Here is a 57,010-nt window from a genome sequence, read left to right as displayed (position 1 = left end):
ACGGCGTTCGACTCGGGCGTGTGGTCGCAGGCCCATCCCGACGAGCGGGCGCGCTGCGTCCAGCAGCTGAGTACGGCGTTGTTGACCCGTGGCGAGGAGATCTTTGCGCTGGCACAGGCCGAATGGGGTTGCACGGCAAACGAACGGCTGATCCACGTCGAAGGTCCGGCCTTCATGGTGGGGCATGCCGCCGAACTTGCGCTCGAACCGGCCGAGGCGCCGTTGGACGCCTGGGGGGCGGCCGGCACCACCTTGCTGCGTTATGAACCCCTCGGCGTCGTATCGATTCTGACGCCGTGGAACTTCCCGCACACCCTCAACGCGATGAAGATCGGCGCGGCGCTCGCTGCCGGTAATACCGTGGTGCTCAAGCCATCCCCGCTGACTCCGCTGGCGGGTCTCGCGCTGGCACGTCTTGTGCACGAGGAGACCGATATCCCGCCCGGTGTGGTGAATGTGGTGACCCCGGCCGGCGTCGAGGCGAGTGTCGCGCTGACTCAGGACCCGCGGGTAGACATGGTCAGCTTCACCGGAAGCTCGGCCGTGGGTCGCGCGGTGATGGCGACTGCAGCGCAGACCATGACACGCGTGTTACTGGAGTGCGGTGGAAAGTCGGCAGCCATCCTCACCGACGATGTCGACATCACCGACGAGTTGCTGGAACGCCTGCTCGTCGAGGGCTGCACACTGCACGCCGGCCAAGCTTGCATTCTCAACAGCCGTCTGCTGCTTCCCGATTCGCTCCACGACGACGTGGTGGGGCGGTTGGCCGAACTGGCTCGCAACGTCGTGATCGGTGATCCGACCGAGGCCGCCGTCACGATGGGTCCGCTGATCAGTGCCGAACATCTGGACCGGGTCGAGGGATTCGTCACTCGCGCTGAATCCGACGGCGCAACCGTGGTCACCGGTGGCCGCCGGCCCAAGGACCTGTCGACCGGTTTCTATTTCGAGCCGACCATCCTCACCGGTGCGACGCCCGATTCCCTTATCGCTCAAGAAGAGGTCTTCGGTCCGGTGCTGACGGTGCTGCGCTACGGCGATGACGACGAGGCCGTCGCCATCGCCAACAACTCCCAGTACGGCCTCGGCGGGGCGGTGTGGGCATCGGATGTGGACCGGGCCGTGGCGATCGCGCGCCGGATCAGGACGGGCCAGGTCTCGATCAACGGCACCATTCCCGGTGACGCGCCGTTCGGCGGTTTCGGGCAGAGCGGGATCGGCCGCGAGGGCGGGGTTCTGGGGTTGCGGTCCTATATGGAGCCAAAGGCCATCGGGGTGCCGGCATGAGCGACGCTTGCGGAGCGAATCAACAGGCGATGAGCGACGCTTGCGGAGCGAATCAACAGGTGGTGAGCGACGCTCGCGGAGCGCTGGCTGGGATGCGCGTCGTTGAGATCGGCGGCGAGATCGCGGGGTCGTACTGCACCAAGCTGCTGGTCGATCTCGGTGCCGACGTCCACAAGTTCGAGCCACCGTCCGGTGATCCGTTGCGGGGCTGGGGGACCGGCGGCGGACTGTTCGAGTATCTGAACGCCGGAAAGCGGAGCAGCACAATCGATCCGGCGGTTGCCGCGGATCTTGCCGCCGCGCGCCAGCTGATCTCCGGTGCCGATGTGCTCGTCGACAGCCTATCCGTGGGCGCCCTGGATGGCTGGGGTCTGGACGCCCGCACCCTGCGAAGCCTGAATCCACAGCTCGTGGTGGTTCGTATCTCGGATTTCGGGCAGCACGGTCCACTGAGCGTCCGGGAGACAACACCGTTGACCATGCAAGCGGCCGCAGGCTGGGTCAACGATCGTGATCCCGGTCGACCGCCCGTACAGGCAGGCGTGCGCATCCCCGAGTACATCGCGGGTTCCTATGCGGCCATGAGTGCGCTGACCGCGGTCCGCATCGCGGCCGGAGATGTCAGCAGGCCCGTCGAGGTGGATCTGTCGGTGTTCGAATGCCTGCTCTCGACTCTGCCTTATCCCATGTTGCTGGCCGAGCGGCTGATGAAGATGGGGCTGCCGGGCAACGCCAAGGGTGCACCGATGCTGGGCATCGTGCAGGCCGCCGACGGCTGGATCGGCATCAATTGCCTGACCGGTCAGCATTGGCTCGACGTCTGCGCCATGGTGGGGCTGCCGGATTTCGAGGAGCACCAAATCGCCATCATGATCGGCGGGCCCGAGCGCGAGGAGTTCTTCGCCAAGGCCCAGCCTTGGCTGGACTCGATCACCGTGGCCGATCTCGTGGAGCTGAGCCAGGCGATGCGGATACCGGCCGCTCCCGTGACCGACGGTCGCACCATTCTCGACTGTCCGCAGTACGTCGATCGCGGATTCTTCATCGAGGCCAGTTCGGCGGGGCGCACCTTCACCCGTCCTGGTGCGCCATTCCGGCTCTCCAGGACACCGGTACCGGCGCCCGGCCCAGCGCCGGGACAGTCGTCGTCAGCAGCGGCATGGCCGAGTGCCGACCGCACGCGCTTCGCACCGGCGCCCGACCCTGAGCGGCCGTTCGCGGGCCTGAAGGTCTTCGACCTGAGCACCTTCTGGGCCGGTGCCTACCTCACCTGCTACTTGGGTGCCTTCGGCGCCGATGTCGTCAAGGTCGAGTCGATCCAGCGACCGGACGGGCATCGCTATTCGGGTTCGCTTCTGCGCGACGGTGACGACTGGTACGAGCGTGGTCCGCTGTGGCAGGGCACGAATCTCAACAAGCGGGACATCACACTGGATCTCTCGTCGGTCGCGGGACGCGAGCTCGCGTTGCGGATGGCGGCCGAGGCTGACGTCGTCGTCGAGAATTACTCGCCCCGCGTCGTGGAGCAGTTCGGCCTGGACTACAACTCGCTGGTGAAGGTGAACCCCGATGTGATCATGGTCCGGATGCCCGGATTCGGGTTGGCCGGGCCGTGGCGCGACTATGTGGGTTGGGCGCTGAACATCGAGCAGCTGTCCGGGATGTCGGCGGCGACCGGGTACCCCGACGGCCCGCCGTGCAACCTGCAGGGACCCGCCGATCCGATCGCCGGTGTGCACGCTACGGTGGCACTGCTGGCCGCACTGGAGCACCGAAACCGCACGGGCGAAGGGCAACTCGTCGAGGTGGCACAGATCGAGGTCGGCGCCGCGGTGACCGCCGAACCCGTCATCGAGTCCTCGCTGACCGGTCAGGTGCCTGGCCGGGTCGGCAACCGCCACTGTGAGTACGCTCAGGGCGTCTATCCGACGGCGACCGACGATGACTGGGTGGCCGTGTCGGTCCGTGATGACGCCGACTGGGCGGCGGTGGCCGAAATCCTCGGGCGCCCGGAGCTGGTCGATGACGGGCGGCTAGCCACTGTGCCGCAGCGCCTGGCCAATCATGACATTTTCGACGATGTGGTGTCGGCGTGGACGCGCGGTCGCTCGGAAGGGGAAGTCGTCACCGCCTTGACCGCCCGCGGGGTGCCCGCCGAGTGTGTCTTGACCCCGGACCGCATGTATGACATCGAGCAGCTGGATGCTCGCGAGTTCTACCAGGAACTGCGCCATCCGATCACCGGTGACCATCGGTTCCCAGGCTGGCCGTTCCGGATTTCGCCGGGACCCCTGCGGCACCACCGGACGGCGCCGCCGACGCTCGGTCAGCACAATGGTGCGGTGCTGGCGGCGCTGGGTCTGACCGTCGACCAAGTTGATACGCTTCGCGCCGAAGGCGTCATCGGTGAGCGCCTCCGCGAAGCGTAGCTCTATCCCTGAGCCGGTATCTGAACGTGTTGCACGTGGCCTCACACAGATGAGAATTCTCAGCATCGACAGCAGAAAGGCTGTGATTCCAAGACTGAGGGCGAACCTGTTTGTGATAAGTCGGGGCGCCAGATGGCAGTAACCGGCCTGAGCGGCCAGGCCTGAACCGCTCCGGCCGGCCACACGTGGCCGGTGTGGGGAACATCGCGATGCCGTGAAACCGCTTCCTGCTCGATCAATCGACCATGAGCGCGATGGTGTCCACCACGCATGCGGGCCGGCCGGATCCCTCGACCTCCACCGTCACCCGCACGGTGGCCCGCGAACCCGACTTGGCGGAATCAACGGCGATGAGTTCTGCGCCGGCCCTGATGCGCGAGTCAACTGGGACTGGCGCGGGAAACCGCAGTTTGTCGACTCCGACGTTAACCTGCATGGAAAGCCCGGTCACCTGATAGATCTGCTTCACCAGAATCGGAACCAGGGACAGTGTCAGGTAGCCGTGAGCGATGGTGCGGCCGTAAGGGCCCGTGGCAGCCCGATCCGCGTCGACGTGGATCCACTGATGATCGCCGGTGGCATCGGCGAACAGATCGATCTGCTGCTGGGTTAGGGTGTGCCACCCGCTGTAGCCAAGGTGCTCTCCGACATGCGCCTCGAAATCGGCAACGCCCCGATACGTCTTCTGGGCGGGCGGTGCCTGGGTCATACCGCGGCGACCTTGTTCAGACGCAACTGCTCGATGGCATTGCCGCCCATGATTTTTACCTTGGCTGCATCGGAGATCCCGTCGAGGCGGTCGACGAAGCTGAGCGGGTCACCGATGCCCTCCGGATGCGGGAAATCGGAGCCGAACATCACATGATCCTCACCCATGATGTCGACGATCGACTTGACGTCGTCCTCGAGGAACGGGTGGATGTAGACATTGCGCTTGAACACGTCGACTGGGTGCTCGTCGAACTCCTTGGGCATCACGCGATACGCCTTGTCCAACTGACGAAGCAGATTCTTCACCCAGCCACTTCCGTTCTCCACCACCAGCACCCGTAGGTCCGGGAAACGGGACAGTGCCCCGTGGCAGATGAGCGCGGCCAGAGTGTCCTCCATCGCGCGGAAGCCCATGACGACCTCGCGAAGTGCGCTGGGCTTGAAGGACAAATACTCGTCGCCGCCCTCCCACTCCATCAGGTGCTTCTGATAGCCGCTGTCGGACGCATGGAATGTCACTGGGATATCGGCCTTGACCACTTCCGCCCAGAACGGATCGAACTCGGGCAGGCCCATCGACCGCGTTCCGCCGAAGCGGCTCGGCACCGGTGCCGGCCGCACCAGGAACGTCTTCATCCCGCGCTCAAGGCACCAGTGGAATTCCTTGATCGCCTCGTCGACCAGCGGGAGGCAGATGACGGGTGTCGCGAAAATCCGATCCTGATAGTTGAACGTCCAGTGCTCGTGCATCCATTCGTTCAGGGCGTGGATGATGGCGTGGGTCAGCACCACGTCCTCGGTGGTGCGTTCCTCGATGAGGCTGGCAAGGGTGGGATACATGACGCACTGGTCGATGCCCATCTCGTCCATGAGCTCCAACCGCGGTGCCGGTGACTGGTAGGCGGGAATGATATCCATTGCCTCGCCGACGAACTCGCGGAAGTTCAGGCCCTCGGGGTTGTTGCCGAGGAAGTAGTCCTCGGCGCTGCCCGGCCGGGCCACGCGCGAGAAGGTCGGGTTCGGGATCATGTGGCTGATGTGGTCTTTGACGACCAGCTTGGGACGTCCGTTGACCTCGACATACCCGACCTTGCCTCGGTGCTGCTTCGGCAGGTACTTGAGCAGTGCGTCCGTCGTCTCGTACATGTGGTTATCGATGTCGAACACCGGATACGGAAGCGAGCGGGAAGGCATGTGGCTAATCCTCCTCGGACCAGTGAAAATGATCATTTACATGTTTCGAGAACGACGTTATCACCCTCCTGTATGAACATCTACATCCGGGCCAGATCGTGCGCCCGACCAGGCCTGTATCACCTCTTCGGTCGTCGTGACCGTGGCAAGTAGCGCCAGCGTGTTATCGATCACGGCGTCGGCGTACTCCCGGGGGTAGCCGGCAACCGCGTCGCGGGGGAGAACGAACTGGTAGCTGCGGTTCACGGCGTCCATGACGAAGTTGGTCATCGCGACGTTGATCGAAACACCCACGCCGACAATGGTTGTGATCCCCATATTCCGTAGCACCGAGTCGAGGTCGGTGCCCGTCATCGGGCTGGCGCCATGGGTTCGGGTGAGCACCAGGTCGGAATCGTCACCCCCGAGTCCGGGAAGCAGAGACGCTCCCGGGCTGCCCGGACTCAGGTCGGCATCGAAGGACTTTCCCGCGGCGAACAACCGCGCATTGGAGTTCGAGCCGCGACCGTCTGGCCGACGCTGGATCAGGCAGTGCACAACGGCAACGCCAGCCGCCCGCCCGGCCGGTAGCAACTTGACGATGTTTGGGATCGCCTGGCGCTCCGCCTCGTGGGCCAGCATCGGCAGTCCGGCCTGCGGGCCGATCACGCCACCCTGGCACTCCTGGGTGACAACTGCTGACGTACGTGGCGAGACGAGATCGCTAAGGTTGGGACGAGGCATGAGAATAGACGTTATCGTCTGTGCCAGGGGAATTTCCAGAGGAGAATCGATGTACGAGTGGGAGCTTTCGATCCGAGAAGCCGCGCGACAACTGCTGGCGGACTACACCGCTGCCACCGACCGTTTCGATCTCCGGGGGCTGGCTGCGTGTTTCGCCTCGGATGGGATTTTGGAGTTCACCGGGGGCGACGATCCCCTTACCGGTCCCGCCGCGATCGAAGCAGGACTCGGTGCCGCGATGTCTGCGCCGCAGCACGCCACACGCGCCAAACCGACGTTCGTGCGCCATCACGTCTCAAGTGTCAGATTCGGAGCTGTCAGCAAGGAGCGGGTCGAGGTCAGCAGCTATTTCGCGGTGCACACCGATATCGGGCTCGACCACTGGGGCCGGTACCGTGACGTGTTGGTGCCTGAAGAAGGGCGCTGGCTGTTCGGGTATCGCCGAATCTCGGTGGATGCCTTCGCGTCGGACAGCCTGATGCGATCCGGATGAGCGTCATTCAGCCGCAGACGAATTCCTTGGCGAACGCTTGTGCACGTTCGATGTACCCATCGCGGTCATCGCCATTCGGTGCGATGGGAAGCCAGGTGACGCCGGCCGTGGTCAGCCGCTCGATCAGGGTGTGGCGCTCATCGGTCGATCTGCTCTCGTCGAGCATGCTGCCCGCAGAGAAGCAGATGTCCAGCGGTGCGGTGCGCCCGATCTCGTCGGCGTAGCACTTCGCCCAGGCGATCGCTGCCTCAAGTTCCTCGACGGTCGAGATCTCGGCAGTTCGGGATGCGGTGGCGTAGCCGAATGTGTTGAATGGTGCCCAGCCTTGGCCACGTCTGATCGCGCGACGCACGGCAGGTTTGCTGTTGCCGCCGACCCACACCGGCGGAGGTGGCGTTGCGGGACGTAAGCGCACGCTGCGTGCGGCGAATGATGAACCGGTATAAGCGATATCGTCACCGCTGAGCACCTTGTCCAAGACGTCCAGCGCCTGGTCCAGCAACGCGCCACGACGATCGAACTCCACCCCGAGTGCCCGGAACTCGGGCTTGAGATAACCGGCCGCGGTACCGATGATGAGCCGACCACCGGACAGTACCTGCAGGCTCTGAATCGATTTCGCGCCGAGAAACGGATTGCGGTACGCGGCGATGTAGACGTTGGTGAGCAGCCGCAGTGTGTCGGTAGCCGCAGCCGCGAAGGACAGTGCCACGAACGGATCGAGCGCATGATGTCCGCCGTGGTCGAGCCATCTGGCATCCGGTGCGGGATGGTCGGTGACGTGTACCGCGGCATACCCGGCAGCCTCGGCAGAGCCTGCGATATCGGCGATGGCTGCCGCGGTGACGAATTCGTCCGGGGAGTCGACGCGTTGGGTGGGCAGCTCGAGAGAAAACGAGACGGTCAAGGGATGTTTCTCCAATCAGACAGGTATCGAAGTGACGAGGTCGGCCAGTCGCGATGCGTGGTGATCGGCATCGCCGAACATCAGCGCGCTCGCCTTGGCGCGCCGCATGTATAGGTGTGCGTCGTGTTCCCAAGTGAAGCCGAGTCCGCCATGGATGCGCATGTTGTCGAACGCCACATGCATGAATGCCTCGGAGGCCGCCAGTTTGGCCACTGACGCGGCGATCGCCAACTCGCCGGGAGTCGTCGTCGCCGCTGCGTGCACCACCGCCGAGCGGGCGCCCTCCACCTCCACCAGCATGTCCGCGCACCGGTGTTTTACGGCTTGGAAACTTCCGATCGGACGTCCGAACTGGATGCGGTCCTTGGCATATCCGACTGCGGTATCCAGGCAGCGGGCGGCACCCCCGAGTTGCTCGGCGGCCAACAGTACGGTTGCGATGTCCGAGCACAGGGCCAGGCCGTGCTCCGCAGCTCCCGGACGACCGATGAGCCGGGCCGGTGCGCCGTGGAAATCGAGATGGGCGATCTTGCGGGTGCGATCCATTCCGGCCAGTGGTGTGCGGGTCAGTCCCTCGGCGTCGCCTGCGACCGCGAACAGCGACGTGCCAGTGCTGTCGTGGGCCGCGACCAGCACGATCGCCGCGGTATGGCCGTCGAGGACCATCGGCGCCGAACCGCGGATGGTGTAAGCCCCGCCCTCGTCATGCGCGGTCAGTGCGACCGCGGTCGGATCCCACGGCCCGAGCCGGCTGTTGAGAACCAGCGTCGCGGTATCTGTGCCGTCGACCAGTCGCGGGATGAGGTCCGCCGCGGCCTGTTCGTCGCCGCTGGTCAGGATGGCCGGAATGGCAAGGGCCACGGTGGCGAAGAACGGTGCGCACACCAGGGCCGCACCCATCTCCTCGAACACCACGGCGAGTTCAGCGGTAGTCGCCCCGGCGCCACCGAACTGCTCTGGAACCGCGATGCTGTGCAGGCCGAGTTCGGATGCCATCCGCCGCAAGGTGGTCTCGTCGTAGCCCACGTCGGTGTCCATCAAGCGCCTGACCACCTCGCTGGGGGTTGTGGCGGCTAGGAATTCGCGGACGGCCTGCCGGAGTTCGTCGGCCGCTGAGGTCATGGTCTCCCTAACTGTGTGCCGCCCTGGTATGGGCATTTCCGGATCAGGATAGTATGTTTTCTGAAATCAGAGAATATTCATTCTCACCGAAGGGAGATGACCGGTGACGGCGAAACTCGACTACGGGATTTTCGACTGCGACACCCATTGCTACGAGACGCGTGATGCGTTTACCCGGTATCTGCCCAAAGAGTTTCATGATCGTGCCATCGCGCCGGTGAGGGGTGTCGACGGGAAGGAGGTCATCCTCGCCGGGCACCGGATCGCAACGTTCAACAGTGAGGCGGGGCTGGGCTTCGACCTGGCCTACCGACCGGGGTCGCTCAAGGAGATGCTCAAGCAGATGGGCTCGGGCAACCCGGACGAAACCTATGAGCCCCAGCCCATGCAGCCGGAGTGGCTGGAGCGCGATGCGCGATTGAAAGTGATGGCCGAGCAGAACGTCGAGCGCGCCGTGATCTTCCCGGCGGGCATGGCCCTGGCCGCCGAACACTACGTCGACGACACCGAGGCGCTATACGCGAACCTGAGATCCTTCAACCGCTGGTTCGACGACACCTGGGGTTTCAACTATCAGGACACGATCTACGCGACCGCGCTGCTGTCGCTGCGTGACCTGGAGTCATCCATCGCCGAAACCGAGGCGATCATCGCCCAAGGTGCGAAAATGGTGCTACTTCCCACCGGCCCGGCGCACGGGCGCTCGCCCGGAGACCCGTACTTCGACCCGATCTACGCCCGCCTCCAGGAAGCCGGCTGCACACTGGTCTTCCACATCCAGCCGTTCTGGTACTTCAACGCCATCTCGCCCGCGTGGGGGCACAACCCGGACCCCGCTGCGTGGCACATGTCGGCATGGCAGTGGATGAACATCTATGGTCAGCGTCCCATCGAGGACACCCTGTCGGCGTTGGTGTTCGACAACCTGTTCGGCCGGTTTCCGGGCCTCAACGCCCTGGTGGCAGAACACGGCGCGGAATGGGTGCCGCAGTTCGTGATCCATATGGACAAGAGCCGCGGTATGGGCCGCAACGGGCCGTGGATCGGCGGCAAGCTCACCGAGCGTCCGTCAGAGATCTTCCGCAGGCATGTCGGTGTGGTGCCCTATCCCGAGGACGACATCCCCACCATCGTGGACCGACTGGGTTACGACGAGTGCCTGCTGATGGGGTCGGATTATCCGCACGCCGAGGGTCTGGCCGAGCCCGCCGACTTCGTCAAGCTCCTCGACCCGCTCGACGATGCCGCCAAGAAGCGGATCATGCGGGACAACGCCGACGCACTGCTCGCTCGGAGCTAATCGGCGGTGACCGTCGACGAACGCTCCCATGGCGTCCTGGACTATATGAACACTGTCGATCTGGAATTCCTACGGGATTCGGCGCGCGAATTCCTCACCGGCCGCGGTGAGAAGGATTCGCTGACCGGGCTTGCCGGCATGGACTGGACGGGGCTGCTGGTCGATGAGTCACTCGGTGGAGCCGGCTGGCGGCCCGTGGAGGCGACTGTGGTGGCCGAGGAACTCGGGCGCGCCGGCGACCGGTCGACGTGGCTGGGCGCTGTGGTGGCCGCAGCGGCGCTGGCATCGGCGCCGGCCGAGATTCGCGAACGTTGGCTCGGCGAGGTGCTGGCCGGTGCTGCGCCATCGGCAGTGGCGCTGGCCGGCGATACCGTTCGGGTCACCGGTGTGGATTCCCTACGAATCTTGATAGCACTGGGAAGCAACGGAATTCAGCTGTTCGAGATGTCCGATGCAGTGCCGAGGACCCGCGACGACGAACTGCTGGAGGTCAGCCGGCCGGCCTGGCGTGTCGACCTCGCGGGCACAGACGGTGTGGCCATCGGAGGACCGCAGCGGGCCGAACAGCTGTTGGCGGTAGCCAGGGTCCTGCTCAGCGCGGACTCGGTGGGCGCTCTGTCACAGACTTTCGCTCGGCTGGTGGCCTATCTGAAGGACAGGATTGCCTTCGGTGCGCCCATCGCGAGCTTTCAGGCGGTGCAGCACCGACTCGTCGATCTTCTTGTCCTGGAGGCGAAGGCGCGCGCAGTGAGCATGAAGGCTGCTCGCGCCCTGGCACGTGCGGACGTGACGGCCGACGCGATTGCGTTGTCCGCCACGGCGCACGCCTTCGTCGCGTCGAAGGCCACCGCTGCCGTCGACGAATGTATGCAACTGTCCGGTGGTATCGGATTCACCTGGGAGTACCCCTTGCACCACGAATTGCGCCGTACCTTCACCAACGGCTACCTACTCGGCTCGGCCCGCACGAGCCGGGCGGATCTGGCGGAGAAGGCCGGCTGGTGAGTATCACGGTCGATCGGCCCGGTGCGGTGCAGCTGTCGGAATTCAGGCAGCGTGTGCGGGCGCATATCGAGGAGCACGCGCCGCCTTTTGCCGCACGCGAAGGGCGCCGGGCACCGGAGAATGCCGAGCAGGAGGCTCAGCTTCGCAGCTGGTTCGCGAGCCTGTTCGCAGGGGGCTTCGTCGGCGCGGACTGGCCGGTCGAGTACGGCGGCAGGCCGGATCACCATCCGCTGCACGATCGCATCGTCAGCGAAGAACTCCTGCGGGCCCGTGCGCCCCGGCCGGTCGATCAGGTCAACCTGGCGGCACACGTGCTGCTTCACTTCGGGTCTGACGAGCAGAAGGCCGCCCTGCTGCCGCCGATCCGGCGCAGCGAGCACGTGTGGTGTCAGATGCTCAGCGAGCCCGATGCCGGCAGCGACATCGCCGGGGTGCGCTGCCGCGGTGTGCGCCGCGACGACGGCTCCTGGGTTCTCGACGGGCAGAAGACCTGGATCACTGACGGACACTGGGCCGACATGGGTCTTGCCTTGATCCGGACAGACCCCTCCGCGACACGGCATCACGGGCTGTCGGCGTTTGTCGTTCCATTATCGACGCCGGGGGTACAGGTGCGGCCGATCCGGACGATCAACGAAGCGATCGAGGTGAATGAGGTCTTCTTCGACGGTGTCACCGTCGCCCCGGATGGACTCATCGGCGAACCCGGCCAGGGATGGTCGATCATCATGGCAGGCCTGGACTTCGAGCGCTTCGGTATCGGTGGCAACGTCATCCTGCTGGAGCTGCTGATCGACGACCTGGTGACGGTGGCTCGGCGCGCGACCCTCGGGGGCCGGCCCGCGCTCGACCATGACGACATCCGTCAGACGGTGACCGAACTCGCCGTCGAGGTCGAGGTGGCCAAGGCGTTCATCGACGATCATGTCGAACGGATGATCGCTGGTGCCGATGAGATCGGCGACGGCTCCATCGCGAAGCTGAGCTTCGCCGAGACATACCACCGGGTTTCGGCGTACGGAACCGAACTCGGCGCGACCGTGTGTACCGTTGCCGCCGATGTCGATGTGCAGCAGGCGAAACAACGGCTGCGAGAGTGCTGGTTGTGGTCTCGTGCCTACACCGTGTCCGGGGGGAGTTCGGAGATGATGCGAAATATCCTCGCCAAACGCCGGTTGAACCTACCGAGCCGGTAATGTCGCAAACGTATTGGGACCTGGTCGAAACCGCGGCCCGGCACCATCCCGACCGGCTGGTCCTGATCGACGATTTCGGTCGCAACCTGACCAGCGCGCAGTTGCGCGATGCCGCGCTGGACACCGCGGCGGCGTTGGCGCTGCGCGGGGTTTCGGCGGGCACCGTGGTGTCCTGGCAGCTACCCACGACGATCGAGACGATGGTCGTGATGGTGGCACTGGCCCGGTTGGGCGCGGTGCAGAATCCCATGCTGCCCATCTGGCGGTCAGCCGAAGTGCGGTTCGCGACAACGCAACTCGACGCCGAGGTGCTGATAGTCCCGGGGCAGTGGCGGGGTTTCGACCATGTGGCGCTGGCCGCCGAACTCGCCGCCGAACGCGAGATGTCGATCGTGATCGTCAACCACGACACACCCATCACGGACGGCCTGCGATTACCCACCGCTGATCCGACCAGCCTCGGACCCCCGCCCGCGTCGGCGGAGCAGGCCCGCTGGGTGTACTACTCGTCGGGGACCACTGCGGCACCCAAGGGCGTCCGGCACTGTGACCGGTCGGTCATCGCGGGGTCCGCCGGGGTAGTGGGAATGGTCGGTGCCTCCAGCAACGATGTCAACCCGATCGCGTTCCCGGTATCGCACATCGGGGGAGCCACCATGCTGGCCGCCTCGCTGCTGACCGGGATGCAGCTGGTGCTGTTCGATACGTTCGACCCGATCGAAACACCGAAGGCCATGGCGGCTCACGGTGCCACCATTCTGGGTTCGGCCACACCGTTTTTCGTCGCTTTCATGGCCGCGCAGAGGCGGCATGGCACCGAGCCGCTGTTCGATCGTCTGCGCGGTTGTGTCGGCGGCGGAGCGCCGATCGCCGCCGAGCTCGGCCACCAAGTGCGCGAGAGTCTCTCGGTGCCCGGCGTGGCGAACGCCTGGGGACTGACCGAGTTCCCGGTCGCGACCTCACCGCGACCGGACGCCGACCCGGAGGTGCTCGACCACACAGTAGGCAGTCCGGTGCCCGGGGTATCGGTGCGGGTGGTCGACGAGTCCGGGCACGAAGTGGAAAGAGGCGGTGAGGGCGAGCTGCGACTCAAAGGGCCGCAGCGTTTCCAGGGTTACGTCGACGCCACATTGGATGCCGATGCGTTCGACGCCGACGGCTGGTTCCGCAGCGGTGATCGGGGGCGGATCGATGCGCGTGGGAACGTCGTCGTCACCGGCCGGATCAAGGACGCGATCATCCGCAACGCCGAGAACATCTCCGCACTGGAGATCGAGGACGTACTGGCAACCCACCCCGCGGTGGCAGATGTCGCCGTCATCGGGGTACCCGATGAGCGCACCGGAGAGCGGGTGTGCGCCGTCGTCGTCGCCCGCCCCGGGGCCCCGGTCACCCTCGACTCGTTGTTCGCGCACTGCCAGAGCAGCGGACTGAGCAAACACAAGGCACCCGAGCGCCTGGAGTTGATGGAGGCGCTGCCGCGCAACCTCACCGGCAAGGTGCTCAAGAGCGAACTGCGTGCGCGGTTCGCATCTCGATGAGACAGGAGAAGTCATGGGCGGACGTCTGGCGGGCAAAGTCGCATTCATCACCGGAGCCGCGCGCGGCCAAGGCCGGGCACATGCACTGGCCATGGCGCGCGCGGGTGCCGATATCGTCGCGGTCGACATCTGCGCCGATATCGCTTCGAACCCATACCCGCTGGCGACGCCCGATGACTTGGCCGAGACCGAACGTGCCGTAAAGGAGATCGGGCAGCGCGTTTACGCCAGAGTCGCCGACGTCCGGGAGCGGCAGGGCATGCGTGAGGTCCTCGATTCGGCATTGGCCGACTTCGGCAGGCTCGACATCGTCGTCGCCAACGCCGGCATCCTGCCGATGGCGATGGGGGCACCGGATCCGATGCACTTCGTCGATGCGACCGACGTGGACCTGGTGGGCGTGCTGAACACCGTCGCCGTATCGCTGCCGCACCTGTCCGACGGTTCCTCGGTCATCATCACGGGATCGACGGCCGGTATGATGCCCGGCAACGCCGACAGTCCCGAGATGGGCCCGGGCGGCGCCGGCTATGCGTGGAGCAAGCGGACCCTGATCGAGTACGCCGAGCAGATGGCGATCCACCTGGCGCCCAGACTCATTCGGGTGAACGTGATGCATCCGACCAACGTCAACACCGACCTGCTGCACAACGACGGTATCTACGGCGTCTTCCGGCCGGACCTGGTCGCGGAGGGGAAGAAACCGACCCGCGAGGACGCAGACCTGGCATTCACCTACTTCCAGGCGATGCCCATTCCGTATGTCGAGCCGGAGGATATCGCCAACCTGGCGGTATTCCTGGCCAGTGACGAAAGCCGCTACCTCACCGGCCAGCAGATCCGGGTGGACGCCGGGTCATTCCTCAAGTTCCCTAACGGCCCAGGCCGTTAGCACACGGAGGCAGCATCATTCGCGATATCAGGGAACTCACCGACGACCCGGTTGCCTACGCCGCCGAACTACAGCGCCGCTGGGGTGGGCTGCTCAGCTACCGCTACATCGGCCGGAACCACGGGTCGATGAACGTCGGGCCCGCCGACGACACCGTCGCTGTACGCTCCGACATGCGCGACGACGCAGGCGCAATTCTGCTGTGCGTCTTCGGTATCGCCTCGCCGGAGGGCGGCCTGGTGTCAGATTTGGAGGCGGTCCCGAATCCGGTGGTGCACTCGTGTCAGGTACTGGACACCGGTGCGGAAGTGACCCGTTTCGAGGTGCGCACCGAGGACTTGAAACGAGGCCGCAGCATGGCCTACAGCCGGTCTCTGATCGTGGACGCCGACGAACCGGCCCGCGTGCTGGCGGTCACCGAAGGCCAGGGCGTGACGATCGGCATTCCCCCGGGCGGTCTGCAGAAGATGACCGTGGAACCGATCGAGGTGGTCGACTCGCCGGATCTGCCGCCGTTGTGGCAGGTGTTCGGTGGCCGCCGGGTAGATGCCGGCACCTGGCTGCTGCCCGAACTGTCGGCCGAGGTGGCCTCGCCGGATGCGGCGCTGCATGTGGGCCCGCAGTTCGTGATGACCGAGACAGCGGCCCGCAGCAGTGCCGCCGAACTGGCACAGGCGGACACGCTCACCGGGGTCTCGTCGCACACCATGTTCCTGGCCAGGGCCAAGGCGGGTCCGTTCCGTTTCGTGGCCGAACCCCTGGCGGGGGCCGATGGCACCGTGGCGGCACGCACGCAGGTCTACGACGATGGCGCTGGTGGGAAGTTGGTCACCGTGTCGACACACGTGTTTCGGCCCTTGCACAAGCGCATTCAGCTGTAACCCAGTGCGTCATCGAGGAGGGGTTCTATGGCAATCACCGTCGTCCATGCCGGAACAGGTTTGACCGGACGCGAAGCGCTTCGCGGGCTGATCGATGACCCGGATCTGGAACTCGTCGGATTGCTCGTGTCGAGCCAGGACAAGATCGGCAGAGACGCGGGTACCTTCTGCGGACGTGGCGACACCGGTGTGCTGGCCCATGCTGATCTCGATGCCGTGCTGCGGCAGAAGCCGGACTGCGTTTCGTACTGCTCGACGGCTGTCGGCCGTGAAGAAGCGGCGTACCAACAGATCGCACAGATCCTGCGGTCGGGAATCAACGTCGTAACGATCTCGACGATTCCGATGGTCTACCCGGCCGCGGCGCCGGAATCTTGGCGTGATCTGCTCGAAACTGCTTGTCTGGCAGGAGATTCGACATTCTACGCCTCGGGGTGTGAGCCGGGGATCGTCAGCATGAATCTACCGGTCGCGCTATTAGCCGGTGCCGGCCGGGTCGACAGCTACCGAATGGACGAGTACGCCGTGAACATGGACCTGGTGTACCCGATTTGGGATGTGCTGCACGAGTCGATGGGTTTCGGGAAGCCGGATGGACACGTGCCGGCACGTATCGCGTCGGGCAAGGTTCGCCATGATTGGGAATCGGTAGTGCGCTATATCGCCGACGTGCTACGGCTGCAGCTGGATTCGGTGGACCTCGACTGGGAGACGCTGCTCGCTCCCAAGGACCTGGAGACAGCTTTGGGAGTGATAGCCCAAGGAACCATTTCTGGTCACCGGTGGCAATTGGCCGGCATTGTCGACGGACAACCGGTCGTGGCCGTGCAGTACTTCGCCACGGTGTCGTCCACACCGTGGCCGGGCTCGTGGCCGAAGCCCGAAGGCGGCGCAGGGATGGTTCACCGGATCGTCGGGCGCCCCAGTCTGAGGATGCAAGTGTGCTTCGACGACGGGCCAGGCGAACGCGCGAACCCATCGCTGGCGTTCACCGGGCAAGCCATCGTCAACGCGATTCCACATGTCGTCGCGAACGCACCCGGACTGCTCAAACCCGTCCTGGGACGATCCGTCGTCACACGACAATCCCGTGCCGGCCATCAATCAGATTACGCTTGACCACCTTGCCGACATCATTGCGCGGTAACCGCTCCACGAACACGATACGGGCGGGTACCCGATAGGGCGTCAGTCGCTCCCGGCACCACGCCTCCAGCGTCTGCTCGGTGACCGTGTCGTCCAGGCGGGCCACGAAGGCCCAGGGCACCTCGCCGAGGCGTTCGTCGGGGACCCCGACCACTGCGGCTTCGCGCACCCCGGCGGCAGCCAGCAGGACATCCTCCACGGTGCCGGGGAACACTTTCAGCCCACCGCGGTTGATCATGTCCGACACTCGGCCGTCGAGCCACAGGAAACCGTCGTCGTCGAACCAGCCCAGATCGCCCGTGTGGAACCAGCCGTCATCGGTAAGCCGATCCAGGAAGGCCGGGTCGATCTTGCGGGCGGCCGTTGTCGGGGTGCGCACCATCACCTCGTCCTCGGTGATGGTGACGTCGATACCAGGCAAAGGGCGACCGACCGAACCGAGTTTGGTCTCACCCCATTCGCGGGCGTCGGCGGCCGACCAGCCCACCACCTCGCCGCCGAGCTCAGTCTGTCCGTACGAATTCAGCACCAGCACACCGAATCTCTCACGGAACCGCGCGGCCTGAACGGGCGAGAGCGGCGCGGTGATGGACCGCACGATCTTCAGCGGTGACAGGTCGGTCACGGTCTCGTCGTGCAGCACCATGGTCAGCGCGGCCGGCGGCAACACGGTGGAACGCAACTGATGTCGTCGAACCAGCGCCGCGAAATCCTCCGGGGCGAAGTGGTTCATCAGTACGACTCCGGATCCGGCCCGGAACGCGAACAGTACCTGATAGATACCGGCCCACAGGGACAGCGACAGCGGGACCAGATTGGGCATGGGCGCACGTTTGGGTTTGTCGGGGTCCGGTTTGCCGCGCAGTTTGGTCAACAGCCGGTCGATGAGATCGAGCACTGTGGCGTGGCGTAGCGGCACCGGTTTGGGTTGCCCTGTCGTGCCCGAGGTGAACTGCAGCAGTGCCACGTCGGCGCCGTATTGCCGCGGATTCTCCTGCGCCCCACCAGTTGCAGCGAGTTGCCAGGACAGCCCTGAGCCCACGATGACCGGTAGTGCCGACGACGAGAAGCGATGTGCCAGCTCGGGTGTCGTGATGACGGCCACCGGTCGAAGAGTGGCCAGCTGGGATATCACCTCGGCGTCGGCAGCCCGCGGATTGAGCGGGGTGTAGACGGCTCCGGCGCACCAGGTGCCGAAAAGTCCGGCGATGGTGGTTGCTTCGTTGGGTAGCATCGCCGCAACCACCTGGCCGGTCTCAACTCCGGCCTCGGTCAGCAGCTCGCCGAGCCGGAGGGCTGAGGTCATCAGATCCTCGCGCAGCACCTCGAGGTCGACCGTGTATACGGCGACGGCGGGCAGGTCGTCCAGCAGTTCGGTCAGGCTCATGACTGCGCCTCCAGGGGCAGCCAGCTGGGACTGCGTTTTTCGGCAAAGGCTTTCGGGCCCTCGTCCTGGTCGGGGTGACCCCACATCGAAGTCAGATGTTTCGCACCGACGTGGCACGCGTCGGTCAGCCCGCATTCCAAGGCGCCCCACAGTGCCCGTTTGGTGGCCCGCATCGCCGCGGGTGAGTTCCTGGCGATCTTCTCCGCGAGTTCCTGCGCGACATCGCGTAGGTTCTCCGGCGGATCCACCACCTGGCTGACCATGCCGAGTTCGTACGCGCGTTGCGCTGTGAGCCGCTCATGGCTGCCGACCAACGCCATCCGCAGCACAGCCTCAGCGGGCATCTTGCGCATCAGGGCGATCGTCTCCAGAGCGCTGACCTGACCGATCGACACATGCGGGTCGACGAACGTGGCGTTCGAGGAGGCGATGACGATATCGGCGTCGGCCACCCAGTGCAGGCCGCCGCCGGCGCACACACCGTTGACCGCGGTAATGACGGGTTTACCGACATTGCAGTGCCAACCGGTCAGGCCGAGGTCGAGGGAGGCCATGGTCTCCTGGAACTGCTGCACCGCTTCGCCATCGAGTTCGTCGACATCGGCGCCCACCTGGAAAGCGCGTCCGTTGCCGGTGTGCACGATGACTCGGACGTCGGCGTCGGCATCCAACTCGGCCCACGCCCTGCGGAACTCGTCGCGCATGACGACGTCGTAAGCGTTGAGCCGGTCGGGGCGGTTGTTGATGATCCATCCGACGGGACCGCGCCGCTCGACGATCAGTCGCTGGTAGGTCATGACACCTCCGTGGGCTGGTTGTGCATCTCTCGGATCGCTTCCGCCGCCTCTTGGCGGGCTTGTGTCAGTCCGACCTCGAACGACCGCCACAGCGCCTTTTTGGTCACCCGCATCGCGGTAGGGGAGTTGATCGCGATCGCGGCGGCCAGCGTTCCGGCCGCCGCGCGCAATGCGTCGTCGGGCACGACTTCGGACACGATGCCGAGCTGATAGGCACGCTGGGCAGAGATCCGTTCACCTTTGCCGCTCAACGTCATTCGGGTGATCGCCTCCATCGGCGATTTGCGTAGCAGGGTGATGGCCTCGTAGGCGACGGCCTGCCCCACTGACACGTGTGGATCGACGAAGGAGGCGCGTTCGGCCGCGATCACGATATCGGCGTCTGCGACCAGATGCAGGCCGCCCCCAGCACAGACTCCGTTGACCGCCGCGATCACCGGCTTCCAGACATCGCAGTGCCAGGACGAGATCTTCAGCTCGGCGTCCCTGGTGCGCCGGGAGTGCTTGCGCATCGCTTGTTTGTCGCAGGCGACTTGCACGACGTCCATCCCGGTGCAGAACGAACGTCCGTTGGCCGTGTTGACGATGACCCGCACATCGGGGTCGGCGTCGAGGTCGGCCCACGCGGCCTCCAGTTCGTCGAGCATCAGCGCGTCGAAGGCGTTGCCTGCATCTGGCCGGTTCAGGATGAGCCAGCCGACCCCGTCGGATTTCTCCACCACTATGCGTTCGTAGCCGGTCACGATCGCGGGATGTCCTTCCAGGGCTTGCCCTTCCACGGATCGGGCTCCTTGGGCAGGCCGAGCACACGTTCGCCGAGGATGTTCTTGTTGATATCGGTGGTGCCGCCCTCGGTGCCGTTGGCCAGGCTGCGCATCCAGCCGTGGACCTCCCTAGGCAACGCGTCTGCGTCCTCGGTGGCGGGCCAGGCCAGCGCTCCCGTACCGACCAGGTCGACCATCAGATCCTGGATCTGCTGGTTCAGGGTGGCCTGATGGACCTTGCCGATGGAGGATGCCGCTCCGGGTGACTGGCCGGCCTTGAGCGCCTCCCGGACCCGGACATTCGTCCAGCCGCGGATCTGCTCCTGGGCCCACAATCGCATGACCTTGTTGCGGATCACCGGATCGGACCAGCGGCCGGTCTCCTGTGCGAGCGTGATCAACCTTTGCGCGCTGGAGCCGCCGAGGCGGCCCATACCACCCGAACCTGAGCCCGACACCATCTGGCGTTCACTCGACAGCGTCGACGCGCTGACCCGCCAGCCGTCGTTGACTTCGCCGACTCGATGCGCATCGGGCACCCGGGCGTCATCCAGGAACACCTCGTTGAACTCGCGCTCACCGGTGATCTGCCGCAGGGGTCGCACCTGGACGCCGGGCTGGTGCATATCGAGCAGAAAATAGGTGATGCCTTGGTGTTTGGGCTGGTCCGGGTCGGTGCGGGCCAACAGTATGCCGAAGTCGGCCTGATCGGCCCAGGTGGTCCATACCTTCTGGCCGGTGACCACCCAATCATCACCGTCGCGGACGGCGCGAGTGGCCAGCGATGCGAGGTCGGAACCGGCGCCGGGCTCGCTGAACAGCTGGCACCACTTCTCTTCGTTGGTCACGATCGGCGGGAGAAAACGCAGACGCTGTTCCTCGGTGCCGTGGCTGAACAACGCGGCCGCGGCATTGTTGAGGCCCAACGGGTTCAACCTGGTCAGCCGCAGCGGTGCCAGCACAGACTCGATACAGCGGGCCACCGCGGTAGAGATGCCGAGACCACCGTGTTCGGGAAGCCAGGTCGGCGCGACGAGGCCGGTCGCCGCGAAGGCGGGATACCAGGCTCGATAGTCGGCTGGGGTGCGGACGGCGCGCAGTGCCTGGGGGCCCTGCGCTGCAGCGGTACGCCAGAGCACGGGTACCTCGGCCTCCGCCCACATCCGCACAGCTGCGACCGCATCGTCGGTACTGGTGGTCTTGTCGATAGGTAGTGTCATCGGCCCTGAAACTCCGCATTCCGTTTGTCCCGGAAGGCGGCCAGTCCCTCTTTGAAATCGTCACTTCGGCTTGATAATTCGAGGGCCATGGCCTCGTTGTGCAGGTGCCGGTCCAGGTCCAGCCCGCGGCCACTCTGCAGCAGCCACTTCGTCAGCCCCAGGGCAACCGTGGGAGCCGCGGCCAGCCGGCCCACCAGTTCGTCTGCCGCCGAATCCAATTGATCGACGGGATGGGCACCGTGGATGATGTCCCAGTCGGCGGCGTCGGCCCCGGAGATCTCCTCACCGAGCATCAGCAGCCGTCTGGTGCGCACCATCCCGATCACGCGCGGCAGCAGCCACGCCGCGCCGCTGTCCGGGCTGAACCCGCGGGCCATGAACGGCTCCCAGAACCGGGCATCGGTGGCGGCCACGCAGAAGTCGGCCGCCATGGCGATGTGGAATCCGAGTCCGGCGGCCCAGCCGCGTACCACGGCGACGACGGGCACCTGTGTCTCGAGCATGAGTGGGATGAGCCGGTTCGCTTTGTTCGGCATCCGGCGCTGCGTGCTCCCGACCCGCGGTTTACGTTCGGAGCGCGCGTTGTTGGCGATGAGGTCAGAGCCCGCGCAGAAGTCGGGGCCGTTCGCGTCGATGCGGATGACCCGGACCGTCTCGTCGATGCCTGCGGCCGCGACGTGATCGATCATGGCGTCGAGAACGGTGTCGTTGACTGCGTTGCGGCGGTCGGCACGGTCGAATGTGAGACGCAACTCGGGGCCGGTGTGTTCGACCACGAGTCCGTCGACGCTGGAGTAGGCCATCGGTGTATCAGCGCTCGGCGAACTGTGCCGAGACGGCGGTCAGCAACTCGGCGAGGTCGGTCGCCCCGCCGGGTGGATCGGGTAGCCGAACAGGTCCGCGCTCGCGACTGGGTAGCAGGATGGTGGCCCGGCCGGGCGTCGTGATCTGGCCCCGCTGGTTGGTGGCCGCAAGTTCGATTTCGACCGCCGGACGGTCACCATCGGCGAGGAACTTGCGTGTCACGGTGCCGTTGATGGTGTGGAGGTCCCCGACGTAATTGAACAGCCGGAACTCGCAGTCCAGTTTCCACAACCACGCGTCGTCACCCATCCAGTCTGTGCACAGGTGGATGAGCCAGGTCTCGCGCATCCGCCCGTAGTCGAACGTGGTGGGATTGCCGGCATTACGGGCGGCGTCGGGCTCCCAGTGCACCCGCTGCTGGACATCGGGGACGCCGTGCTCGTTGGGAGTGTAGAACCGCGGTATGCGTTGCCGATTGCGCCATGCCAGTCGCAGTGGGCGCACGCCGTACATTCCGGTTCCCATGCCGACGTGCCAGCAGACCATATCGGTCACCGTGAGTGGTCCCTTGGTCAGCGGTCCGATGGCGTCGCCCTCGGACACGTCTTCCCACCAGCGTGGTTCGGCGCCGCGCGGGGTCTCGTGCGGATAGCGGGCGTCGATCTCGGCGATCTGCTCCGGGGTCCAGGTCCTGAGTTCCACCGCTTCGTACTTCTTGCGGCCGCGCGCCTTACTTCGCTCGGTGCGGATCATGTTGCGGTACTGGCCGCCCAGGATGGTGCCTTCGTCATCGCGGAACACCTGGGCAGACCACTCGTGGATGGCGCGCCCGGCGAAATCGCTGCTCTTGTCCAGGGCCGCCACCAGGGCATTGCGTCGGAATACCCGGTGCCCGGCACGCAGCGGTGCCCACCATTCCCGGGATGAGGACGCGTAGAACGCGTGCACGCCGCGGAGCGGATCGCCTTTGGTCAGCGCCCGGTCGACGTCGGACAGTTCGGTGACCTCGTCCTCGCCGATCAACGTGTCGCCGCCGACGAGGGCGGGCGGCGCGATCGGCTGGCCCCAGACCGACTTGGTGGCGTAGTCGGGCTCGCACCACAGCGGGTTGGCGTCTCCATAGCTCTCCGCGACATGGCGGAAGGCGTCCTCGTTGGGACGGTAGTAGTGGGGTGGCTGAGTGTGGGGGACCGCGATGCCGACAGTGGCCCGCAGCCGGTCCAGGCCCGCGCCGGTGATCTGGCCGGTCTCGGTCATCGAGCAGCCTCCTCGTAGTACGTGTCCTTGGTCATGACCAAAGTGAGAATTAAGATACCCGAAAAGTGGAAATGCCGTTAACGGGGTGTGGGTGGAATGTCAGAAGAATCGTCAGGGATCAGGGTCGACGCTGGGGATGATGGCGTACGCCGCATCGTGATCGATCGTCCGGATGTCGGAAATTCGTTGTCGCCCTTGGCGCGAGACGCTCTCGCGGACGTCCTGGCCGACGCACAAGCGGACACCGGTACTCGAGCCGTGCTCTTGACCTCGGCCGGGTCGCGACACTTCTGCGCCGGCGCCGGACTGGCGTCCCGGCCCGGGGGCGCGGATGCCCAGCCCGCACTCGACCGGCGGCCGGGCGATATCGCCCGAATGCTGGAGCAGGGCTGGCAGCGGTTGGTAAATGCCGTACTCGACTGCGACAAACCGGTTGTGGCGGCTGTCAACGGGACGGCGGTAGGTGCCGGTGCCAGCCTCGTGCTGGCCTGCGACATCGTGGTGATGGCCCGCCAGTCCACCCTCGTGGAGGCGTTCGTGCACCGCGGGATTCTGCCGGATTCCGGGGCAGTGCACCTGCTCACCAGGATCGTGGGCCTGCGCAAGGCCACCGAATTATTGATGCTCGGCGAACCAGTGGATGCCGATGAGTGCCTTCGTCTCGGTCTGGTGAACCGTGTGGTGTCGGCGGAACAGGTGGATCAAACAGCGGATGCATTGGCCGTGCAGTTGGCAGCGGGCCCCTCAGTGATGCTCGCGCTCACCAAGCGTCTGCTGTCGGTCTCGTCGGAGTCCCCGCGCGAGCGTGCGTTCGAGCAGGAGGCCTGGGCCGCTGAACTGATCTCCCGGACAAGCGATCTGCAGGAAGGTCTGCGCGCGTTCGCCGAACGCCGCTCGCCCCGCTTCACCGGGCGCTGAGCTCAGCGGGCGGCCGGACCGCCACGGATGACGAACGACGAGCTGTCGTCGATCCGGTCGATCGCTTTGGCAACGCCCTCGGCCGTCAGGGCGGTGTCTTCGATTCCCTTGGTCACGCCGATGAAGACTCTGGACACCTTGCCCGCCCCGACTGAATAGATGTGCGCCGTGCGTTCGCAGCCGCGGTGCGCCAGATAGATCACCACCGGGGTCACCAGTCCCGGATCCATCGCTTTACCCGCCTCGCCCATGATCTCCTCGGTCATCCTGGTGCGCGCGATGGGGGCGATGGCGTTGACGGTGATGCCGCTGCGTGCGCCCTCGATCGCCAGCACGTGCATCATGCCGACCAGGCCCATCTTGGCCGCACCGTAGTTGGCCTGACCGAAGTTGCCGAAAAGTCCGGTACCCGAGGTTGTTTGCACGATTCGGCCGTAGTTCTGTTGCCGCATCACCGGCCACACCGCGCGTGTCACGTTGAAAGCGCCGGTGAGGTGCACAGCGATCACCGCGTCCACCTGGTCGGCAGTCATGTTCTTGAAGGCTGCGTCGCGCAGGATGCCGGCGTTGTTCACCAGGACGTCGACGCGCCCGAATGCCTCGGTCGCTGCCGCGATGATGGCCTGGCCGCCAGCCTCGGTGGCCACCGAGTCACCGTTTGCGATGGCGGTGCCGCCGTCGGCGGTGATCTCGTCCACCACTTTCTGTGCGGCCGACATAGAAGCTCCGCTGCCGTCGACCGCGCTGCCGAGATCGTTGACCACTACCCGCGCGCCACGGCGGGCCAATTCGAGTGCGTGGCAGCGACCCAGGCCCCCGCCCGCTCCGGTGACGATGGCTACCTGGTTTTCGAATGTGATTGACATGAGTGAGAGGTTACATTTGCATCAACGAGAATTTGCATTTGCATCGGAGGATCTAATGACAACCGATCTGCTGGGTGATGCGCCATCGCGCGCCGCACGCTTACGCTCGCGATACCGCGCGGCCGGCGTGTGGTCCGAACGGCCGCTGGACCTCGTTCGCTTCACCGCGGCAAGGTATCCCACGCGGACCGCGCTGATCACTCGTGGCGTCGAACTCACCTATTCGGAATTGGACGAACGTATCGACCGGGTCTGTCAGACGCTGACCGAGGCCGGCGTCGTGGAGGGCACTCCGGTCGTCGTCGTCGTCGGCAATGACGTCGACTCGGTGGTGGCCGTCCATGCCGTAGAACGCAGGGATGCCGTGGCGCTGCTGATGCCACGCAGCGCCGGAGCCGCACAGGTGGTCGACATCGTCGATCGCACCGGAGCGGCGTTCGGCCTCGCACCGAATTGGCCCGATGACGCGAAACCGGATTTGGCGGGGCGCTGCACCTGGATCGCGGGCCCGGCCACGACGACCGCGCCGGCGTCGATCTGGCCGCAGCGCCCCGCCGATGAGCCGTCGTTCGTGCTGTTCACCTCTGGTACCACCGCACGACCTAAAGGGGTCGTCCACTCGCTGAGCACCCTGCGCAAGGCCTCGGCCAACTACATCGCCGCCGCCGGGCTGAGTGCGGGGGACCGGATCTTCCTGATCAGTCCGCTCGCTTCGGTGACCGGGGTGGTGCAGGCACTGTTCATCGGTCCGATGCTCGCGGTGCCGGTGGTGTTGGAGGATCGTTGGGAACCCGCGGCCACTTGCGAACTGCTGCTGGCTGCGGGTGCGACCTGGTACGGCGGGCCCGACCGGCTGCTGGACCGGCTGCTCGACGAAGCGGTGGCACGGGACCGGGCGGTACCGCTGCGGGCGGTGTACCTGGGCGGCACGATGCTGGATCACCGGATCGTCGAGCGCATCGAGGACGATTTCGGGATCGTCGTGATGCGTGCCTACGGGTCGTCGGAAGTTCCGGTCAGCACCTCCGGTCGGCGCACCGATACACGGCGGGCGCGGCATGCCGATGACGGACTGCCGTTGGCGGACGTCGAGGTCCGGCTGGGCTCCGCCGGGGATCCCGCGGAATGCTGTATCCGCGGCCCGCACACGTTCCTGGGCTACACCGATGCCGAGGCCGATACCGCCGCTTTCGAGGGGGAGTGGTTCCGCACGGGCGATATCGCCGCGGTGGCGGACGGGCGCGTGCGTATCGTGGGGAGGATCAAGGACATCGTGATCCGCAACGGCATGAAGATTCCGGCCGCTGAAGTGGAGGAGGCGGTGGCCAGGATCGCCGGCGTGCGCGAATGCGCCGCCTACTCGGTGCCCGACGCGACCACCGGAGAGAGGCTCGCGGTTGCATTGGTGCTCGAGGGGTCCACGGAACTTTCCCTGCGAGAGGTGACGGCAACGCTGCTCGCTGCCGGCCTGCCCAAGTACAAGCTGCCCGAGGAATTGGTGTTCTGGGACCAGCCGCTGCCGGTCAACGCCAACGGCAAGGTGGAACGAAAAGGATTGCACCAGAACGCAAACGGTCGGCCCCGCGCGGTGGCCGACCGTCTGGCTACGACGCCGTGATGTGTGCTAGCGCTTGGCGTCACCGCTGACGTTGATCGTCGCCTTGTTCATCCGGGCCTGCCAGTCCGACGAGCTGTCGTCGTGCTCTCGCTTGGACAGCGCCTGGATGGACACGTCGTGGCCCTCGGCGGCCTTACGCAGGCTCCCGACAGTCGCCTGCTCCTTGCTGATATGGGCGAAGGGATCCCAGTGGTACCAGCGCATTGCATTCTCATACGTCATCTTGTTGATGTCGGCGTCCGGGACGTCGAATTTCTTGACAACCTCGTCGAGCGCTTCAGGGGCGTCCGGCCACATGGAATCCGAATGCGGGTAGTCGGCCTCCCAGCAGATGTTGTCGATGCCGATCTGATGGCGCAGTTCCACGCCGACCGGATCGGAGATGAAACAGGTCAGGAAGTGCTCCCGGAAGAACTCTGATGGCTTCTGATCGCCGAAGTCCTGCCCCGTCCATGTGGAGTGCATCTCGTAAGTCCGGTCGGCACGGTCGAGGAAGTACGGGATCCAGCCGGTGCCGCCCTCGGAGAGGGCGATCTTCAGGCCGGGGTAGGTCTTCACGGGTTTGGACCACAGCAGGTCCGCCGCGGCCTGCACGATGTTCATCGGCTGCAGTGTGATCATCACGTCCATCGGGGCGTCAGGCGCGGTGATCGCCAGCCGGCCCGATGAGCCGATGTGCACGTTGAGCACCGTGTCGGTGTCGACAAGCGCTTCCCACATCGGTTTCCAGTAGTTTAGATCGTGGAAACTCGGGTAGCCCATCGCGGCCGGGTTCTCGGTAAAGGTCAGCGAATGTACTCCGCGGGCGGCGTTGCGACGGATCTCCTTTGCGCACGCTTCGGGGTCCCAGATGACCGGAAGGGTCATCGGAATGAAGCGGGCGGGATAGGCCCCGCACCACTCCTCGACGTGCCAGTCGTTGTAGGCCTGCACAAGGGCTAGGGAGAACTCGTGATCCTCGGTGGCGAACAGCCTTCCGGCGAAGCCCGGGAACGACGGGAAGCACATCGAGCCGAGGATGCCCCCGGCGTTCATGTCCTTGACGCGCTCGTCGACCTGAAAGCAACCGGGCCTGATCTCGTCGAGTCCCTGTGGTTCGAGGCCGTACTCTTCCTTCGGCCGACCGGCCACCGCATTGAGTGCGACATTGGGGATTACGACGTCGCGGAACTGCCAGGTGTCGCTGCCGTCGGCGTTGTGCAACAAACGTGGCGCGTCGTCCTGATACTTCTTGGCCAGATGGTTCTTGAACATGTCGGGCGGCTCGACGATGTGGTCGTCGACGCTGACCAGGATCATGTCGTCCTTGTTCATGTCATTTCCTCTCGAGTGCCGGTGTGAGTGGCTTGAATACGGGAACGACGAAGCCGTCGTCGTCGTGACGGAAGTCGAGGTGCAGCGGCAGTCCGGCCTCCAGTACGTCAGGGGAGCAGTGCTCGATATTTGTCATCAGCCGGGGCCCCTCGGCCAGGTCGACCATGGCGACCAACGAGGTTGCAGGGCCCTGGTGGACGACCGTCCAGGTGTACAGCGTGGCGCGACCGCTCGCGGGAATCGAGGACACTTCTTCACTCCAGCAGTAGGGACAGAACGGTCGGGGATACAGGGAATTCCGGCCACATGATGCGCAAGCAGTGACCAGCAACGTGCCGTTCTGGACAGCGGCCCACCACGTTTCGCTGTCGCTGTCGGTTATCGGCCGGTTGGGGGCGTTCATCAGTTCCTCCCCAGGATCATGGTGGCGCTGTGGCTGAAGAAGCCGCCCATCGCATGCACGCAGGCGAGTTTGGCGTCGTCGACCTGGCGGTCACCGCATTCGCCGCGCAGTTGCCGAACGGCTTCGACGAGAAGGAACATGCCGCGCATACCTGGGTGACAGGACGCCAGCCCGCCTCCGTCGGTGTTGGTGGGCAGCGTCCCACCGGGCCGCAGCGCGCCGGATTCGATGAACTTCCCGCCATCGCCCTTGGCGCAGAACCCGAGATCCTCAACGGTCAAAAGTACGGTGGCGGTGAAGGAGTCGTAGAGCTGGCAGACGTCGATATCCGCTGGCTGCACTCCGGTCCGGGCGAAGGCTTCCGGTCCGGACACCGCCGCCGCCGACGTGGTGAAGTCGCCCCATTCACTCATGCTGACATGCGAGGCCGCGTCGGCGGATCCGAGGATCCAGACCGGGTCCTTGGCGCACGAGCGGGCGACGGCTTCACTGGCGAGTACCACAGCGCCGCCGCCGTCGGTACGCAGGCAGACGTGCTTGGCGGTGAAAGGGTCTGCCAGCATGGGCGCCGACGCGACGTCGGCCAGGGTGATGCGGTCGCGTTCGAACGCATTGGGGTTCATGGCGGCCCACTCGTGCGCAGCCACCGCCACCTCGGCGAGTTGCTCTACGGTGGTGCCGAATTCGATCATGTGCCTGCGCGCTGCCATGGCGTATTTGGCTATCAGGGAGGCGCCGTACGGGGCCTCGTACTGCATCGCGCCGCCGGTGCTCATCGCCGCAACCGACCCGCGCACCCGGCGTTTGACATCGGAGCGAGCGGTGGACCCGTAGGTGAGCAGGATGACGTCGACCTCGCCTGTCGCGATGGCCGCGACCGCATGTCGAGCCATTACCTCCCAGGAGGATCCGCCGACATTGGTGGCGTCGACCCAGCGCGGCCGCAGCCCTAGGTATTCGCTGACCTCGATCGGCGGGAGCAGTGTGCCGTGGCCACCGAAGCCGTCGACATCGTCCTTGGTCAGCCCCGCATCGCTGACGGCCCGGCGCGCGGCCTGGGCCATCAACCCCATCGCAGTCATCTGGGGAACCCGTCCGCAGTCGGAGAGGCCGGCCCCCACGACAGCAACACGTCTGGTTGGCATAGCCCATGTTAACCACACCGATAATGGCGTATGCGAATCGGTGCAAATGATCGTTCTCGTTGCGTAAGGTGAACCTGGTGCAACAAAATTTCAGGACGAAGCTGCGCGGCGATCGGCTGCTACTGTGCCTGGCCCTGTTGAACTCCCGAACTCCCGAGGTCCCCGCCATCGCCGCCGCCTGCGGTTACGACGCGATCTATGTGGACCTCGAACACACATCCACATCGCTGGATACCGCCGCTCTGATGTGCACCGGAGCCGCCGGGGCCGGCATTGCGGGCTTGGTCCGGGTGCCCTCGCGCGACCCGAGTGTGATTGCCCGAGTTCTCGATGCGGGAGCCGTGGGAATTATTGTGCCACACGTTAATTCGGCAGACGAGGCGACCGCGGTGGTGGACGCGACCCGATTTCCACCCATCGGGCGGCGGTCGATCTCCGGTCCCACTGTGGTCAGCGGATTCGGTCCGCGAAGTCCGTCGGAGCTTGCCGCCGCACTGGAGGATCGGACTGTGGTAGCGGTGATGGTCGAGACTCCCGATGCGGTTGCGGACTGTGAGGCTATCGCCGCTGTGCCGGGGCTCGACATGATCCTGCTCGGACCGAGTGACCTGACCGCCGAGATGGGAATTCACGGCGATTATGAGAATGAGCGTTTCCGTTATGCGGTAAGCTCTGTTGCAGCGGCCTGCCGTAGGCACGGCGTGGCACTCGGGATTGCCGGTATCAAGTCGGTAGACCTGCTGGAACGTTTCGTCGGCCTGGGCCTGCGATTCATCTCGGCCGGTACCGATGTCGGGATGTTGACCGAAGCGGCCACCTCCCGGGCGCTGGCGCTTCGTGCCCTGTCGGCCGGTCGCTGACAGCACAGGCCGCGTCACGACGACAGGAGCACGGATGCCCACCGCGATTTACACCGAACAGGTCACCGACTCGATGGCCTGGACCGGCGCCGATTTCACCAGCAAGGAGGACTTCTGCTTCGATCTGTCGGCACGCAACGTGGCGGCGCTGGAGTCGATCCTGGTGAAGACGGCCACCAAGGACCGGGATGACATCACCTTTGACGACGTCCGCCACCCCGACCTGGATGACGACCTCGGGAAGTTGTATCGGGATCTGATGTTCGGCAAGGGGCTGGCGTGCGTCCGCGGGTTCCCGGTCGAGCAGCATTCGGTGGAGGATCTCGAGCGCATCTACTGGGCTTTCTGCTGGCACCTCGGTTATCCGGTGTCCAACAACTCCTTTGGGCATCGACTGGTGCGGGTGCAGGAGGAGATCCTGCCCAACGGAGTGCAGCCGGCACGCGGTACGAAATCCAGCGCGGAGTTGGCCATGCACAACGATGCTGCCGACATTCTGTCGCTGCTGTGTGTCTATCCGGCGCTCTCCGGCGGCGAAAGCCAGTTCGCCAGCGGCCCCGCCGCGCACAATCGGATTCTCGTCGAGCGGCCGGACTTGCTCAAGGTGCTGTATCAGGGTTTCCCGCACCATCGCCGCAGCGAGCAACCCGATGACCAGCCCGACGTCACACCCTATGACGTGCCGGTGTTCTCCCAGATCGACGGCCGCATCTGCATCAATTTCACCTACAGCAGCATCCTTCCGGCGATGAAGACGATCGGTCGTGAATTCACGCCAATCCAGGAAGAGGCGATCGAACTCCTGCGCAACATTCTCGTGGAGCAGCAGGCGGAGTTCCGGCTCGAATCGGGTGAGGCGGCGGTGGCCAACAATTTCGCGATGTGCCACTCACGTTCGGACTTCGTCAGCAGCAACGATCCCAAGAAGGCGCGTTGTTTCCTCCGCGCCTGGATGGAGGTACCGCGTAAAGACCGTCGACTGCCACTGGGGCGTGAGTACTTCCACATGGAGAACAAGGATCTGCGGCTCGGCTACGACGTCGTCGAAGGTCGTGACGGCACCATCGCACGCAATGACTACAAGAACGTCGACCCCGCGCTGGCTGACATGTTCAAGGCCGCGCAGACCAAGCCAAAGCTGAACAGGTGACCGGACATGGGCGGCAACCGCGGCTGGTCTACGAGCGGTGGACCGACCCGATCGCCGACGAGGTGCTCGGGCTCGCCGATATCGACGTCGTCAAGCTGGACCTCGTGGCGTCCGACGAACAGAATTGGGCGGCGCTCGAGTCGGCGCACGGCTACCAGGTGGCCACCCGCACCGACACGGCCTCGGTATCCGGGGGAGCGCGGTGGCTCGTCGGACCTGAGCTGATCTCGCGCTGTGAGAACCTGTTGGCCGTTTGTTCGGCCGGTGCCGGGTATGACGTGATCGACGTGGAGGCCTGTACCCGCGCCGGGGTCGCGGTGTGCAACAACTCTGGCCCGGGGGCCGAGGCCGTTGCCGAACACGCACTCGGATTCATGCTCGACCTGGCGAAGAAGATCACGGTCTCGGACCGGACCTTGCGTGCGGGCACCCTGGAGAACCGGCTGACGTTGCGGGGCACCCAATTGCTGGGCAAGACCCTCGGTGTGATCGGACTGGGGGCCATCGGAAGTCGGTTGGTGGAACTCTGCGCACCGTTCGGGATGGAGGTCCTGGTCTTCGACCCGTACTTGGACGACGCGACGGCTACCGGCCGCGGGGTGACCCGGGTGGCCCTGGCGGAGCTGGTGCGACGATCGGATTTCGTGCAGGTCACCTGTCCGCTCACGGCGGAGACCACGGGCCTGATCGGGCATGCCGAGTTCGCCGCCATGAAGCCCACCGCGTATTTCATCACGACCGCGCGCGGGCCGGTACACGATGAGTCCGCCCTGTTGGACGCCCTTCGCAGTGGTGGTATCGCCGGGGCGGGCTTGGATGTATTTCACACCGAGCCGCCACGTGCCGATGATCCGCTACTAATGATGGCCAATGTGGTGGCCACCCCGCACACCGCGGGCATCACCGTCGAGGCTTCCCGCGATATCGCGGTGGCCACCGCCACCCAGTGGTCGATCATCTTCGGTGGCCAGTTGCCACCGCGTTTGCTCAATCCTGATGTGTGGCCTCGCTATTGCGAGCGTTTCCACGACGTGTTCGGGTTCCGTCCCAGTACCGAACCGGACCCGGCAGATCTCGACCCGAACCGAAGGTGACCAGCGTGGGATATCAAACAATTGAGTTCGCGGTGCGCGGACACACGGCCTGCGTGACCCTTAACCGTCCCGAGGTGCTCAACGCCATCAACGACGAGATGATCGCCGAACTGGCCGAGGTCTACACCGAGATCGAATTCTCGCAGGACATCTGGACCGTGATCGTCACCGGCGCCGGCCGGGCGCTGTGCGTGGGTGCCGATGTCAACAAGGCAGCCGACCACGACATGGACAATGCGGCGGGCATCGACAACCAGGGTGAGCCCATTCTGAGCTCGCTGCGGCAGTGGGATGCTCCGCAGGAGGCTACGCCGCCTTGGCTTCAGATGACCAAGCCGATCATCTGTGCGGTGAACGGAATCGCCTGTGGCGCAGGAATGGATCTTGTCACCACGGCCGATATCACCATCGCTTCGGAGACCGCGACGTTGATGGATCCGCATGTGAGCATCGGGGTGACCTCCGGTCGGGAAGCTGTGCGGCTGGCCCGGATCCTCCCGCTGCCGGTGGCCATGCGACTGGTGCTGATGGGTCGGCACGAACGCCTGGACGCTCGGCGTGGCTATGAATTGGGCATCTTCACCGAGGTGGTACCTGCCGAAGCGTTGCTGGACCGGGCTTGGGAGATCGCCGGCATCGTGAATGCGAATGCGCCGCTGGCGGTGCGCGGTTCGCGTATGGCGGTACGGAAGGGTCTGACGCTGCCGATCTATGAGGCCGAGCTACTTGCCGAGAACTACCGTATGAAGGTGGCGCTCACGAAGGACGCGGTCGAGGGTCCGCGGGCATTCCTGGAGAAGCGCACGCCGCAGTGGCGAGCGCGCTAGCGCGAACTCCGGAATCCTGGCGCGCGAGCAGGCGCACTGTCACGGCTAGCCGACGACGCAACTCAGTCGCGCTTATCCTGTTGTGGGACAACGCCAGTACGTTGGCTGCCCATACGTCGGAGAGCAACATCCCGACGGCTTCGTGATGGCCGGAATCGTCGTCACCGAGTGCGGATGCGAAGATTTCGATCAGCCTGGCACGGATATTCTCGACCTGATCCGCCGCGTTGACATCGGCGGCGGCATATGCGCGGGCCATTGCCTCGGCGAGCAGTGGACTGTGATGTAGTGACGCATACAGCGCATCGACCACCGACCAGAGCCGATCGAATGGGTCGTCGGGCACCCGGATCTCGCGCGCGGCGCGGATTTCGAATTGTTCCAGCCAGCGCTCGAGGGCGGCCACCAGAATGTGGTGTTTGGACGGGAAGTACCGGTACAGCGTCGCGGTGGAGAGGTCGGCATGCGTTGCGACGGCCCGCATGGTGACCGCGTCATATCCGCCGGCCGCTGCAAGAGAACCGGCAGCAGCGACAATGCGAGCCCGGCGATGATCACTTGGCCTCATCGGAAGCCGCGAGCTACGTCAAACCGAAGAAGTTCTTGGCGTTGGTGGACAGCACTTTTCGTTTGGTTTCTTCATCCAGCCCGGCGGTGGCTCTGTTAGCGACGTCGGTGCTGTGCGGCCAGTTGGTGTCGTTGTGTGGGTAATCGGTCTCGAACATGAGCTGATCGGGTCCGACCAGGTCGAGGATCCGGAACGCCACCGGGTCGCCGAAAGTCGAAAACCAGACCCGGCCCGGTACCTGAGTGCTGGGCGGCTCGGTGAGCAAGGGATGAATGCCACCCCAGGCTCGGCGATCTTCCCAGACCTCATCGACCCGTTGCAGGTAGTAGGGGATCCAGCCGGCTTGTGCTTCGGCGAAGGCGAGTTTGAGTTTCGGGAATTGCCTGAGCTTGGCGGAGAACAGCCAGTCCACCAGCGCGATGGTGCAGTTGACCGCCATGAGCGCACTGGTGACGACGTGCGGGGAATCGGGGGAGGACTTTGTCAGCGAGGAACTCGACCCGATGTGCAGCATGATGCCGACATTGTTGCGCTCGCAGGCTGCGAAGAACGGGTCCCAATAGCCGCTGTGGATGGACGGCAGATCCAATCGCGCGGGCAGTTCTGAGAAGCAGACGGCCGGCATCCCCTTGGCGGCCACTCGCTCAACTTCCTTGGCGGCCAGCTTGACATCCCAGAGCGGGATGATGCCGAGCGGGATCAGCCGCCCGTTAGAGCCCGCGCCCCACTCCTCGATCTGGAAGTCGTTGTAGGCCTGTACACACAGCAGGGCGAGATCTTTGTCCTTGCCGTGCAGGAACCGCTGCCCACAGAAACGCACGAGTGTGTTCGGGAAGCAGGCCGAGGCCTCGATCCCGGCGATGTCCATGTCGGCAAGGCGATCGGCCGGACTGTAGCAACCGGGCCGCATCTCGTCGTAGGTGATCGGGTCGGTTGTCAGCTCGTCGATTTCATAGCCGACTGCCGCGCTGATCAGCGGGATCGGGATGATCGCATCTTCGTAGTGCCAGATGTCGGCATCGCGGCCGTCCTCGTCATCGATGAACGCGACATCCGAAGTGACGGTAGGGTCCATGCGCCCGCGATGCCGGATGATGCGCGGACCGACGTCCCGATAGCGCGCCGGCAGTCTGCTCGTCCACAGATTCGCAGGCTCCACCAGGTGATCGTCGGGCGAGACGATGGGGATATCGGTAGAGAGGGCTGAGCTCAACGCTGCACTCCTTCGGGGCGGTTGATACAACACATTCCCTAATTCGAGAATGACTGTTTTCACGATAGCGCATGATGTCTGGTACGTATCGTGCCGGGGGGTGCGGAAGGTGAAAATCAACATACCCGTGAATGTAGATCGCAAATTCTCGTCGCCGATCCCGTATCCTGCTAGGCATCATGAACGCGAAAAAGGGCACGAGTCCCGGTGGTGCGGGAGCCGGCTTGGAGATCGTTGATGCCGAGTTGGACATCCCCGCGACGACGTGGCAGCAGCGGACCATCGAACGACGGCTCAGCACCGCGCGGGCGCGAGCACTGGCGCGCAGCTCCCGGTTTCTGGCCACCGCGCTGGAACTAGTCGAGGAGTCCGGTCGCGCAGACTTCACCATCCAGGCCCTGATCGACCGCTCGAACTTGAGCCTGCGGGCCTTCTACCAGCACTTTGCTGGTAAGGAAGAACTGCTCCTCGCGCTGTATGAGAATGTCACCAGCCAGTTCACCGAGAGCATCCGCCAAGAGGTCGCGGCGGCGGATGGTCCGATGGACCAGCTCGAAGCCTTCTGCCGAGGATTCCTCTCCCGGGCGGAATCCTCGGAGAAGGTCGGCGGTCGGGTGATGACCATTTACAACCTGAGCCTGGAGATCGAGCGTCCCGCTGATTTCGCGAAGATCTGGGAGCCGCATCACAGGCTACTGACCAAGATCGTCACGTCCTGTTCACGGGCTGGACTGGTGCGCAAGGACCTGACCCCCGCCCAGTTGACCACGCTGTTGAACTCCACGCTGACTGCACTCGCGCAGATTGGGGTCTTCCAGGTTGGGGTCAAAGCAGTCGCGCTCAGCGAGGATCAGCTCTGGGCCTGGTGCAAGCAGGCGGTCTCGCCGCCTTCCGACGAGAAGCCGAAACCTGCGCGGGCGAAGTCTGCGCCGCGCACCGGTGCGGCTCGCAGGTCCGGCAAGCTAACGGGGTAGGCCGAGGCCGCGCTGGGCGATTATCGATCGCTGTACCTCACTGGTGCCCGCATAGATCGTGGTGCCCAGCGAGAACCTCAGTAACTGGTCGAATCTGCCCTGTTCGGATGCGGTTGGGTCGAGGAAGCTGCGCACCCCGTCCGTCCCGACCAGTTCGAAGATGTCCTGGCTGGCGCGCTCCAGCGCCTCGGTGCTGAAGACCTTGGACATCGGGCCCTCCGCGACCGGGTGCCTGCCCTGTTCACTCATCCACACGCAGCGTCGCAGCAGCAACTCTGAGACCTCTGTTTCCATTGCGACCCTGGCGATTCGGCGTCGCACATCGGAGGCGACGATGGGTGGCTGACACCCCTCGGCCGAGGACATCTGCGCCCACCGCTCGGCGTGGTGCAGGAGCCTGGCGATGTGGGGGCCCCAGCCGGACGCGTGTTCATCCTGCAGGGACAACCCGAGAACCTGCCAGCCGCCGTCGATCTCGCCGATCCGCCACCGGTCGCCGATACGGACGTCACTGTAGAAGGTGATGTTGGTGCGCTCTCCGGATAGCGTCCAGACGGCCTGTGCCTCGAATCCTGTGCTGTCCAGCGGCACCAGGAACATGGTGAGCCCCTTGTGCTTGGGCTTCTCCGGGCTGGTGCGGGCGAGCAGGAACACGTAATCGGCGATGTGGCCGTTCGTGGTGAACATCTTGGAGCCGTTGATCACCCAGTCCTCGCCATCACGTACGGCGCGAGTGGCCGCCGCGGCGACATCCGAGCCACATTCGGGTTCGGTGAAGCCCAGCGCGATCGTGAGATCCCCGTTCATCGCGGCCGGGACGATCCTTTCCCGAAGCTCCGGGGAGCCGATGGCGCGGATGATGGATGCCACCATTCTGGTGGTTTCCGACAGGTAGACCGGTGCGTCGAATCGCATCATGAGTTCCTTGACCACATGCTCAGCCCATGGACCGCGATCCTGGCCGCCGAACTCGACCGGCCAACTCGGGGCGAAGTAGCCTTTCTCGACCAAACCCTTGGCGAAGCCGTCGTCATGGGCGACACCGCTGCGATAGGTCTGCTCCTCGAACTCCGGCGTAAGGACTTCCTGTAGGTGTGCGCGCACCTCGTCGCGGAATGCCATGGTCTCCGAATCAAGCCGAAAGTGCATGTCCTACCCTCTGTCGTCGAACCGTTCGTGTAGATACTGATACTCTCAAAATTGAGAATTATCATATCCGCAGGAATGGAGCGAGCGACGTGGACCTGACTCTGTCCGAGGAACAACGCCAGCTCGTTGATTCGTTCGGTGCCCTGTACATGCGGGAATCCAGCGCTGAGCGGGTGCGTGCCGCCGAACCGCTGGGATTCGACCCCGCCCTGTGGGCGGCGCTGAGGGCTACCGGTGTGGTCGAGATGGCGGTCCCCGAGGAGCACGGCGGCTGGGGTGCATCAGTGCTGGAACTGGCGTTGGTGTCCGAACAGCACGGCAGGGCAACGGGTTCCGCTCCGGTGATCGAGGCACAAGTGGCCGCCTGGCTGCTGGCTCAATGCGGTGCCACCGGCGCAGAGTTGCTTGACTCGGCGATGACAGGGGGCCGGTTGGTCACCTTTGCCCCGCGCGGTGCCTCCCGGCCCGAACTCACACTGGTACCGGGGGGCGCGGTCGCCGACGTGGTGATCGCGCTGATCGGAGACCGCTTGGTGGCCTCGCCGATTCGGACGCGCACCATCGTCGAGAACCTCGGTACGCTGCCGCTGGCCGATGTGGAGATCGGTGCGGAGGTCGTCACCTTGGCAGAGGGAGACGCCGCCGCGGATATGCATTCGGCAGCGCTGGATCGCTGGCTCGCGTTGACCGCTGCTGCGCTGGCCGGTATCGGGGCGCGGGCCATCGAGGTGGGCGCGCAGTACGCAAAAGAGCGGCATGCGTTCGGTGCGCCGATAGGGTCTTTCCAGGCAGTCTCCCATCCGCTGGCCGACGGTGCCACCGCCGTCGACGGTGCCCGGCTGCTGGCGCTCAAGGCGGCGTGTGCGTTCGACGACGAGCCCGGCCGGGCAACCGAACTGTCCGCCATGGCATTTGCCTTCGCCGCCGAGTCCGCCCGCGCGGCCACCCGCACGGCCCTGCATGTACACGGTGGGTACGGCTTCGGTATGGAGGCCGACGTTCAGCTGTACTTCCGCCGCGCCCGCGGATGGACGATGGTGTACGGGGACCCCGTGACCGCACTGGACAGGGTCGCGGACGCCCGCTACGGGACCGCCTGCTGATCGGCGGTCCGCGGCCGCACGACCGCGAAGCTGAGCGTGGCACGGGCGGCGAGCCCTTCATCGCCGATATCGAAGACGTCCACCGCGACCACGATGATGCTTCTGCCGGCCCGCACCATCGTCGCCACCGCCCGCGCCGGCCCAATGTTGATCGGTGCCAGGTAATGGATCGCCATATCCGCCGTGCTCACCCCATTGTCGGGCCCGGCGACGGACATCGCGAGGCGCCCACCCGCGATATCGACCAGGGTTGCCACCAGCCCGCCCTGCAAGGCGCCGCGTGCGTTCGCCAGATCGGGGCGGTTGTGCAGGTCGACGATGACCGTATCGGCGTCGTCGGCGATGTCGAAGAACGGGAGTTCGCCGAAGAGGTGGCCGGGGATCGTCACCTCCATGGGCCTCATTCGTGTGCCCGGACCTGATCCTTGAGCGCGAGTACCACCGGCGGGGCGCTGCGCCAGTCCGGCACCCCCTGCTCGGGGCCCGCGGTGGCCAGTTTGTCCTCGCGGATACCGGCCCAATGCGAGTGATTGAGCTGGTGCAGGGTGAAACACGCCTGCAGGGAGTTGTGGAAACCCATGTTGTCCTGAGTTTGATTGACGGACTCCTTGATGAGTAGAGCGGCCATGGTGGGCACCGTGGCGATGCGGCGGGCGAGTTCAAGTGTGTTGTCGGCAAGGTCGTCGCGGGTGAACACCTTGCTGACCATGCCCAGCCGGTGTGCCTCGTGGATGTCGATGGCATCACCGGTGAGCATCAGCTCTTTGGCCTTTCGCGGACCGAACTCCCAGGGATGGCCGAAGTACTCCATGCCACACATGCCCAGCCGGGTGCCGACCACATCCGCGAATCGCACGTCATCGCTGCCGACGATGAGGTCACAGGCCCACATCAGCATCAGACCGGCGGAGAACACATCGCCGTGTACCTGGGCGATGGTGATCTTGCGCAGGTTGCGCCAGCGCAGGGTGTTCTGGAAGAAGTAGTGCCATTCCTGCAGCATGCATTTCTCGGCACCCTCGCGAGTTCCACCGTTGATGGCCGCCGTCGGGTGCTGGTCGGGACCGGGCAGGTATTCGCTGATGGCCTGTTTTGATCCGATGTCGTGGCCCGACGAGAACATTTTGCCCTCACCGGCCAGGATGACCACCCGGACGGTGTCATCGGCCTCGGCGGCGCCGAAGGCCTCGTCGAGCTCCACGAGCATGCCGCGGTTCTGGGCGTTGCGCTGATCGGGGCGATTCAGCGATATCCGCACGATTGCGCCGTCGTCGTAGCTCTGCCACTTCAGGAACCGGTATCCGCTCACTGTTCTCCCTATGCCGCTTGTGGTAATGATGTTATCGGTCAGTGAGAAGCAATGTTCTCATAACGCGTCAGGAGAGCCCCCATGACCCAGCCGGTCCGCGAGATCTGGGATGCCGACAACCATCTGTACGAACCCACCGACGCCTACACTCGGCACCTGCCCAAGCAGTACCGCAGCGCGATCCGGTGGATCCAGGTCAACGGCCAGACGAAGCTGATGATCAAGGGTCGGCTCACCGACACCATTCCGAACCCGACCTACGATGTGGTCGCGTCTCCAGGGGCCTGGGCGGACTACTTCCGCGGGATCAATCCGGATGGAAAGTCATTGCGGGAGTTGGCCAATCCCATCGCCTGCCCGGATTCGTTCCGGCGGGTCGAAGATCGGTTGGCCCTGCTCGAGGAGCAGGGTGTGCACGCCTGCGTGATGTTCCCGACCACCGGCGGCATGCTCGAAGAACGGATGACCGATGATATCGAACTCGCGCACGCGGTCGTCCACGCGTACAACGAGTGGCTGTTGGAGGAGTGGAGCTTCGACTACCGCGGGCGCATCTTTGCGACGCCGGTGATCACCCTGCCCGATGTCGACAAGGCTGTGGCGGAGCTGGACTGGTGTGTAGAGCGGGGCGCGCGTGCGGTGCTGGTGAACCCTCGGCCGGTGGCGACCATCTCCGGTCACACCACCTCGATGGGCCAGCCGTACTTCGATCCGTTCTGGGCGCGACTGGCCCATCACGGCATCCCGGTGCTCATGCACGCCTGCGACTCCGGCTACGACCGGTACAGCCGTGACTGGGAAGGGGCCGGGGCCGAGTACCTGCCGTTCAAGCCCGATGCCTTCAAGACGATTGTGTACGAGGACGCGCGATCAATCCTGGACACCTGCGCGGCCTTGGTTGCCCATGGTGTCTTCACGCGGCACCCGGGCGTACGGGTGGGTGTCGTCGAGAACGGCGGCAATTGGGTGCCCAGACTGGTCGAACTCTTCGACCGGGTTTACAGGAAGATGTCCGCGGAGTTCGCCGAACACCCTGTCGCCCAATTCAAACGGCACGTCTGGGTGAATCCGTTCCACGAGGAGGACATGACCGGACTCATCGACCTGATCGGTGCCGACCGGGTGCTGTTCGGGTCGGATTATCCGCATCCCGAAGGCCTGGCACGCCCGGCGGAGTTGACTCCCGAGATCGCTGCCCTCGACGAACCGATGATCGATAGCATCATGGGCGCCAACCTGCGCGAGCTGTTGACCGCGGTGCCGCGAGTATGAGCAGTCCGAGGGTCATTCTCTGGGGACCGGGCCAGGTCGGCATCGGGGCATTGCGCGCGGTCATCGCGCATCCCGGTCTCGACCTGGCTGGGCTGATCGTGCATTCGGAGGCCAAGGCCGGCCGCGACGCCGGCGATATCTGCGGCATGCCCGACACCGGGGTGATCGCCACCCGAGATATCGATGCCGCTCTCGCGATCGACGCCGATGTCGTGGCGTTCTTCGCTTCCGGCGACTACCGCTACCGCGAAGCCGCTGAGGACGTGGCTCGTTGTCTGCGTGCCGGCAAGAACGTGGTGTGTACATCGCTTGTGCCGCTGTGTTATCCGCCGGCCGCAGACCGTGAAACCGTTCAGCTGCTGGAGGCTGCCTGCCGCGAGGGCGGCACCAGCCTGTTTAACAGCGGCGTCGATCCCGGCTGGGCCAACGATGTCATCGCCCTGACCATGACCGGTTTCAGCAGTCGGGTCGAAACCATCACCATGCTGGAGATCCTCGACTACGGCCCGATCGCGCAGCCCGACATCATGTTCGACTTCATGGGCTTCGGCCACGAACCCGACTACCCGGCACCGCTTTTCGATACAAGCCGACTGTCCGCGCTGTGGTCTCCGATCGTTCACCTGGTCGCCGACGGTGTCGGGCTGCCGCTCGATGATGTGGTCACGACGGTCGACAAATGGATGGCGACCGAGCGGTACGAGGTCGCCTCCGGATGGATCGAACCGGGCACCATGGGCGGCATGCGGTTCAAACTCGCCGGCATCGTCGACGGGGAGAAGCGAATCATGTTGGAACACATCACCCGGATGGGGGGACAGTCGGCGCCGGAATGGCCGCGGCACCCGTCACCGCACGGCGGCTACCGTGTCGTCGTCGACGGGATGCCCACATATACCGTAGATATCGAGATGCACGGACGCGGCAACAACATGCGCGGGCTTACTTACGCGACCGTCATGCGGGAACTCAACGCCATCCCGGCCGTCATCAAGGCCGAACCCGGCCTACTGTCCACGTTGGACCTGCCGTTGGTCACCGGACCTGTGCGGGGAGGCAGCTGGCGAGGCGTCCTGTCCCAGGCGGTGGAAGCGTGACCCAAAAGACGACCGAACAGGTTTCGGACGACCTCTGGACAGTCATGAGCACCGCGACGGCCGTCCGGCGGTACCGCGACGAGCCCGTCCCGGATGCAGTCCTGGAGAAGTGTCTGGCCGCGGCATCCTGGGCGCCGTCGGGCGGTAACGGGCAGCCGTGGCGGTTCGTGGTGCTCGATACGCCTGAACTCCGTGAGCTGATCACCGCTGCGGCGCGGCGCACCTGGGAGGTGATGAAGGGCTTCTACAAACTGCCGGCAGTCAGCGATGCAGCCGACGATCCGAAATCCCGCACGCTGCGGACCATGGCCGAACACATGCAGGTCGGCGGTGCCGCACCCGTACTGGTGTTGTTCTGCGTGCAGCCACAACGTGGAACGACGGAACTCCAGCAGGGCGGATCGATCTTCCCTGCGGTGCAGAACTTCCTGCTGGCAGCTCGTGCCCAGGGGTTGGGTGCTGCCATCACGCTGTGGCAGGACGCCTGCGATGCCGAATTGCGTTCTTCCATAGGTATTCCCGGCGACTGGAAGATCGCGACACTGCTAACGGTGGGGTGGCCCGCAGGGCGGCATCATCGCGTCCGTCGCCGACCGCTGTCGGAAGTCGCGATGCGTGACCGCTGGGACCGGCCGTGGCCGGCCTGACCGATGTGATGTCGCTGGAGAAGTTCATGAGAACGGCACTTAAGCAAGAAAGAATATCTGGATTCTCTTTTCAGAGATGAAGTATTTGCATACGATGATCGATGTGTTGTCCATCACTGCTCAGTGAGAGGTTTGGTGATCGGACGAGTGGACAGCCCGCAGCCCACCGGTATCCCATAGCAGTGGCCGTTCGAGCAGCCATACCGTGACCAGAGCGTTTCGACAGCCGGGAAAAGAGTTCAGTGACAAGACATATCGGGCCCGGCGCGATACACCGATCGGAGACCGACAGCCATGCAGGTCCGGTGGGTGGCAAGGCGGGCCGCAGTTTCGGGGTGCGCGGATTCATCCGGCCTCTCGCCGGTATGCTCACCCTTCTCGTGGTTGGCGCGATCGTGACGCTGAGCGCCGCGCTGTTTCGCGGGAGCTTCGACAACACTGTGCCCGTCACTGTTGTCTCTGACCGCGCTGGTCTGGTCATGAACCCAGACGCCAAGGTAAAGATGCGAGACATTCAGATCGGCAGGGTGTCATCGATCGAACAACGCGCAGATGGCAAGGCGCTCTTGCATTTGGCCATCGATCCAGCAGCCGTGTCGATGATTCCTGCGAACGTTCGTGTCGACCTGGCGTCTTCGACTGTGTTCGGTGCGAAGTTCGTTTCGCTGAACGCACCGCCGAATCCCTCTAGTGAAACTGTGCGTGAAGGTCAAGTGATCGAAAGTGATCACGTCACTGTCGAGGTCAACACGGTATTCGAGCAATTGACGTCTGTGCTGTCGACGATCAAACCTGAACAGCTGAACGAGACCTTGAGCGCCCTTTCGACTGGACTCAACGGCCGAGGGCAGACTCTTGGCGACATGATCGCCGACGCCAACGCCGCACTCACCCAAATTCGCCCAAGTCTGCCCAGCCTGAGCCATGACATCGCTGTTGCGCCCGAAGCGTTGAACGCGTACGCGGACGCAGCGCCGGACCTGCTCACCACCATGAACAACGCAAGCCAAATCAGCAAGACCATCGTGGACCAGCGTGACGGATTGGATTCGTTGCTGACAAGCGTCATCGGACTCGCCGACATCGGAAACGACGTCATCGGAACGAATCGAACCCCGCTCACCGATGTCTTTCGGCTGCTTTCACCGATCACCGGGTTGACCAACACCTACAATCAGGCGCTCAACTGCGCCCTTGCAGGGGCAGTCAACATGTCCAAAGTCCCGCCGCTGCGGGTACCCGGGGCTGAGGTGATCGCGGGTCTGCTGTGGGGAGCGGATCCCTACCGATATCCGTCGGATCTGCCGAAGGTGGCAGCCACCGGCGGCTCGCGCTGCGTAGGCCTGCCCCAGGTGCCGTTCGAAACGCGTCCGCCCTACGTCGTTGCCGACGTCGGGACCAATCCGTGGGAGTACGGGAATCCGGGCAACGAATTCAACACCGCGGCGCTGAAGCAATGGCTGCTCGCGCAGCGCGTCGACGGTCCTCCGCGTAACTCGGCACAGATCGGAATGCCGGGATGAGCCGTGGGAGATTCACCCTGCTGAAATTCGGCAGCTTCGCCACCGTCATGGTGATCCTGTCGGCCGGGCTCATCGCCGTGTTCGCCGACTACCGCGGTGGCACGGAAGCTGGTTATTCGGCCGTGTTCGCCAACGTCTCGGACCTCAAGACGGGGGACTCCGTGCGGGTGGCCGGAGTCCGCGTCGGAACGGTGGACGCAGTCACACTGCAACCGAACAAGACCGTCGTCGTGCAGTTCGACGCCGACACCGCGGTGACACTGACGACCGGGACACGGGCGTCAGTCCGCTACCTCAACCTGGTCGGAGACCGCTACCTCGATCTCACCCAAGGCCCGGGTTCGACGCGCATCATGGCGTCGGGTTCGCAGATACCGGTCGAGCGCACTTCTCCCGCGCTTGACCTCGATGTGCTACTCAACGGTCTGAAGCCGGTCATGCAAGGGCTCGATCCCCAGGATGTAAACGGCCTCACAACCACACTGATCGAGATCATGCAGGGCCAGGGCGACAACATGCAGTCGTTGATGGCGCGTACGGCTTCCTTCACACGCACGCTCGCCGACAACGGTCAGGTCATCGAGAGCCTCATCGACAACCTCAACGCAGCGATCGGAACCGTGAGCCAGAGTGGCCGGCAGTTCGGCGGTGCCCTCGATCGGCTTCGCCAACTCGTTGACGACCTCGCGGCAGATCGCGACTCCATCGGAGTGGCGATCGAATCGCTGAGCAACGGCACTGCATCCGTGGCCAGCCTGCTCGGCGATGTTCGCCCGCCGCTGGCCGCGACGGTCGATCAGCTGAACAGGCTGGCCCCGGCATTGGATTCCGACAAGGAGCTCATTGACGGCGCATTGCAGAAGGCCCCCGAGAACTATCGCAAGCTCGCCCGAATAGGTTCCTACGGAAGCTTTTTCAACTACTACCTGTGCGGAGTCACCTGGCGGGTGAGCGATCTGCAGGGCCGCACCGCGGTATTTCCGTGGATCAAGCAAGAAACCGGAAGGTGCGCGGAGAACCCATGAACAAATACCGCGGAATGCAAGTCGTCCGTGCTGGGTTCATCGGCGTCGTGCTCATCGTCCTCATCATCGCTGTCGGCCTTCAGCCCGAGCGACTGATCAACTGGGCGTCTTCGATCAGATATCAGGCGGCTTTCGCCGAGGCCGGGGGACTCGAGCCTGGCAATCCGGTCAAGATCTCCGGAATCAAAATCGGCACCGTGACCGAGGTCAAGCTCGACCATGGCGACGTGCTGGTCACCTTCGCCGTCGATCACAACGTCCGGCTCGGTTCTCAGACGACTGCCCACATCGGTACCGGTACGCTGCTCGGTGAGCGCATGCTGACGCTCGAGTCGGCCGGGTCGGAAACGATGGCCTCCCTCGACCGAATTCCGTTGACGCGTACCGCTTCGCCGTACTCGCTCACCGACGCCGTCGGTGAGCTCACGACCAACGTCGCGCATACCGACACCGGCTCCCTGAACCAGGCTCTCGACGTGCTGTCGGGCACGATCGACCAGATCGCCCCGGAACTGGCCCCGACGTTCGACGGGCTCACCCGGCTGTCGAAGACCCTCAACGGCCGCAACGAGAAGGTCTCCGAGCTCCTCCGGAACACCTCGCAGGTGACCGACATTCTCGCTCAGCGCAGCGACGCGGTGAACACCTTGATCCTCGACGCCAATGATCTCACCGGTGCGCTGGTCCAGCGCCGCCAGGCGATCGTGAAACTCATCGCCGATACATCGGCACTGGCCCAGCATATTACGGGTCTGATCGACGAGAACCAGCAAGAGTTGAAGCCGACGTTGGACAAGCTCAACTCGGTGACGGCCGTCCTGGAAAAGAACCGTGACAACCTTGCCAAGGCGATCCCGGGTCTGGCGAAGTACGAGAGCGGCCTGAGTGAATTGGTCGCGAACGGTCCCTACTACGTCGCTTACATCCCGAATCTCACCCAAGGCTCGGTGCTACAGCCATTTCTTGACTACGCCTTCGGCTTCCGCAGAGGAACCGATGCCGGACAACCACCCGATAATGCCGGGCCGCGCGCCGAGATTCCGTTTCCGCGCAACGGTATTCCGCAGCCGCAGGAGCAGTGGGGCCGATGACCAGGAGCAGAATCACTCGATTGACCGCGTTGCTGCTGGCGGCCTTGCTGGTATCGGGAGTGGCGTGGTTGGTTCACCTGCGTTACTTCGCGCCGCGAACGCTGAGGGCGATCTTCACCACCGCGACCGCCGTGTACCCCGGCGATCAGGTGAAGGTCTCCGGGGTCCGGGTCGGCACGATCAAGTCGATCGAACCCGATGGGGCCGCTGTCCGCATGACGATGACGGTGGATCGCCACGTGCCGATACCCGCGGACGCGCGTGCTGTCATCGTCGCTCAGAACCTGATTTCCGCGCGATACGTTCAGCTCACGCCGCCGTACCGGTGGAGCGGCCCCACGATGTCCGACGGCGCCGAGATCCCGTTGGAACGTACTGCGGTGCCCGTCGAATGGGATGAAGTCAAAGACCAACTCAACAGACTCGCAAGCGAATTGGGTCCTCAGAACGGGGTTTCCGGCACCGCAACGGCACGGGTGATCGACAGCGCCGCAAATGCCATGGCGGGCAATGGACCGAAGCTTCGTGAAACGCTGGCGCAACTGTCCAGCGCCGGGAGAATCCTGGCCGACGGAAGTGGCGACATCGTCGGGACCATCAAGAACCTGCAGAAGTTCATCACGACCCTGAAGGCCAGCTCGACCCAGATCGTGGAATTCCAGGATCGGCTCGCCAGCTTGACCAGTGTGCTCGACGGCAGCAAGTCCGACCTCGACGCGATGCTGGCCAATGTTTCCGAAGTGGTCGGCGAGGTCGAGCGGTTCGTGCGAGATACCCGAGACCCGGCTGCAGAGCAGGTGAGAGGGCTGGCCAGCGTTACTCAGACCGTCGTGGATCACCAGCGAGACCTGAAACAGATCCTGCATGTTGCGCCGACTGCCATCGCGAACACGTTGAACATGTTCGACCCTCGCGATGGCGGTGCGACCGGGACCTTCACGTTTGTCAACTTCAGCAATCCCGTTGAATTCTTGTGTGGCGCAATCGGTGCGATCGAGAACACCACTGCACCGGAGACCGCGAAGCTCTGTAATCAGTACCTCGGGCCCGCGTTGAAGCAGATGAATTTCAACTACCTTCCGTTCCCGGTCAACCCCGGATTGACGTCGGTCCCGCCACCCGAGGATCTCCTGTACACCGAACCTGGGCTCGCACCGGGAGGGTCTGGACCGAAACCCGGCGCGCCGGAGACGCCACCGGCGGTCTCTGCCTATACCGGCGTCGGGGACGTGCCCGCGCCACCCGGCTATGGGCCACCACCGGGCCAGTTGGATCTCAGCGGGATGCTGATGCCGGCGTCCCCGCCCGAAGTGCCGGCGCCACCGCTCCCGGAGTCGCCGAGGCCTGCGGAAGAAGGAGCGCCGCCACGATGAGCCTATTCGGATCGCTGCGCCGTGGTGCGGTGCTGAGCTGCTGCGCCCTCATCACGGCGAGCTGCAGCTTCGGCGGGTTGAATTCGCTGCCATTGCCGGGCGCCGAGGGTCGCGGTTCTGATGCCATCACCTACCACGTCGAGATCTCCAATGTCAGCACACTGGAACCCAACTCGCCGGTGCTGCTCGATGACGTCACGGTCGGAAGCGTGCGCAGACTGCGCGTCGCGGGTTGGCATGCCGACGTGGAAGTCTCAGTGCGGCCCGATGTCCTCGTCCCGGACAACGTCAAGGCGTCTGTGGGCCAGACCAGCCTCCTCGGCTCGATGCACCTTTCCCTCGATGTGCCCGCGGACCAGGCGCCGCATGCACGCCTCGCGCCAAACTCGACGCTTCCGCTGGACGAATCCACCGCATATCCCACCACCGAGCGGACGCTGTCGACACTGTCGACAGTGGTGAACTCCGGCGGACTGGGGCAGATCGGTGACATCATCCACAACTTCGATATCGCGCTGAGTCCGCACCGATCCGACGCCCGGGAATTGCTCACCAATCTCAACGACATCGTTGGCGTGTTCGACAACCAGCAGGCCGACATCGTCGCGTCGATCCACGCGTTGAACCGATTGGCAGGCGAACTGGCTGATCAGCAGGACGTGATCACCCGCACGCTGAAGGACGTACCTCCGGCTCTGGATGTGCTGATTTCCGAACGGCCAAGAATAACAACAGCATTGGTCAAGATGGGCGTCTTTAGCGACACAACCCGTGGCTTGATCGACGACAGTCGAAACGATTTGGTCACCACATTGCGTAATCTCGATCCGACAGTCCGGGCATTGGCTGACGTCGGGCCCGACATCGACGAAGCATTGGCCTTCCTGCCGGTCATGCCCTTCGGGCAAAACGTGATCGACCGCGGGATCAAGGGTGATTACATGAACCTGTTCGCGGTGTTCGATCTCACCGTACCCCGGCTGAAGCGCGGGCTCCTTTCCGGAACCCGTTGGGGGGACGAGCATATCCAGTTGGTGCCGGCACCTGGCGACCCCGGCTACGACGCCTACTACGCGAACAATCCGCTCACGGCACCGCTTCAATCGCCACTGGCTCCACCCACACCTGCACCCGCACCTCCGACTGGGGGTGGCTGATGCTGACCCGCTTCATCCGTATCCAATTACTGATTTTTGCGATCGCCTCGGTCGTCGGGATGGTCACGATGGCCGTGGTCTACATTCAGGCGCCGACCCTGCTCGGCCTCGGCCGCATCGTCGTGCGACTCCAACTCCCCGCCGGCGGCGGGATCTACCGGATGGCCAACGTGACCTATCGGGGAGTCGAGGTCGGCAAGGTCACCGACGTCAAACTCGCTCCCGAAGGTGCCGAGGCAACGATGTCGCTCGCCTCCGCGCCACGCATTCCCGCGGATCTGGTCGCCGAAGTGCGCAGCGTCAGTGCTGTCGGTGAGCAATATGTCGATCTTCGTCCCCGCACTTCAGCACCCCCTTACTTGGAGACTGGCTCGGTGATCGCGCGGCGCGACGCGAGCATCCCACAACCTGTCGGTCCGATGCTCGACAACGTGAGCGCACTCCTTGGCAGCATCCCGAAGGACAAGTTGTCGGCACTGCTCGACGAGTCGTCCAAGGCGCTCGACGACGCAGGGTTCGACCTCGGGTCGCTCATCGATTCCTCGGCGACTGTGTCGCGGGACTTTCATTCGGTCTCTGGGCAGACGCAGGCGCTAATCGATGATTCGGGGCCGCTTTTGGATGGTCAGGCACAGTCCGCCGACGCGACCAGAACATGGGCCCGGAGCCTCGCTGGCGTCACCGACCGCCTGGTCGCAGGCGACCCCCACATCCGGACGATACTGCAGCAAGGACCGGCCGCTCTGCAGGAGGTATCGCGCCTTCTCAATAGCGTGAAGCCGACGTTACCGGTGTTGCTGGCCAACCTGACCAGCCTGGGACAGGTTGGCGTGACGTATCTGCCTTCCCTTGAGCAACTTCTGGTGTTGATCCCGCCGTATTTCGCGGATCTGCAAGCGATTGCACCGAACAACAATGCGACAGGCCTGCCGCTGGCGAACTTCAGGATCGAGATCAGCGACCCCCCGGCATGTACGGTCGGATACCTCCCGCCCTCGGCGTGGCGTTCACCGACTGATACCACGACCGTTGACACGCCCGATGGTCTGTATTGCAAACTGCCACAGGATTCCCCGATCCTGGTACGTGGTGCCCGCAACCTGCCGTGTATGGGTAAGCCAGGGAAGCGGGCACCGACAGTCGATATCTGCGAGAGCGACAAGCCTTACATGCCGTTGGCGATGCGCCAGCACGCCCTCGGTCCCGGTCCGGTCGATCCCAATCTTTTGGCGCAGGGGGTTCCACCCGATGATCGCGTGGCCTACGACGATCACACCCACGCACCTCTCAACGGCACCCCGTTGCCACCCGGCGTCGATCCCTCCGCGCCAGTGCCCGCCGCCCCGCCGCCTGCACCGGAACCCTTGCCGGGCGACGCTCCGCAGCCCGGGGCACCCGCGGCACCGTCCGCGTATTCCGAATCCTCGCCGGGCCCATCGGTTGCGGTGGCTACCTACGATCCGCGCACGGGCCGATTCATGGCGTCGGATGGTTCGACACATGTCCAGTCCAACTTGGGCGCACGACCATCGCAGGAGCAGTCGCAAGACAAGTGGAAGGACCTGATCCTCGATCCCACGGTCGGTGTGCCATGACCGCGACCTGGTCCGCGATGCGGCATGTCGCAACGGCCGTGACGACGGCAGTCGTGGTCGCCGTAGCGGGGTCGGTGCCTGTCGCACGGGCCACGTTTGAGGACATCGCGATCAACGCCACGATGCGGGCGGTATCCGATGGGCAGTGGGCCAAGACCAACGAGATCTTCCACGATGAGCCGACGGTGTCGAGCACCTGGACCATCACCTCGACATGCAGCGGCGCCTATGACTGCGTGGGGCATGTCGCCAGCGACCGCGGCTGGAGTGCCGAGGCGCGCTACGTCAGCAAACTGTGGTTCGTCACGCGCACCGTCCCTGACTGGGTGCGCTGTGACGATGGCAGCACCGCTCCGGGCAAGCAGATCTTCAAGTTCTACCGGGATCCCAACGACGCCGCTATGTTCAGGGGCTGGGACTCGACAGTCGGGCCCAGCGGTGCGTGTGGAATCAATCTGCCCCTGGCCATCGAGATGCCCTTCACGCTGAGCCCCGTGTAAGGCGATTGCCTTCCCGGGGGAGAGCGCCTGTGGATGAACTCCGCGATGGGGATAACTCTCCAGTGAATGCGAGCCGGCACCAGCTGACGGTGGCGCACTACGACGCTGACCTCGAAATCGCGGCCTCAGTACTGGATTTCGAGCAGGCCTGGGTGGCACCGTCGGGCACCTGTTGAGCCACAGCCGGTTTCAGCCTCCGGGCACGATCAGCGAGACCATGGTCTCGAGCTGGCGGGCCATCTGCCGATAGCTCATCGCCCCGGATTGGGCCTGCAGCAGTGCGCCCCAGAACACCGACTCCAATGTGGCGAGTACCTCGGGCCATGCCCCGCCGCCCAAGGCCGTCGAGATCCGGCGGTTGATCTCGGCGGCGATCCGAGAGCGGACGTCGTCGACCATGTCGTCGTCGGTGCTCACCAGGGCATGGGTGCAAGCGCGTGCCAAGCGAGGCTCATCGGCCATCAGCAACGTGAGGGCGGTGAGCTGCTCGGTGACCCGGTCGGTGGTGCTGGCCGCGGGATCGATGTCGAGCGGCAGCTGAATCACCCGGTCCAGGTACAGCTCGGCGAACACCACCTCGATAGATGGGAAATGCGCATAGAACGCGGCGGGCGCGAGTTTTGCCCGCGCGGCCAGAGCCGGCACCGAGACATCGGTCTGCGCATCGAGGAGCTGTGTCGCGGCACCGAACACACGACGGTGCATGCGAGTGCGCTGACATTGTGCGTCGTGTAGGCGAGTGACCGTAGCCACCGCTTGCCTGGACATGTGTCCAAGATATAGATCCGCGGCGGAGTTGGCAATCACTCACTGAAACTGCCTGTATCAACACATTTTCGTTACCGAGGTTCGCGCAGGTCGACTGCCGGTGGTCAGGCGCGCCGAGGTTCTCGGCTCGCTAAACCGGACAGGTGTCCAGTACGCTCGGCGGCAGATCTGAAAGGGGAGGTTCCGTTGGCTTACGTGATCACACAGAACTGCTGCAAGGACGCCAGCTGTGTTCCGGTGTGTCCGGTGGACTGCATCCGCCCGGCTGAGGGAGGACTGGATTCCGCGTCGGCCGAGATGCTCTACATCGATCCGGAATCGTGCATCGACTGCGGAGCCTGCTTCGAGGAATGCCCGGTCGGCGCCATTCATTACGAGGAGGACCTGCCTGGTGACATGCGCCGGTTCAAGGACCTCAATGCCGCCTATTTCGAGCGCCATCCACTTGAGCCGGTGAGCATCCCCGCGCCGGCCTCGCGGGCGCGGGTCGACGCGGGATCCCTGCGGGTGGCGATCGTCGGATCCGGGCCGGCCGCCTGCTATGCCGCCGCAGAGCTGATCGAGGTCGACGGCGTGGAGATCAACCTGTTCGAGAGGCTGCCCACGCCGTTCGGCCTGATCCGGGCGGGTGTGGCCCCCGACCATCAGCACACCAAGTCGGTGGTCGACATCTTCGAGCGGGCGTTCACCAACCCGCGGTTCGCCAGCCATTTCAACGTCGAGGTCGGCCGCACCGTCAACCATGACGAGCTGCTGGCTCATCACCATGCGGTGATCTATGCGGTGGGTGCGGCCACCAGCCGGCGATTGGGAATCGACGGCGAGGATCTCATGGGACACCATGCGGCCGCCGAGTTCGTCGGTTGGTACAACGGTCATCCCGACCACGCCGGTCATCAGTTCGACCTGTCGGGCGAGCGGGCGGTCATCGTCGGCAATGGCAACGTCGCGCTCGACGTCGCCCGGGTGCTGTTGATGGACCAGAGCGCGCTGGCTGCCACCGATATCGCCCAGCACACCCTGGATGCCCTGGCCGACAGCGCAATACGGGAAGTGGTGATCCTCGCCCGGCGCGGCATCGCTCACGCCGCGTTCTCGGCGGGGGAGTTCCAGGCCCTCGGGCACCTCGACGGTGTCGACGTCATCGTCGACCCGCAGGATCTTCCCGCCGACGATGAGCACGACGACATCGAAACCTCGTTCAAACTCGCCATCGCCCGCGAGTACTCCCAGCGCACGCCGACTCCCGGGAACAAGCGTGTGGTGTTCCGTTTCGGCGCCACCCCGGTCGCCATCCACGGAACCGGCCGCGCCGACGGGCTGGAGGTCAGTACTGAGCTGCACGGCACCGAGGTGATCGAGACGCCTCTGATCCTGCGGTCGATCGGTTACCGCGGACTGCCTGTCGCCGGACTGCCCTATGACGAGGACTCCGGGACGGTTCCCAACGACTCGGGCCGTGTCGTGCCCGGCACCTACGTGACCGGCTGGATAAAGCGCGGACCGCGTGGGGTGATCGGAACCAACCGGCTGTGCGCCGAGCAGACCGTGGCCCAGCTCTGGGCGGATTTCGACGCCGGCCTGCTGACCCGTGATGTCGAGAGCCGCGCGTCGCTCGATGCGTTGTTGGCGGGTCGCGGAGCGGAGGCGGTCGGGTGGTCGGGTTGGCGTGCGATCGACGCGGCCGAACGTGACCGCGGGGCCCGGGCCGCCCGGCCGCGGGTGAAGTTCGTATCGATCGACGAGATGCTCAGCGCGGGCCTGCGCGGCTGACTTCTTCCGGTTCGATCTGCGGATCGGGATCGCGTGGTGTGCGGGTCGCCAGGATCGAACCGGCGAGGATCAGGGCCAGCCCGGCGACGTTGTACACGGTGAGTGGCTCGCCGAGCACGATGACTCCGGCGGCCAGGGCAACGGCCGGGTTGACGTAGGTGAACACCAGCGCCCGCGCGCCTCCGACCTCACGAATCAGCGCGAAGAACACCACGAATGCCAGCGCGGTGCAGATCACGGCGAGTGCGGCCAGCGCGATGAGCACGCGCTGCGACGGCATCTGGTCAGGCCAGGTCATCAACGCCGGTGCGGTGTAGATCAGTGCCGCGATCGTCAGACACGCCGCGGTCAACGGAAGCGTGGGCACCTCACCCAGATACCGGGCGGCGATCAGCGGTGCGATCGCGTAACAGGTTGCCACCAACAGCACTTCGGCGATCGGCCAGCCGTGACCGCCGGCCAGCCCGGGGCCGGCGAGTACCGCCACTCCGGCCAGCCCGATTCCGAGACCGGTGATCCGCTTGGTGCCCAACCGTTCTCCACCCGTGAACCGGTCGAGCACCGCGGCGATGATGGGCGCGGTGGCGATCAGCAAGCCTGTCAGCGAGCTGCTCAGGTGACGTTCGGCATCCGAGAGCAGGAACCACGCCGCGATGATCTCGAAGAACGCGAAGGCCAGGACGGGCCGCCAATGCCGCAGCACCGGTGCCCAGGCCGCGCGCGACATCACCAGCGGCAACAGCACGGCTGCGCCGACGGCTGTGCGGGCCAGGACCAGTACGGGCACCGAGACGCCCTCGACGGCGATTTTGATCAGCAGGTACGGGATGCCCCAGATGAGGCTCATGGCGCCCAGCAGTAGCCATCCACGCACGCTCACCGGTCCAGATTACGGAAGTCTGGAACACGGACATCACCGATGAGCACCGAAATTGGAACCAGGGACGAGATCAGCGGCGATCCGGTCCCTGGCTGCAATCTCGGCGTCGGCGCGCCTGTGCGGGCACTCGGTCCAGACCCTCAGGGCCGGGTCAACTCCGCGTAGCGGCCGACGTGGTAGTCGGTGGAGCCGAACTCGTACTGCACTGCGGTGAGCCGCTTGAAGTAGTGGCCGATGGCCAGTTCCTCGGTCATGCCCATGCCGCCGTGCAGCTGCACCGCGTTCTGGCCGACGAAGCGTGCGGCACGTCCGATGGTGGCCTTGGCCGCCGAGACCGCCTTGGCTCGTTGCGACGGTTCGGCATCGAGGTTCAGCACGGCGAGATGGACTGCCGCCGAAGCCTGTTCGACTTCCATGTGCATATCGACCATCCGGTGCTGCAGCGCCTGGAAGCTGCCGATGGGCAGGCCGAACTGCTGGCGCTGTTTGCAGTACTCGACCGTGTCGGCCAGCACCTTGCGCATTGCGCCCACCGCCTCGGCACACACCGCCGCGGCCCCCTCGTCACGGGCCAATTCCACTGACGGCCAGGCTTGGCCCTCGGTGCCCAGCAACGCGCCGGCCGGCAGCCGGACGTCGGCGAATGTCAGGTCGGATGCCCTGCGGTCGTCGACCGTGCGGTAGTGATGGGCAGTGAAACCTGTTGTGAGCGTGGCAAGCTCGACGAGAAACAGCGAGATTCCATCGGTGCCGTCGCGTTCCCCCGAGGTACGCGCGGTGACCAGCAGGTGGGTGGCCAGCGGTGCGCTGACGGCCATCACCTTCGAGCCGTTGAGCACCCACTCGTCGCCGTCGCGGCGTGCGGTGGTGGACACGTCGCGCCAGTTGTCCCCGGAACTCGGCTCGGTGGCCGCCAGCGTGACGATGGCCGAACCGGCGACGATCTCTTCCAACAACTCCGGCGCGGTGGCGTCACCGGACCGGTGCAGCAGGCCTGCGGCAACCACGACGGTGTCCACGAAAGGCTCGATCACCAGTGCATGGCCCAATGCCTCGGCGATCACCATGGTTTCGACCGGGCCCCCGCCGATCCCACCGGCCGTCTCGGGCAGCGTGGCACCCAGGATCCCGAGTTCGTCGGCGAAGCCGCGCCAGATCTCGGGTTGCCACCCGGGGCCGGTCTTGGCCGCGGCACGGCTCGACGCCAGGTCGTAGCGGCCGGTCAGAAACTTGGTCAGCCCGTCGCGCAGCAGTTCCTGTTCGTTGGTCAGGTTGAAGTCCATCTAGAGCCCCAGTTCTGCCTTGGCGAGGATGTTTCGCTGAATTTCGTTGCTACCGGCGTAGATCGAGCCGGCCCGGTCGTTGAAGTAGCGCAGTGGGGCGACCGCCTGCCACGGAGCTCCGCTGTGATAGCCGTCGGCGGGCGGTTCATACTCGGCCACCGGGCCGCCCGGGAAGGTGGCGTGCGGCTGGTAGGCGCGGGCCAGCGGGCCCGCGGCTTCCATGGACAGCTCGGTCAGTGTCTGGCTCAGTTCGGTGCTCAGGATCTTCAGCATCGACGACGCCGTGCCCGGGTGGCCTCCGTCAGCGACGGTGGCCAGCACTCGGTATTCCAGGATTTCGAGCACATCGGTGCGGATGCGGGCGTCGGCGAGCCGGCGGCTGAATGCCGCATCGTCGATGAGCCGGCCTCCGGCCGGCGCGGGCATTTCGGCAGCGACCGCTGCGATTTCGTCACCGAGCACCTGCAGGGCGGGCGCGTTGGCGCCGCCGCCGCGCTCGAACTCCAGCAGGTATTTCGCCACTGTCCACCCGTCGTCGATCGCGCCGATCACGTTCGACTTCGGTACCCGGACCTCGTCGAAGAAGACCTGGTTCTGCACCTCTTCACCGGAGGTCATCACCAGCGGCCGGATCTCGATGCCGGGGGAGGTCATATCGATCAGGACGAACGTGATGCCCTGCTGCTTCTTGGCCCCACGGGTCGTGCGCACCAGCGCGAACATCCAATTGGCTTCCTGGGCATGGGTGGTCCAGATTTTGCTGCCGGTGCAGACGAGATCGTCTCCGTCAGCCACTGCACCCATCGACAGGGCGGCCAGATCCGACCCGGCCTCGGGCTCGGAATACCCCTGGCAGAAGAACACCTCGCCGGTCAGGATGCGGGGAAGGAAGTAGTCCTTCTGCTCCGGTGTCCCGAATCTGATGATGGCGTGGGCCACCATCCGGATGCCCATCGGCGACAGCGAAGGGGCGCCGGCCAGCGTCGACTCGCGGCTGAAGATGTAGTGCTGGGTGAGGCTCCAGTCGCAGCCGCCGTATTCCACCGGCCAGGCCGGAGCCGCCCAGCCACGTTCGTGGAGGATCTTCTGCCACGCCATGCTCGCGTCGTGGTCGGCATACACGCTGGTCATCAGCCGGCCGGCCTGCCGGAGTTCGGGAGTCAGCTTCTTGGCGAGAAAGTCGCGAACCTCGTCGCGGAATTCCTGGTCGCTGGTCGACCACTTCAGGTCCATGCCTGCCCCTGTCTGCTGGTGTCGCTCCACAGAGTAAACCTAGTTAGTCAAGTGGCGTAGGCCACCCCGATCCTTTGCGCCGGTCCCGCGATCGGCCGGGTTGCTGGGTGTTGGTGGCCCGCGCCATGACCGCAGGCGATAATCGACGGCGTGGAGCGTCGCCAGAGCGGTCAGGACCCCCAATCTCCGATGGCACTGCTGCAGAACATTCCGGCCCTGGTGG

The 57,010-nt window shown here is 64.9% G+C and carries 54 protein-coding genes and 1 pseudogene (2 of these 55 cut by a window edge); 30 read left to right on the top strand and 25 right to left on the bottom strand.

The features are described from left to right. A protein-coding gene (locus tag H977_RS0131670) for an aldehyde dehydrogenase family protein (protein ID WP_029111634.1) crosses the window boundary here: on the top strand, window positions 1-1,290 show its 3' portion. Its footprint begins 171 nt before the window's first position; only the last 1,290 of its 1,461 coding nucleotides appear in the window; the start codon falls outside the window, past its left edge; the stop codon is at window positions 1,288-1,290. 92 nt (window positions 1,291-1,382) lie between these two features. Continuing rightward, a complete protein-coding gene (locus H977_RS0131665) occupies window positions 1,383-3,719 on the top strand; it encodes a CaiB/BaiF CoA-transferase family protein (RefSeq protein WP_029111633.1) in 2,337 nt (778 codons plus the stop codon). Window positions 3,720-3,954: 235 nt separating this feature from the next. Here the strand turns inward: H977_RS0131665 and H977_RS0131660 are convergent, their stop codons facing one another. From H977_RS0131660 to H977_RS34275, 3 genes are read right to left on the bottom strand one after another with little or no spacing between them, the layout of a single operon-like run. Then, entirely contained in the window at window positions 3,955-4,428 is a 474-nt protein-coding gene (locus H977_RS0131660) for a MaoC family dehydratase (protein WP_029111632.1), read from the bottom strand. Beyond that, window positions 4,425-5,624 carry an amidohydrolase family protein gene (locus H977_RS0131655; protein ID WP_029111631.1) on the bottom strand — a complete coding sequence of 400 codons (1,200 nt, stop codon included), beginning with the start codon at window positions 5,622-5,624 and terminating at the stop codon, window positions 4,425-4,427. The genes H977_RS0131660 and H977_RS0131655 overlap by 4 nt, the downstream gene beginning before the upstream one ends. Window positions 5,625-5,684: 60 nt before the next feature. Next, the gene (locus H977_RS34275; RefSeq protein ID WP_051289261.1) at window positions 5,685-6,347 is read right to left on the bottom strand and encodes a cysteine hydrolase family protein; all 663 of its coding nucleotides are present in this window, start codon (window positions 6,345-6,347) and stop codon (window positions 5,685-5,687) included. A 49-nt stretch (window positions 6,348-6,396) separates the two neighbouring features. On the opposite strand from H977_RS34275, the gene H977_RS0131645 reads away from it, so the two are divergent. Further along, a complete protein-coding gene (locus H977_RS0131645; RefSeq protein WP_029111630.1) occupies window positions 6,397-6,840 on the top strand; it encodes a nuclear transport factor 2 family protein in 444 nt (147 codons plus the stop codon). A 7-nt stretch (window positions 6,841-6,847) separates the two neighbouring features. On the opposite strand, the gene H977_RS0131640 is transcribed toward H977_RS0131645, so the two are convergent. Together H977_RS0131640 and H977_RS0131635 are read right to left on the bottom strand one after the other, a co-directional pair. After that, window positions 6,848-7,747, bottom strand: coding sequence for a TIGR03619 family F420-dependent LLM class oxidoreductase (locus H977_RS0131640; RefSeq protein WP_029111629.1), 900 nt, complete (start codon window positions 7,745-7,747; stop codon window positions 6,848-6,850). A gap of 15 nt (window positions 7,748-7,762) precedes the next feature. Further along, window positions 7,763-8,869 carry an acyl-CoA dehydrogenase family protein gene (locus H977_RS0131635; RefSeq protein ID WP_029111628.1) on the bottom strand — a complete coding sequence of 369 codons (1,107 nt, stop codon included), beginning with the start codon at window positions 8,867-8,869 and terminating at the stop codon, window positions 7,763-7,765. Between the two features lie 103 nt (window positions 8,870-8,972). On the opposite strand from H977_RS0131635, the gene H977_RS0131630 reads away from it, so the two are divergent. The 7 genes from H977_RS0131630 to H977_RS0131600 are packed head-to-tail and all read left to right on the top strand — an operon-like array spanning window position 8,973 to window position 16,803. Continuing rightward, window positions 8,973-10,169: an amidohydrolase family protein gene (locus H977_RS0131630; protein ID WP_029111627.1), complete on the top strand. Its 1,197-nt coding sequence runs from the start codon at window positions 8,973-8,975 to the stop codon at window positions 10,167-10,169. Window positions 10,170-10,175: 6 nt separating this feature from the next. After that, entirely contained in the window at window positions 10,176-11,174 is a 999-nt protein-coding gene (locus H977_RS0131625; protein WP_231396106.1) for an acyl-CoA dehydrogenase family protein, read from the top strand. Further along, window positions 11,171-12,370: an acyl-CoA dehydrogenase family protein gene (locus H977_RS0131620; protein WP_029111625.1), complete on the top strand. Its 1,200-nt coding sequence runs from the start codon at window positions 11,171-11,173 to the stop codon at window positions 12,368-12,370. Before H977_RS0131625 ends, H977_RS0131620 begins: the two co-directional genes overlap by 4 nt. Then, window positions 12,370-13,911: a class I adenylate-forming enzyme family protein gene (locus H977_RS0131615; RefSeq protein ID WP_029111624.1), complete on the top strand. Its 1,542-nt coding sequence runs from the start codon at window positions 12,370-12,372 to the stop codon at window positions 13,909-13,911. The genes H977_RS0131620 and H977_RS0131615 overlap by 1 nt, the downstream gene beginning before the upstream one ends. Before the next feature lie 13 nt (window positions 13,912-13,924). Then, the gene (locus tag H977_RS0131610; RefSeq protein WP_029111623.1) at window positions 13,925-14,803 is read left to right on the top strand and encodes a mycofactocin-coupled SDR family oxidoreductase; all 879 of its coding nucleotides are present in this window, start codon (window positions 13,925-13,927) and stop codon (window positions 14,801-14,803) included. A 14-nt stretch (window positions 14,804-14,817) separates the two neighbouring features. Next, entirely contained in the window at window positions 14,818-15,684 is an 867-nt protein-coding gene (locus H977_RS0131605) for a hypothetical protein (protein ID WP_029111622.1), read from the top strand. A gap of 27 nt (window positions 15,685-15,711) precedes the next feature. Then, window positions 15,712-16,803, top strand: coding sequence for a dihydrodipicolinate reductase (locus tag H977_RS0131600; RefSeq protein WP_029111621.1), 1,092 nt, complete (start codon window positions 15,712-15,714; stop codon window positions 16,801-16,803). Here the strand turns inward: H977_RS0131600 and H977_RS0131595 are convergent. The 6 genes from H977_RS0131595 to H977_RS0131570 are packed head-to-tail and all read right to left on the bottom strand — an operon-like array spanning window position 16,760 to window position 23,059. After that, window positions 16,760-18,217 carry a class I adenylate-forming enzyme family protein gene (locus H977_RS0131595; protein ID WP_029111620.1) on the bottom strand — a complete coding sequence of 486 codons (1,458 nt, stop codon included), beginning with the start codon at window positions 18,215-18,217 and terminating at the stop codon, window positions 16,760-16,762. The genes H977_RS0131600 and H977_RS0131595 overlap by 44 nt on opposite strands. Further along, window positions 18,214-19,014, bottom strand: coding sequence for an enoyl-CoA hydratase/isomerase family protein (locus tag H977_RS0131590; protein WP_029111619.1), 801 nt, complete (start codon window positions 19,012-19,014; stop codon window positions 18,214-18,216). Before H977_RS0131590 ends, H977_RS0131595 begins: the two co-directional genes overlap by 4 nt. Continuing rightward, the gene (locus tag H977_RS0131585; protein ID WP_029111618.1) at window positions 19,011-19,757 is read right to left on the bottom strand and encodes an enoyl-CoA hydratase/isomerase family protein; all 747 of its coding nucleotides are present in this window, start codon (window positions 19,755-19,757) and stop codon (window positions 19,011-19,013) included. Before H977_RS0131585 ends, H977_RS0131590 begins: the two co-directional genes overlap by 4 nt. Further along, window positions 19,754-20,998: an acyl-CoA dehydrogenase family protein gene (locus tag H977_RS0131580; protein WP_029111617.1), complete on the bottom strand. Its 1,245-nt coding sequence runs from the start codon at window positions 20,996-20,998 to the stop codon at window positions 19,754-19,756. The genes H977_RS0131585 and H977_RS0131580 overlap by 4 nt, the downstream gene beginning before the upstream one ends. Further along, on the bottom strand, window positions 20,995-21,801 hold the full coding sequence (locus H977_RS0131575) for an enoyl-CoA hydratase/isomerase family protein (RefSeq protein ID WP_029111616.1): 807 nt from the start codon (window positions 21,799-21,801) through the stop codon (window positions 20,995-20,997). Before H977_RS0131575 ends, H977_RS0131580 begins: the two co-directional genes overlap by 4 nt. Window positions 21,802-21,808: 7 nt before the next feature. Continuing rightward, window positions 21,809-23,059, bottom strand: a complete 1,251-nt coding sequence (locus H977_RS0131570; protein WP_029111615.1) for a hotdog family protein — start codon at window positions 23,057-23,059, stop codon at window positions 21,809-21,811. A gap of 96 nt (window positions 23,060-23,155) precedes the next feature. Here H977_RS0131570 and H977_RS0131565 point away from each other — a divergent pair, with 96 nt between their 5' ends. Then, window positions 23,156-23,977 carry an enoyl-CoA hydratase/isomerase family protein gene (locus H977_RS0131565; RefSeq protein WP_029111614.1) on the top strand — a complete coding sequence of 274 codons (822 nt, stop codon included), beginning with the start codon at window positions 23,156-23,158 and terminating at the stop codon, window positions 23,975-23,977. 2 nt (window positions 23,978-23,979) lie between these two features. On the opposite strand, the gene H977_RS0131560 is transcribed toward H977_RS0131565, so the two are convergent. Then, window positions 23,980-24,843 (bottom strand): SDR family NAD(P)-dependent oxidoreductase, encoded by an 864-nt coding sequence (locus H977_RS0131560; protein ID WP_036477818.1) that lies wholly within the window; start codon window positions 24,841-24,843, stop codon window positions 23,980-23,982. A gap of 55 nt (window positions 24,844-24,898) precedes the next feature. On the opposite strand from H977_RS0131560, the gene H977_RS0131555 reads away from it, so the two are divergent. Continuing rightward, window positions 24,899-26,461, top strand: a complete 1,563-nt coding sequence (locus H977_RS0131555; protein ID WP_036477815.1) for a class I adenylate-forming enzyme family protein — start codon at window positions 24,899-24,901, stop codon at window positions 26,459-26,461. Between the two features lie 6 nt (window positions 26,462-26,467). Here H977_RS0131555 and H977_RS0131550 read toward each other — a convergent pair whose 3' ends face one another. The 4 genes and pseudogenes from H977_RS0131550 to H977_RS0131540 form a co-directional block, all read right to left on the bottom strand. Then, window positions 26,468-27,775 carry an amidohydrolase family protein gene (locus tag H977_RS0131550; RefSeq protein WP_029111611.1) on the bottom strand — a complete coding sequence of 436 codons (1,308 nt, stop codon included), beginning with the start codon at window positions 27,773-27,775 and terminating at the stop codon, window positions 26,468-26,470. Window position 27,776: 1 nt separating this feature from the next. Then, on the bottom strand, window positions 27,777-28,025 hold the full coding sequence (locus H977_RS36195) for a Zn-ribbon domain-containing OB-fold protein (protein ID WP_353589814.1): 249 nt from the start codon (window positions 28,023-28,025) through the stop codon (window positions 27,777-27,779). Between the two features lie 9 nt (window positions 28,026-28,034). Further along, window positions 28,035-28,178 (bottom strand): annotated as a pseudogene (locus tag H977_RS36190) (zinc ribbon domain-containing protein); the annotation flags it as partial. Next, the gene (locus H977_RS0131540) at window positions 28,178-29,323 is read right to left on the bottom strand and encodes an acetyl-CoA acetyltransferase (RefSeq protein WP_029111609.1); all 1,146 of its coding nucleotides are present in this window, start codon (window positions 29,321-29,323) and stop codon (window positions 28,178-28,180) included. The gene H977_RS0131540 and the pseudogene H977_RS36190, both read right to left, overlap by 1 nt. Before the next feature lie 77 nt (window positions 29,324-29,400). Between H977_RS0131540 and H977_RS0131535 the strand changes: the two genes are divergently transcribed. The 4 genes from H977_RS0131535 to H977_RS0131520 are packed head-to-tail and all read left to right on the top strand — an operon-like array spanning window position 29,401 to window position 33,254. Further along, window positions 29,401-30,183, top strand: a complete 783-nt coding sequence (locus tag H977_RS0131535; protein ID WP_231396104.1) for an HpcH/HpaI aldolase family protein — start codon at window positions 29,401-29,403, stop codon at window positions 30,181-30,183. Window positions 30,184-30,217: 34 nt separating this feature from the next. After that, window positions 30,218-31,333 (top strand): TauD/TfdA family dioxygenase, encoded by a 1,116-nt coding sequence (locus H977_RS0131530; protein ID WP_029111607.1) that lies wholly within the window; start codon window positions 30,218-30,220, stop codon window positions 31,331-31,333. Then, on the top strand, window positions 31,330-32,427 hold the full coding sequence (locus H977_RS34270; RefSeq protein WP_051289256.1) for a hydroxyacid dehydrogenase: 1,098 nt from the start codon (window positions 31,330-31,332) through the stop codon (window positions 32,425-32,427). The genes H977_RS0131530 and H977_RS34270 overlap by 4 nt, the downstream gene beginning before the upstream one ends. Continuing rightward, window positions 32,424-33,254: an enoyl-CoA hydratase/isomerase family protein gene (locus H977_RS0131520; RefSeq protein WP_196808358.1), complete on the top strand. Its 831-nt coding sequence runs from the start codon at window positions 32,424-32,426 to the stop codon at window positions 33,252-33,254. The genes H977_RS34270 and H977_RS0131520 overlap by 4 nt, the downstream gene beginning before the upstream one ends. Here H977_RS0131520 and H977_RS0131515 read toward each other — a convergent pair. Together H977_RS0131515 and H977_RS0131510 are read right to left on the bottom strand one after the other, a co-directional pair. After that, window positions 33,184-33,822, bottom strand: coding sequence for a TetR/AcrR family transcriptional regulator (locus H977_RS0131515; RefSeq protein WP_081681918.1), 639 nt, complete (start codon window positions 33,820-33,822; stop codon window positions 33,184-33,186). The two genes, H977_RS0131520 and H977_RS0131515, sit on opposite strands and share 71 nt — an antisense overlap. 13 nt (window positions 33,823-33,835) lie before the next feature. Then, a complete protein-coding gene (locus H977_RS0131510) occupies window positions 33,836-35,158 on the bottom strand; it encodes an amidohydrolase family protein (protein ID WP_353589746.1) in 1,323 nt (440 codons plus the stop codon). Between the two features lie 56 nt (window positions 35,159-35,214). Here H977_RS0131510 and H977_RS0131505 point away from each other — a divergent pair, with 56 nt between their 5' ends. Further along, entirely contained in the window at window positions 35,215-36,009 is a 795-nt protein-coding gene (locus tag H977_RS0131505; protein ID WP_029111603.1) for a TetR/AcrR family transcriptional regulator, read from the top strand. Here H977_RS0131505 and H977_RS0131500 read toward each other — a convergent pair. Next, the gene (locus tag H977_RS0131500) at window positions 35,998-37,158 is read right to left on the bottom strand and encodes an acyl-CoA dehydrogenase family protein (RefSeq protein WP_029111602.1); all 1,161 of its coding nucleotides are present in this window, start codon (window positions 37,156-37,158) and stop codon (window positions 35,998-36,000) included. The two genes, H977_RS0131505 and H977_RS0131500, sit on opposite strands and share 12 nt — an antisense overlap. 89 nt (window positions 37,159-37,247) lie before the next feature. Here H977_RS0131500 and H977_RS0131495 point away from each other — a divergent pair, with 89 nt between their 5' ends. Then, window positions 37,248-38,261 carry an acyl-CoA dehydrogenase family protein gene (locus H977_RS0131495; protein ID WP_029111601.1) on the top strand — a complete coding sequence of 338 codons (1,014 nt, stop codon included), beginning with the start codon at window positions 37,248-37,250 and terminating at the stop codon, window positions 38,259-38,261. Here H977_RS0131495 and H977_RS0131490 read toward each other — a convergent pair. After that, entirely contained in the window at window positions 38,243-38,656 is a 414-nt protein-coding gene (locus H977_RS0131490; protein WP_029111600.1) for a PaaI family thioesterase, read from the bottom strand. The two genes, H977_RS0131495 and H977_RS0131490, sit on opposite strands and share 19 nt — an antisense overlap. A 5-nt stretch (window positions 38,657-38,661) precedes the next feature. Further along, window positions 38,662-39,570, bottom strand: coding sequence for an enoyl-CoA hydratase (locus H977_RS0131485; protein ID WP_029111599.1), 909 nt, complete (start codon window positions 39,568-39,570; stop codon window positions 38,662-38,664). A gap of 81 nt (window positions 39,571-39,651) precedes the next feature. On the opposite strand from H977_RS0131485, the gene H977_RS0131480 reads away from it, so the two are divergent. The 10 genes from H977_RS0131480 (at window position 39,652) to H977_RS0131435 (ending at window position 50,850) form a co-directional block, all read left to right on the top strand. Beyond that, on the top strand, window positions 39,652-40,842 hold the full coding sequence (locus tag H977_RS0131480) for an amidohydrolase family protein (RefSeq protein ID WP_029111598.1): 1,191 nt from the start codon (window positions 39,652-39,654) through the stop codon (window positions 40,840-40,842). Then, complete coding sequence (locus H977_RS0131475) at window positions 40,839-41,939, top strand: NAD(P)H-dependent amine dehydrogenase family protein (protein ID WP_029111597.1); 1,101 nt, start codon at window positions 40,839-40,841, stop codon at window positions 41,937-41,939. The genes H977_RS0131480 and H977_RS0131475 overlap by 4 nt, the downstream gene beginning before the upstream one ends. Before the next feature lie 44 nt (window positions 41,940-41,983). After that, a complete protein-coding gene (locus tag H977_RS0131470; RefSeq protein ID WP_036477991.1) occupies window positions 41,984-42,586 on the top strand; it encodes a nitroreductase family protein in 603 nt (200 codons plus the stop codon). A 242-nt stretch (window positions 42,587-42,828) separates the two neighbouring features. Further along, window positions 42,829-44,109 (top strand): MCE family protein, encoded by a 1,281-nt coding sequence (locus tag H977_RS0131465; RefSeq protein WP_029111595.1) that lies wholly within the window; start codon window positions 42,829-42,831, stop codon window positions 44,107-44,109. Continuing rightward, complete coding sequence (locus tag H977_RS0131460) at window positions 44,106-45,134, top strand: MCE family protein (protein ID WP_029111594.1); 1,029 nt, start codon at window positions 44,106-44,108, stop codon at window positions 45,132-45,134. The genes H977_RS0131465 and H977_RS0131460 overlap by 4 nt, the downstream gene beginning before the upstream one ends. Beyond that, entirely contained in the window at window positions 45,131-46,225 is a 1,095-nt protein-coding gene (locus H977_RS0131455) for an MCE family protein (protein WP_029111593.1), read from the top strand. Before H977_RS0131460 ends, H977_RS0131455 begins: the two co-directional genes overlap by 4 nt. Beyond that, entirely contained in the window at window positions 46,222-47,598 is a 1,377-nt protein-coding gene (locus H977_RS0131450) for an MCE family protein (RefSeq protein WP_029111592.1), read from the top strand. The genes H977_RS0131455 and H977_RS0131450 overlap by 4 nt, the downstream gene beginning before the upstream one ends. After that, window positions 47,595-48,755 (top strand): MCE family protein, encoded by a 1,161-nt coding sequence (locus H977_RS0131445; protein ID WP_051289254.1) that lies wholly within the window; start codon window positions 47,595-47,597, stop codon window positions 48,753-48,755. The genes H977_RS0131450 and H977_RS0131445 overlap by 4 nt, the downstream gene beginning before the upstream one ends. Continuing rightward, entirely contained in the window at window positions 48,755-50,350 is a 1,596-nt protein-coding gene (locus H977_RS0131440) for an MCE family protein (protein WP_029111590.1), read from the top strand. The genes H977_RS0131445 and H977_RS0131440 overlap by 1 nt, the downstream gene beginning before the upstream one ends. Continuing rightward, window positions 50,347-50,850, top strand: coding sequence for an Rv2253/PknI dimerization domain-containing protein (locus H977_RS0131435; protein WP_231396103.1), 504 nt, complete (start codon window positions 50,347-50,349; stop codon window positions 50,848-50,850). Before H977_RS0131440 ends, H977_RS0131435 begins: the two co-directional genes overlap by 4 nt. A gap of 189 nt (window positions 50,851-51,039) precedes the next feature. On the opposite strand, the gene H977_RS0131425 is transcribed toward H977_RS0131435, so the two are convergent. Beyond that, window positions 51,040-51,555, bottom strand: a complete 516-nt coding sequence (locus H977_RS0131425) for a TetR family transcriptional regulator (protein WP_231396102.1) — start codon at window positions 51,553-51,555, stop codon at window positions 51,040-51,042. Window positions 51,556-51,804: 249 nt separating this feature from the next. Between H977_RS0131425 and H977_RS0131420 the strand changes: the two genes are divergently transcribed. After that, window positions 51,805-53,391: an FAD-dependent oxidoreductase gene (locus tag H977_RS0131420; protein ID WP_029111587.1), complete on the top strand. Its 1,587-nt coding sequence runs from the start codon at window positions 51,805-51,807 to the stop codon at window positions 53,389-53,391. Here H977_RS0131420 and H977_RS0131415 read toward each other — a convergent pair. From H977_RS0131415 to H977_RS0131405, 3 genes are all read right to left on the bottom strand, one after another. Next, window positions 53,369-54,271, bottom strand: coding sequence for a DMT family transporter (locus tag H977_RS0131415; protein ID WP_029111586.1), 903 nt, complete (start codon window positions 54,269-54,271; stop codon window positions 53,369-53,371). The two genes, H977_RS0131420 and H977_RS0131415, sit on opposite strands and share 23 nt — an antisense overlap. Before the next feature lie 140 nt (window positions 54,272-54,411). Then, window positions 54,412-55,554: an acyl-CoA dehydrogenase family protein gene (locus tag H977_RS0131410; RefSeq protein ID WP_029111585.1), complete on the bottom strand. Its 1,143-nt coding sequence runs from the start codon at window positions 55,552-55,554 to the stop codon at window positions 54,412-54,414. Beyond that, the gene (locus H977_RS0131405; protein ID WP_029111584.1) at window positions 55,555-56,787 is read right to left on the bottom strand and encodes an acyl-CoA dehydrogenase family protein; all 1,233 of its coding nucleotides are present in this window, start codon (window positions 56,785-56,787) and stop codon (window positions 55,555-55,557) included. A 189-nt stretch (window positions 56,788-56,976) separates the two neighbouring features. Here H977_RS0131405 and H977_RS0131400 point away from each other — a divergent pair, with 189 nt between their 5' ends. Continuing rightward, window positions 56,977-57,010 carry the 5' portion of a PAS domain S-box protein gene (locus H977_RS0131400; RefSeq protein ID WP_029111583.1) on the top strand. Its footprint extends 329 nt past the window's final position, so only the first 34 of its 363 coding nucleotides appear in the window; the start codon lies at window positions 56,977-56,979; its stop codon lies beyond the right edge, outside the window.

Source organism: Mycobacterium sp. URHD0025 (genome assembly GCF_000426065.1).
In the GTDB taxonomy this organism is placed as follows: Bacteria; Actinomycetota; Actinomycetes; order Mycobacteriales; family Mycobacteriaceae; genus Mycobacterium.
The sequence above is the reverse complement of the archived record's forward strand: the minus strand, read 5'-3'. Positions and strand labels throughout refer to the sequence as shown.

What these genes read in the sequence shown, in the direction of transcription:
- H977_RS0131610 (WP_029111623.1), top strand. Translation starts at nt 13,925, where the DNA reads ATGGGCGGACGTCTGGCGGGCAAAGTCGCATTCATCACCGGAGCCGCG.
- H977_RS0131445 (WP_051289254.1), top strand. Translation starts at nt 47,595, where the DNA reads ATGAGCCTATTCGGATCGCTGCGCCGTGGTGCGGTGCTGAGCTGCTGC.
- H977_RS0131475 (WP_029111597.1), top strand. Translation starts at nt 40,839, where the DNA reads ATGAGCAGTCCGAGGGTCATTCTCTGGGGACCGGGCCAGGTCGGCATC.
- H977_RS0131450 (WP_029111592.1), top strand. Translation starts at nt 46,222, where the DNA reads ATGACCAGGAGCAGAATCACTCGATTGACCGCGTTGCTGCTGGCGGCC.
- H977_RS0131580 (WP_029111617.1), bottom strand. Translation starts at nt 20,998, where the DNA reads ATGACACTACCTATCGACAAGACCACCAGTACCGACGATGCGGTCGCA.
- H977_RS0131665 (WP_029111633.1), top strand. Translation starts at nt 1,383, where the DNA reads ATGCGCGTCGTTGAGATCGGCGGCGAGATCGCGGGGTCGTACTGCACC.
- H977_RS0131410 (WP_029111585.1), bottom strand. Translation starts at nt 55,554, where the DNA reads ATGGACTTCAACCTGACCAACGAACAGGAACTGCTGCGCGACGGGCTG.
- H977_RS0131505 (WP_029111603.1), top strand. Translation starts at nt 35,215, where the DNA reads ATGAACGCGAAAAAGGGCACGAGTCCCGGTGGTGCGGGAGCCGGCTTG.
- H977_RS0131635 (WP_029111628.1), bottom strand. Translation starts at nt 8,869, where the DNA reads ATGACCTCAGCGGCCGACGAACTCCGGCAGGCCGTCCGCGAATTCCTA.
- H977_RS0131435 (WP_231396103.1), top strand. Translation starts at nt 50,347, where the DNA reads ATGACCGCGACCTGGTCCGCGATGCGGCATGTCGCAACGGCCGTGACG.
- H977_RS0131595 (WP_029111620.1), bottom strand. Translation starts at nt 18,217, where the DNA reads ATGAGCCTGACCGAACTGCTGGACGACCTGCCCGCCGTCGCCGTATAC.
- H977_RS0131530 (WP_029111607.1), top strand. Translation starts at nt 30,218, where the DNA reads ATGCCCACCGCGATTTACACCGAACAGGTCACCGACTCGATGGCCTGG.
- H977_RS0131555 (WP_036477815.1), top strand. Translation starts at nt 24,899, where the DNA reads ATGACAACCGATCTGCTGGGTGATGCGCCATCGCGCGCCGCACGCTTA.
- H977_RS0131565 (WP_029111614.1), top strand. Translation starts at nt 23,156, where the DNA reads ATGTCAGAAGAATCGTCAGGGATCAGGGTCGACGCTGGGGATGATGGC.
- H977_RS34275 (WP_051289261.1), bottom strand. Translation starts at nt 6,347, where the DNA reads ATGCCTCGTCCCAACCTTAGCGATCTCGTCTCGCCACGTACGTCAGCA.
- H977_RS0131550 (WP_029111611.1), bottom strand. Translation starts at nt 27,775, where the DNA reads ATGAACAAGGACGACATGATCCTGGTCAGCGTCGACGACCACATCGTC.
- H977_RS0131540 (WP_029111609.1), bottom strand. Translation starts at nt 29,323, where the DNA reads ATGCCAACCAGACGTGTTGCTGTCGTGGGGGCCGGCCTCTCCGACTGC.
- H977_RS0131600 (WP_029111621.1), top strand. Translation starts at nt 15,712, where the DNA reads ATGGCAATCACCGTCGTCCATGCCGGAACAGGTTTGACCGGACGCGAA.
- H977_RS0131460 (WP_029111594.1), top strand. Translation starts at nt 44,106, where the DNA reads ATGAGCCGTGGGAGATTCACCCTGCTGAAATTCGGCAGCTTCGCCACC.
- H977_RS0131645 (WP_029111630.1), top strand. Translation starts at nt 6,397, where the DNA reads ATGTACGAGTGGGAGCTTTCGATCCGAGAAGCCGCGCGACAACTGCTG.
- H977_RS0131490 (WP_029111600.1), bottom strand. Translation starts at nt 38,656, where the DNA reads ATGGAGGTGACGATCCCCGGCCACCTCTTCGGCGAACTCCCGTTCTTC.
- H977_RS0131440 (WP_029111590.1), top strand. Translation starts at nt 48,755, where the DNA reads ATGCTGACCCGCTTCATCCGTATCCAATTACTGATTTTTGCGATCGCC.
- H977_RS0131515 (WP_081681918.1), bottom strand. Translation starts at nt 33,822, where the DNA reads ATGAGGCCAAGTGATCATCGCCGGGCTCGCATTGTCGCTGCTGCCGGT.
- H977_RS0131570 (WP_029111615.1), bottom strand. Translation starts at nt 23,059, where the DNA reads ATGACCGAGACCGGCCAGATCACCGGCGCGGGCCTGGACCGGCTGCGG.
- H977_RS0131500 (WP_029111602.1), bottom strand. Translation starts at nt 37,158, where the DNA reads ATGCACTTTCGGCTTGATTCGGAGACCATGGCATTCCGCGACGAGGTG.
- H977_RS0131470 (WP_036477991.1), top strand. Translation starts at nt 41,984, where the DNA reads ATGAGCACCGCGACGGCCGTCCGGCGGTACCGCGACGAGCCCGTCCCG.
- H977_RS0131560 (WP_036477818.1), bottom strand. Translation starts at nt 24,843, where the DNA reads ATGTCAATCACATTCGAAAACCAGGTAGCCATCGTCACCGGAGCGGGC.
- H977_RS0131455 (WP_029111593.1), top strand. Translation starts at nt 45,131, where the DNA reads ATGAACAAATACCGCGGAATGCAAGTCGTCCGTGCTGGGTTCATCGGC.
- H977_RS0131660 (WP_029111632.1), bottom strand. Translation starts at nt 4,428, where the DNA reads ATGACCCAGGCACCGCCCGCCCAGAAGACGTATCGGGGCGTTGCCGAT.
- H977_RS0131480 (WP_029111598.1), top strand. Translation starts at nt 39,652, where the DNA reads ATGACCCAGCCGGTCCGCGAGATCTGGGATGCCGACAACCATCTGTAC.
- H977_RS0131425 (WP_231396102.1), bottom strand. Translation starts at nt 51,555, where the DNA reads ATGCACCGTCGTGTGTTCGGTGCCGCGACACAGCTCCTCGATGCGCAG.
- H977_RS0131510 (WP_353589746.1), bottom strand. Translation starts at nt 35,158, where the DNA reads ATGTTGATTTTCACCTTCCGCACCCCCCGGCACGATACGTACCAGACA.
- H977_RS0131405 (WP_029111584.1), bottom strand. Translation starts at nt 56,787, where the DNA reads ATGGACCTGAAGTGGTCGACCAGCGACCAGGAATTCCGCGACGAGGTT.
- H977_RS0131655 (WP_029111631.1), bottom strand. Translation starts at nt 5,624, where the DNA reads ATGCCTTCCCGCTCGCTTCCGTATCCGGTGTTCGACATCGATAACCAC.
- H977_RS0131590 (WP_029111619.1), bottom strand. Translation starts at nt 19,014, where the DNA reads ATGACCTACCAGCGACTGATCGTCGAGCGGCGCGGTCCCGTCGGATGG.
- H977_RS0131615 (WP_029111624.1), top strand. Translation starts at nt 12,370, where the DNA reads ATGTCGCAAACGTATTGGGACCTGGTCGAAACCGCGGCCCGGCACCAT.
- H977_RS0131575 (WP_029111616.1), bottom strand. Translation starts at nt 21,801, where the DNA reads ATGGCCTACTCCAGCGTCGACGGACTCGTGGTCGAACACACCGGCCCC.